Annotated in this window: 50 protein-coding genes and 4 tRNA genes (1 of these 54 running past the window's edge); 36 read left to right on the top strand and 18 right to left on the bottom strand. The window is 41.3% G+C overall.

All coding sequences use genetic code 11. The features are described from left to right. On the bottom strand, nt 1–61 hold the start of the coding sequence (gene gppA, locus PSE72_RS16190) for a guanosine-5'-triphosphate,3'-diphosphate diphosphatase (RefSeq protein WP_115168130.1). 1442 nt of this gene lie to the left of the window's left edge; 61 of the gene's 1503 nt are visible here — the first part of the coding sequence; it begins with the start codon at nt 59–61; its stop codon lies beyond the left edge, outside the window. An 11-nt stretch (nt 62–72) separates the two neighbouring features. After that, nucleotides 73–1359 (bottom strand): ATP-dependent RNA helicase RhlB, encoded by a 1287-nt coding sequence (rhlB, locus tag PSE72_RS16185; RefSeq protein ID WP_004907274.1) that lies wholly within the window; start codon nt 1357–1359, stop codon nt 73–75. Between the two features lie 117 nt (nt 1360–1476). Between rhlB and trxA the strand changes: the two genes are divergently transcribed. From trxA to PSE72_RS16090, 19 genes are all read left to right on the top strand, one after another. Then, complete coding sequence (gene trxA / locus PSE72_RS16180) at nt 1477–1803, top strand: thioredoxin TrxA (RefSeq protein ID WP_004907277.1); 327 nt, start codon at nt 1477–1479, stop codon at nt 1801–1803. Between the two features lie 719 nt (nt 1804–2522). Continuing rightward, nucleotides 2523–3782, top strand: coding sequence for a transcription termination factor Rho (gene rho, locus PSE72_RS16175; RefSeq protein ID WP_004906109.1), 1260 nt, complete (start codon nt 2523–2525; stop codon nt 3780–3782). Between the two features lie 630 nt (nt 3783–4412). Beyond that, complete coding sequence (gene wecA, locus PSE72_RS16170; RefSeq protein WP_004907283.1) at nt 4413–5498, top strand: UDP-N-acetylglucosamine--undecaprenyl-phosphate N-acetylglucosaminephosphotransferase; 1086 nt, start codon at nt 4413–4415, stop codon at nt 5496–5498. A gap of 29 nt (nt 5499–5527) precedes the next feature. Beyond that, on the top strand, nt 5528–6586 hold the full coding sequence (gene wzzE, locus PSE72_RS16165; protein WP_004907286.1) for an ECA polysaccharide chain length modulation protein: 1059 nt from the start codon (nt 5528–5530) through the stop codon (nt 6584–6586). A 97-nt stretch (nt 6587–6683) separates the two neighbouring features. Beyond that, complete coding sequence (gene wecB, locus PSE72_RS16160) at nt 6684–7814, top strand: non-hydrolyzing UDP-N-acetylglucosamine 2-epimerase (protein WP_004907290.1); 1131 nt, start codon at nt 6684–6686, stop codon at nt 7812–7814. Further along, nucleotides 7811–9073 (top strand): UDP-N-acetyl-D-mannosamine dehydrogenase, encoded by a 1263-nt coding sequence (gene wecC / locus PSE72_RS16155; RefSeq protein ID WP_004907293.1) that lies wholly within the window; start codon nt 7811–7813, stop codon nt 9071–9073. Before wecB ends, wecC begins: the two co-directional genes overlap by 4 nt. Beyond that, entirely contained in the window at nt 9064–10137 is a 1074-nt protein-coding gene (gene rffG / locus PSE72_RS16150) for a dTDP-glucose 4,6-dehydratase (protein WP_217007832.1), read from the top strand. Before wecC ends, rffG begins: the two co-directional genes overlap by 10 nt. Nucleotides 10138–10145: 8 nt before the next feature. After that, on the top strand, nt 10146–11027 hold the full coding sequence (gene rfbA / locus PSE72_RS16145) for a glucose-1-phosphate thymidylyltransferase RfbA (protein ID WP_110731575.1): 882 nt from the start codon (nt 10146–10148) through the stop codon (nt 11025–11027). After that, nucleotides 11005–11745, top strand: a complete 741-nt coding sequence (gene rffC / locus PSE72_RS16140) for a dTDP-4-amino-4,6-dideoxy-D-galactose acyltransferase (RefSeq protein ID WP_004907304.1) — start codon at nt 11005–11007, stop codon at nt 11743–11745. The genes rfbA and rffC overlap by 23 nt, the downstream gene beginning before the upstream one ends. Continuing rightward, entirely contained in the window at nt 11732–12862 is a 1131-nt protein-coding gene (gene rffA, locus PSE72_RS16135; protein WP_004907307.1) for a dTDP-4-amino-4,6-dideoxygalactose transaminase, read from the top strand. The genes rffC and rffA overlap by 14 nt, the downstream gene beginning before the upstream one ends. Further along, nucleotides 12862–14112, top strand: coding sequence for a lipid III flippase WzxE (gene wzxE, locus PSE72_RS16130; RefSeq protein WP_272691009.1), 1251 nt, complete (start codon nt 12862–12864; stop codon nt 14110–14112). The genes rffA and wzxE overlap by 1 nt, the downstream gene beginning before the upstream one ends. Then, complete coding sequence (locus PSE72_RS16125) at nt 14109–15191, top strand: TDP-N-acetylfucosamine:lipid II N-acetylfucosaminyltransferase (protein ID WP_198641747.1); 1083 nt, start codon at nt 14109–14111, stop codon at nt 15189–15191. The genes wzxE and PSE72_RS16125 overlap by 4 nt, the downstream gene beginning before the upstream one ends. Next, complete coding sequence (gene wzyE, locus PSE72_RS16120; RefSeq protein WP_198641746.1) at nt 15188–16543, top strand: ECA oligosaccharide polymerase; 1356 nt, start codon at nt 15188–15190, stop codon at nt 16541–16543. Before PSE72_RS16125 ends, wzyE begins: the two co-directional genes overlap by 4 nt. A gap of 9 nt (nt 16544–16552) precedes the next feature. Continuing rightward, the gene (gene wecG, locus PSE72_RS16115) at nt 16553–17320 is read left to right on the top strand and encodes a lipopolysaccharide N-acetylmannosaminouronosyltransferase (protein WP_109912161.1); all 768 of its coding nucleotides are present in this window, start codon (nt 16553–16555) and stop codon (nt 17318–17320) included. 291 nt (nt 17321–17611) lie between these two features. Continuing rightward, a complete protein-coding gene (thrP, locus tag PSE72_RS16110; protein ID WP_109912160.1) occupies nt 17612–18988 on the top strand; it encodes a bifunctional threonine/serine APC transporter ThrP in 1377 nt (458 codons plus the stop codon). Between the two features lie 167 nt (nt 18989–19155). Then, nucleotides 19156–19232: transfer RNA gene (locus PSE72_RS16105), tRNA-Arg, on the top strand. A 79-nt stretch (nt 19233–19311) separates the two neighbouring features. Next, nucleotides 19312–19387 (top strand) — tRNA-His (locus PSE72_RS16100). A 15-nt stretch (nt 19388–19402) separates the two neighbouring features. Continuing rightward, nucleotides 19403–19488, top strand: a tRNA-Leu gene (locus PSE72_RS16095). Nucleotides 19489–19538: 50 nt separating this feature from the next. Further along, a tRNA-Pro gene (locus tag PSE72_RS16090) sits at nt 19539–19615 on the top strand. A 1356-nt stretch (nt 19616–20971) separates the two neighbouring features. On the opposite strand, the gene hemY is transcribed toward PSE72_RS16090, so the two are convergent. Genes hemY through hemC form a run of 4 tightly spaced genes read right to left on the bottom strand, consistent with a single transcriptional unit; the run spans nt 20972 to nt 25124 of the window. Then, entirely contained in the window at nt 20972–22165 is a 1194-nt protein-coding gene (gene hemY / locus PSE72_RS16085; RefSeq protein ID WP_004907317.1) for a protoheme IX biogenesis protein HemY, read from the bottom strand. A gap of 2 nt (nt 22166–22167) precedes the next feature. Continuing rightward, nucleotides 22168–23424, bottom strand: coding sequence for a uroporphyrinogen-III C-methyltransferase (hemX, locus tag PSE72_RS16080; protein WP_115168128.1), 1257 nt, complete (start codon nt 23422–23424; stop codon nt 22168–22170). 3 nt (nt 23425–23427) lie between these two features. Continuing rightward, nucleotides 23428–24183 (bottom strand): uroporphyrinogen-III synthase, encoded by a 756-nt coding sequence (locus PSE72_RS16075; RefSeq protein ID WP_115168127.1) that lies wholly within the window; start codon nt 24181–24183, stop codon nt 23428–23430. Then, a complete protein-coding gene (gene hemC / locus PSE72_RS16070; RefSeq protein ID WP_004907329.1) occupies nt 24180–25124 on the bottom strand; it encodes a hydroxymethylbilane synthase in 945 nt (314 codons plus the stop codon). Before hemC ends, PSE72_RS16075 begins: the two co-directional genes overlap by 4 nt. A 592-nt stretch (nt 25125–25716) precedes the next feature. On the opposite strand from hemC, the gene PSE72_RS16065 reads away from it, so the two are divergent. Beyond that, nucleotides 25717–28293, top strand: a complete 2577-nt coding sequence (locus tag PSE72_RS16065; protein WP_115168126.1) for a class I adenylate cyclase — start codon at nt 25717–25719, stop codon at nt 28291–28293. A gap of 51 nt (nt 28294–28344) precedes the next feature. Here the strand turns inward: PSE72_RS16065 and cyaY are convergent, their stop codons facing one another. Next, nucleotides 28345–28662 carry an iron donor protein CyaY gene (cyaY, locus tag PSE72_RS16060; RefSeq protein ID WP_115168125.1) on the bottom strand — a complete coding sequence of 106 codons (318 nt, stop codon included), beginning with the start codon at nt 28660–28662 and terminating at the stop codon, nt 28345–28347. Nucleotides 28663–28897: 235 nt separating this feature from the next. On the opposite strand from cyaY, the gene lptM reads away from it, so the two are divergent. The 9 genes from lptM to PSE72_RS16015 all read left to right on the top strand — a co-directional run bounded on the left by lptM (nt 28898) and on the right by PSE72_RS16015 (nt 36766). Beyond that, entirely contained in the window at nt 28898–29083 is a 186-nt protein-coding gene (gene lptM, locus PSE72_RS16055) for an LPS translocon maturation chaperone LptM (RefSeq protein ID WP_004906065.1), read from the top strand. Nucleotides 29084–29104: 21 nt separating this feature from the next. Next, nucleotides 29105–29929, top strand: a complete 825-nt coding sequence (gene dapF / locus PSE72_RS16050) for a diaminopimelate epimerase (protein WP_115168124.1) — start codon at nt 29105–29107, stop codon at nt 29927–29929. Nucleotides 29930–29953: 24 nt separating this feature from the next. Beyond that, nucleotides 29954–30658: a DUF484 family protein gene (locus PSE72_RS16045; protein WP_109912157.1), complete on the top strand. Its 705-nt coding sequence runs from the start codon at nt 29954–29956 to the stop codon at nt 30656–30658. Then, a complete protein-coding gene (gene xerC / locus PSE72_RS16040) occupies nt 30640–31569 on the top strand; it encodes a tyrosine recombinase XerC (protein ID WP_115168123.1) in 930 nt (309 codons plus the stop codon). The genes PSE72_RS16045 and xerC overlap by 19 nt, the downstream gene beginning before the upstream one ends. Continuing rightward, complete coding sequence (gene yigB, locus PSE72_RS16035) at nt 31569–32285, top strand: 5-amino-6-(5-phospho-D-ribitylamino)uracil phosphatase YigB (RefSeq protein WP_115168122.1); 717 nt, start codon at nt 31569–31571, stop codon at nt 32283–32285. The genes xerC and yigB overlap by 1 nt, the downstream gene beginning before the upstream one ends. Nucleotides 32286–32372: 87 nt before the next feature. Then, nucleotides 32373–34535, top strand: a complete 2163-nt coding sequence (gene uvrD / locus PSE72_RS16030; protein WP_115168121.1) for a DNA helicase II — start codon at nt 32373–32375, stop codon at nt 34533–34535. Nucleotides 34536–34769: 234 nt separating this feature from the next. Continuing rightward, the gene (locus tag PSE72_RS16025) at nt 34770–35444 is read left to right on the top strand and encodes a hypothetical protein (RefSeq protein ID WP_213942399.1); all 675 of its coding nucleotides are present in this window, start codon (nt 34770–34772) and stop codon (nt 35442–35444) included. A gap of 261 nt (nt 35445–35705) precedes the next feature. Next, nucleotides 35706–36290: a 2OG-Fe(II) oxygenase gene (locus tag PSE72_RS16020; protein ID WP_115168118.1), complete on the top strand. Its 585-nt coding sequence runs from the start codon at nt 35706–35708 to the stop codon at nt 36288–36290. Between the two features lie 206 nt (nt 36291–36496). After that, on the top strand, nt 36497–36766 hold the full coding sequence (locus PSE72_RS16015; RefSeq protein WP_109912154.1) for a hypothetical protein: 270 nt from the start codon (nt 36497–36499) through the stop codon (nt 36764–36766). Between the two features lie 83 nt (nt 36767–36849). Here the strand turns inward: PSE72_RS16015 and prfH are convergent, their stop codons facing one another. Continuing rightward, nucleotides 36850–37461 carry a peptide chain release factor H gene (gene prfH, locus PSE72_RS16010; RefSeq protein ID WP_115168117.1) on the bottom strand — a complete coding sequence of 204 codons (612 nt, stop codon included), beginning with the start codon at nt 37459–37461 and terminating at the stop codon, nt 36850–36852. After that, the gene (locus tag PSE72_RS16005; RefSeq protein ID WP_115168116.1) at nt 37461–38594 is read right to left on the bottom strand and encodes an RNA ligase RtcB family protein; all 1134 of its coding nucleotides are present in this window, start codon (nt 38592–38594) and stop codon (nt 37461–37463) included. The genes prfH and PSE72_RS16005 overlap by 1 nt, the downstream gene beginning before the upstream one ends. A gap of 526 nt (nt 38595–39120) precedes the next feature. Between PSE72_RS16005 and PSE72_RS16000 the strand changes: the two genes are divergently transcribed. After that, nucleotides 39121–39264 (top strand): Hok/Gef family protein, encoded by a 144-nt coding sequence (locus tag PSE72_RS16000; RefSeq protein ID WP_110591039.1) that lies wholly within the window; start codon nt 39121–39123, stop codon nt 39262–39264. A gap of 147 nt (nt 39265–39411) precedes the next feature. Here the strand turns inward: PSE72_RS16000 and PSE72_RS15995 are convergent, their stop codons facing one another. The 4 genes from PSE72_RS15995 to PSE72_RS15980 all read right to left on the bottom strand — a co-directional run bounded on the left by PSE72_RS15995 (nt 39412) and on the right by PSE72_RS15980 (nt 45033). Beyond that, nucleotides 39412–41130, bottom strand: coding sequence for an amidohydrolase (locus PSE72_RS15995; RefSeq protein ID WP_094962470.1), 1719 nt, complete (start codon nt 41128–41130; stop codon nt 39412–39414). A 101-nt stretch (nt 41131–41231) separates the two neighbouring features. Then, the gene (locus PSE72_RS15990; RefSeq protein WP_115168115.1) at nt 41232–42584 is read right to left on the bottom strand and encodes an APC family permease; all 1353 of its coding nucleotides are present in this window, start codon (nt 42582–42584) and stop codon (nt 41232–41234) included. A gap of 928 nt (nt 42585–43512) precedes the next feature. Continuing rightward, nucleotides 43513–44406 (bottom strand): EamA family transporter RarD, encoded by an 894-nt coding sequence (gene rarD, locus PSE72_RS15985; protein ID WP_115168114.1) that lies wholly within the window; start codon nt 44404–44406, stop codon nt 43513–43515. A 156-nt stretch (nt 44407–44562) separates the two neighbouring features. Beyond that, a complete protein-coding gene (locus PSE72_RS15980; RefSeq protein WP_115168113.1) occupies nt 44563–45033 on the bottom strand; it encodes a thioesterase family protein in 471 nt (156 codons plus the stop codon). Between the two features lie 154 nt (nt 45034–45187). On the opposite strand from PSE72_RS15980, the gene pldA reads away from it, so the two are divergent. The 5 genes from pldA (at nt 45188) to PSE72_RS15955 (ending at nt 50920) form a co-directional block, all read left to right on the top strand. After that, a complete protein-coding gene (pldA, locus tag PSE72_RS15975) occupies nt 45188–46081 on the top strand; it encodes a phospholipase A (RefSeq protein ID WP_004907375.1) in 894 nt (297 codons plus the stop codon). Between the two features lie 110 nt (nt 46082–46191). Next, entirely contained in the window at nt 46192–48018 is a 1827-nt protein-coding gene (gene recQ, locus PSE72_RS15970) for an ATP-dependent DNA helicase RecQ (protein ID WP_198641737.1), read from the top strand. A 20-nt stretch (nt 48019–48038) separates the two neighbouring features. Continuing rightward, nucleotides 48039–49034, top strand: a complete 996-nt coding sequence (pldB, locus tag PSE72_RS15965; protein WP_115168112.1) for a lysophospholipase L2 — start codon at nt 48039–48041, stop codon at nt 49032–49034. Nucleotides 49035–49047: 13 nt separating this feature from the next. Beyond that, complete coding sequence (gene yigL, locus PSE72_RS15960) at nt 49048–49860, top strand: sugar/pyridoxal phosphate phosphatase YigL (RefSeq protein WP_115168111.1); 813 nt, start codon at nt 49048–49050, stop codon at nt 49858–49860. A 256-nt stretch (nt 49861–50116) separates the two neighbouring features. Beyond that, complete coding sequence (locus PSE72_RS15955) at nt 50117–50920, top strand: tetratricopeptide repeat protein (protein WP_115168110.1); 804 nt, start codon at nt 50117–50119, stop codon at nt 50918–50920. Nucleotides 50921–50923: 3 nt separating this feature from the next. On the opposite strand, the gene PSE72_RS15950 is transcribed toward PSE72_RS15955, so the two are convergent. The 4 genes from PSE72_RS15950 to rsgA form a co-directional block, all read right to left on the bottom strand. Next, the gene (locus PSE72_RS15950; RefSeq protein WP_115168109.1) at nt 50924–51262 is read right to left on the bottom strand and encodes a hypothetical protein; all 339 of its coding nucleotides are present in this window, start codon (nt 51260–51262) and stop codon (nt 50924–50926) included. Between the two features lie 8 nt (nt 51263–51270). Beyond that, nucleotides 51271–54612, bottom strand: coding sequence for a miniconductance mechanosensitive channel MscM (gene mscM, locus PSE72_RS15945; protein WP_115168108.1), 3342 nt, complete (start codon nt 54610–54612; stop codon nt 51271–51273). Between the two features lie 33 nt (nt 54613–54645). Next, a complete protein-coding gene (asd, locus tag PSE72_RS15940) occupies nt 54646–55542 on the bottom strand; it encodes an archaetidylserine decarboxylase (protein WP_115168107.1) in 897 nt (298 codons plus the stop codon). A 156-nt stretch (nt 55543–55698) separates the two neighbouring features. Beyond that, nucleotides 55699–56751 carry a small ribosomal subunit biogenesis GTPase RsgA gene (gene rsgA / locus PSE72_RS15935; protein WP_004907389.1) on the bottom strand — a complete coding sequence of 351 codons (1053 nt, stop codon included), beginning with the start codon at nt 56749–56751 and terminating at the stop codon, nt 55699–55701. Between the two features lie 110 nt (nt 56752–56861). Between rsgA and orn the strand changes: the two genes are divergently transcribed. Beyond that, nucleotides 56862–57407, top strand: coding sequence for an oligoribonuclease (gene orn / locus PSE72_RS15930; protein ID WP_109912143.1), 546 nt, complete (start codon nt 56862–56864; stop codon nt 57405–57407). 81 nt (nt 57408–57488) lie between these two features. On the opposite strand, the gene PSE72_RS15925 is transcribed toward orn, so the two are convergent. Beyond that, on the bottom strand, nt 57489–57671 hold a 183-nt coding region (locus PSE72_RS15925), incomplete at its 5' end, for a hypothetical protein (RefSeq protein WP_272691008.1).

Genomic DNA, 57671 nt, shown 5'->3' with positions numbered 1-57671 from the left:
GCATATGAAAACTGTTTGAGCCTAAATCGATGGCGGCATAAAGAGAAGAAGATTTCAGCATATCGTTTTTACTCAGCCTGGACGTTTATGGTTGTTACGTGGGCCATTGTGGCGACGCTGCGAATTCGAATTACGACGTGGGCCTCCAGGACGTGGGCGATGGCGGCGTTTTGGCGCAGGTAAATCACTCAATAATGCATCACTGTTATATTTACTAACAGGGATTGAGTGTTGGATATACTCTTCAATAGCAGGCAGGTTAAGTGAATATTCTTCACACGCTAAGCTAATTGAGTTTCCACTTTCACCCGCACGACCCGTACGGCCAATACGGTGTACGTAATCTTCGCAGTCATCAGGTAAGTCGTAGTTAAATACATGAGTTACTGATGGAATATGTAAACCACGAGCTGCAACATCAGTTGCCACTAAAATATCTAAATGGCCTTGTGTGAATTGCTCTAATATACGCAGTCGTTTTTTCTGTGCGACATCGCCAGTTAATAAACCTACACGATGGCCATCGGCAGCTAAATGCGCCCAAATATCATCACAACGGTGTTTTGTATTGGCGAAAATAATACAACGCTCTGGCCACTCTTCTTCAAGAAGCGTTTGGAGCAGGCGCATTTTTTCTTCATTAGAAGGGTAAAATAGCTCTTCTTTGATACGGTGACCTGTTTTTTGCAAAGGTTCGACCTCAACATATTCAGGGTTGTTCATTTGTTCGAAGGCTAATTCTCTGACTCGGTAAGATAAAGTTGCAGAAAACAGCAAATTAAGCCTTTCTGCGGCACCTGGCATACGACGGAAAATCCAGCGGATATCTTTAATAAATCCAAGGTCATACATGCGGTCGGCTTCATCAAGTACCACAACCTGAATCGCACTTAGGTCGACATGGCCTTGTTTTGCGTAGTCGATTAAACGGCCAGTTGTACCAATGAGGATATCAACACCGTTTTGTAAAACCTTAAGTTGCTCATCATAGCCGTCACCACCGTATGCTAGCCCCATTTTCAGGCCAGTGTACTCAGCTAGCTCTTTAGCATCCGAATAAATTTGTACTGCGAGTTCGCGTGTCGGCGCCATGATTAGTGCACGAGGCTGGTTCGCTTTTTTACCCTCAATAGCTGGGTGAGTTAATAAATAATGAAATGTAGACGTTAAAAAAGCTAACGTTTTACCTGTACCTGTTTGCGCTTGACCCGCCACGTCTTTGCCTTCGACAGTAAAAGGCAAGGTGGACGCCTGTATAGGCGTGCAAAAATTGAAGCCTTTTTTATTCAGAGCTTCAATGACTTTAGGGTGCAATGCGAAGTCGGAAAACTTCTTTTCTGTCAAGTGTGCTTTACTCATAGTATGTTAGAATATCAGTTAACGGTTGGTTTACGAAAGTGTATCTTTTGAAATAAAGCATACTGCTGCCAATAATGTTACACTAAGTCTGCAAAAGATGATCCTTTGGAGTACAACATGAGCGATAAAATTATACATATAACTGATGCAAGTTTTGCAACTGAAGTTCTGAACGCAAGTTCACCTGTTCTCGTCGATTTTTGGGCAGCATGGTGTGGTCCTTGTAAAATGATCGCGCCTATTCTTGATGAAGTTGCTGAAGAATATACAGGCAAACTGACTATCGCAAAACTGAATATTGATGAAAACCCAGGTACCGCTCCAAAATATGGAATTCGTGGTATCCCGACCTTGCTTTTATTCAAAAATGGTGAAGTCGCAGCAACGAAAGTCGGTGCATTATCAAAAACGCAACTGAAAGAATTTTTAGACGAAAATCTGTAAGTTATCGTTATATGTAAGCTAAAACGTTTAGCGGTATATCTATTTTATCTAGAGAGCCGCTAGACGTCTTCACTTAAGCATGATAAGTTATCCTCATTCCTCGTATAGCACCCATATGAATTACCTTGTATTCCATTGCTCTTATCTTACATATATAGCTTGTTAGTTCAGTATTGTGATGATTGTTTCGTAATGATTGTTATTGATCAAAAACTGATGGCGTAATGATTTTAAATATGAAAATTGAAAGTTTAGACATTGAGTTATAGTCGTATTCAATATCTTTGATTTCAATGTATCTCTCATATGAATTAAAGATAGTGCATAAACGAACGTAATGAAATTCAATATTTTTATATCATAGGGATGTAAAAATGAAGTGGGAGAAGGTTGGCACTTAGCAGTTATGTGTTTTTTAATGCTAATCTGCCATTAAATTTGCGATATTGGGATGGATGTTGTCCTAAATGTACAAAAAACTATTGCTAATATTGCGTGTGTTTCTAATAATATGTCACACATCATCAAGATGAGATGCAGTCAGATGTTAGAGCAATCTTAGTAATGGCTAGCACAAGATTTTTTTGCATTGTTGTTTGCTTTTGGTAAAAATTAGTGAGCAACAGGGCAGTATAAAGTTAAACTGGCACTTAATAATAAGCTGCCGTCAATTTACGTTCATAGTTCGAGAATTACCCCGAGTTAAAGAACCCACCATTATGAATCTTACCGAATTAAAAAATACGCCAGTATCAGAATTGATTACGTTAGGCGAAAACATGGGGCTAGAGAACTTAGCCCGTATGAGAAAGCAGGATATTATTTTCTCTATCTTGAAGCAGCATGCGAAAAGTGGCGAAGATATTTTCGGCGATGGCGTACTGGAAATATTGCAGGATGGATTTGGTTTCCTCCGTTCAGCAGACAGTTCTTACCTCGCAGGTCCTGATGATATCTACGTTTCTCCTAGCCAAATCCGCCGTTTTAACCTACGCACAGGTGACACAATCTCAGGGAAAATTCGTCCACCTAAAGAAGGTGAACGTTACTTTGCTCTCCTGAAAGTCAATGAAGTTAACTACGACAAACCTGAAAATGCCCGCAGTAAAATTCTTTTCGAAAACTTAACCCCATTACATGCAAACCGTCGTCTGCGTATGGAACGTGGTAATGGTTCAACTGAGGATTTAACTGCACGTGTATTGGACCTTGCGGCTCCAATCGGTCGTGGTCAACGTGGTTTGATTGTTGCTCCACCGAAAGCGGGTAAAACAATGTTACTGCAAAATATTGCAGCAAATATTGCACACAATTACCCTGATTGCGTTCTGATGGTTCTGCTAATTGATGAGCGCCCAGAGGAAGTGACAGAAATGCAACGTTTGGTCAAAGGTGAAGTTATTGCTTCAACATTTGATGAGCCTGCTGCACGTCACGTTCAAGTTGCTGAAATGGTAATTGAAAAAGCAAAACGTCTAGTTGAACATAAAAAAGACGTTATCATTTTACTCGACTCTATTACGCGTCTAGCCCGTGCATATAACACCGTAGTACCTTCGTCTGGTAAAGTATTAACCGGTGGTGTGGATGCGAATGCATTACACCGTCCAAAACGTTTCTTCGGTGCTGCTCGTAATGTTGAAGAAGGTGGAAGCCTGACAATCATTGCAACGGCACTGGTTGATACCGGTTCGAAAATGGATGAAGTTATTTACGAGGAATTTAAAGGTACAGGTAACATGGAACTGCACCTTTCTCGTAAAATTGCAGAAAAACGTGTGTTCCCTGCAATAGACTACAATCGTTCAGGTACGCGTAAAGAAGAGTTACTTACATCGCAAGATGAATTACAAAAAATGTGGATCTTACGTAAGATTATTCATCCAATGGGCGAAATCGATGCGATGGAGTTCCTCATTAGTAAGTTAGCGATGACGAAAACCAACGAAGAGTTCTTTGACTTTATGAAAAGAGCCTAGCCGTTAAGGTTCGCTGTGTTTTATAAATAGGTGCCAGTTATGGTACCTATTTTTTTTGTTTTTATACACCGCGTTAGTTCATAAAAATTAAAACATATCATATTAAATCAGGCCTAATATTTTGCCGATTTAGTTTCAATAGATTAAGATGATGTTTTATTACTTTGTTTATAAATAACGTTAAATAAATAGGCGAAGTTTTTATTAAAAATTAATAATGCACTATAAAAATATCAGTAATATGATGTTAACATTATGAATCAAAAGAAAAATGTTATGTTTATATTTGTTTTGTGACTAGTGTTAAATTTATTTTCATCACTTTATTATTTAATCATCGAGTGCTTATTTAAGCACCAGTCGATTAACTCGATTCTAGAGTGTTGTTTTTATGGCATGCATATTGCAGCTATTCAGTATAAAATTACGGGATGTTTCGTTATTAAATCAAACACCCTAATAAAGTGTAAGAACTAATAATGTTGCAGGAATTTCTTTATGAATAAAGATTCGTCTTATAGCAGATTTCAGTACCAAGATGATAATGCATTGGCTCCTGCTTGTTTATCGGCATTTGCCAAAAAAAATTTAGTTTTGAAAGTTAAATATAAAGATTAAGAGAGTCGAACAGTGGACACCATACACTTTGTAACCAATCTCTTCTACGTTTTCTTGTTTTCATTAGTTTTTATTTTTCTGGCTCGAGTTGTTGCAATAAAAATCGGGTTGGTTGATAAGCCTAATTTCAGAAAGAAACATGTAGGATTAGTTCCCCTTGTTGGGGGAATTTCCGTTTTCTTTGGGATCTGTTTTGCATTTTATATTACAGGTGAATACATTCCTCATAAGTGGCTATATATCGCTTGTGCGGGGTTATTGGTCTTTATTGGCGCATTAGATGATAGGTTTGATATCAGTGTGAAATTAAGGGCTGGTATTCAAGCAGTCGTTGCCGTTGTTATGATGACAGCGGCAGGATTGAAACTTGAGTCACTCGGTCATGCCTTTGGACCATGGGAACTCGTACTTGGCCCATTCGGTTATATCGTTACCTTATTTGCAGTATGGGCAGCAATCAATGCTTTTAACATGGTTGATGGTATTGACGGGTTACTCGGTGGTTTATCTTCTGTTTCTTTTGGTGCTCTCGGCTTTTTGCTATATCAAAACGGTAACTATGCGTTAGCATTTTGGTGTTTTGCCTTTATTGCAGCTATTCTTCCTTATATTCTTTTAAATTTAGGCGTGTTAGGTCGCCGTTTTAAAGTCTTCATGGGGGATGCGGGAAGTACACTGATTGGGTTCACGATTATTTGGATCCTTGTGGCTTCGACGCAAGAGGAAGTCCATCCGATTAACCCAGTTACGGCTTTATGGATTATTGCGATCCCTCTAATGGACATGGTTGCCATTATGTATCGCCGTATTCGTAAAGGTATGAGCCCATTTTCACCTGATCGCCAGCACATTCATCATTTAATTATGCGTTCTGGTTTTACACCAAAAGGGGCATTTGTGCTGATTACATTATCAGCGGCTGCTTTAGCGTGTGTTGGTATTATTGGTGAGCACTTAACATTTGTACCTGAATGGGTAATGTTGGCATTATTTTTGCTTGTATTTATGATGTATGGTTACTGCATCAAACGAGCTTGGAAAGTCGCCCGTTTTATTAAGCGAGTGAGACGTAGAGCACGTAGAGGAGCAGTACGGTAACGACAAAACGAAAATAGAGGTTCTGTGCAGTGAATAACTCAGAAACACAACCGAGTCAGCATCAATCGCCAATAGAGCCGGAATTGGATATCCGTGGTTTATGTCGCTCATTGTGGCAAGGTAAAATTTGGATCGTTGCATTTGCCGTTATTTTTGCTGCAATTGCCTTGGGAGCGTCCTATTTTATGCAGCCTAAGTGGAGTGCGACAGCAATTACGGATTTACCAACCGTCAATAATCTGGGAAGTTATTATTCTCAGCAGCAGTTTCTGCGCAACCTCGATTCCCGTATTAATAATACGGGACAAGAAGGGCAATTACCGACAATTGCAAAAGAAGCTTATCAAGAATTCACAAAGCAGCTCGGCTCTTATGATACACGTCGTCAGTTTTGGCTAACTACGGATTACTATAAGCAGCGCTTAGAGAATGACCCTAAAGCAGATGCCGCATTATTGGATGAGCTCATTAACGATATTGAGTTTACGCCAGCAGATGAAGTCAAAAATTTAACCGATAGCATTAAATTAGTGGCGGAAACATCCGCAGATGCGAACCAGCTATTACGTCAATACACTCAGTTTGCTAACCAACGTGCCACAACTAATCTTAACGATGAAATTAAAGGTACTTGGGCAACGAAGATGCAATCCATGAAAGCATTGGTTAAACGCGAAGATATGGTGGCAAAGGCCGCTTACGAACGACGTTTAAACGCGCTGGAGCAAGCACTAAAAGTTGCTGAAAAACAAGGTATTGTACGTAATCAAAGCGCAACACCTGTGGATGAAATTCCAGATTCTAAAATGTTTATGTTAGGTGCCCCTTTATTACAAGCACAGATTGAAACATTGAAAGCAACCGGGCCCGATCACGATAGTGATTACGACCAAAATATTGCCATGTTATCAACATTGAGCGTGGGGCCCACCCTCCAAGATAATTTTCAAGCATATCGCTATTTACGAACTCCAGAAGAGCCTGTTAAACGCGATAGTCCTCGTCGAGCCTTTATGATGGTTCTGTGGGGAGCCATAGGGATGTTAGTAGGTGCCGGAGTGGTACTTGCTCGCCGCCGCCCATCTTGATTTTGGGATAAGCCACTGGTGAATTCATCAGTGGCATATAAAGTTATTAAGATTACAAAAGCAGCTCACTGCGAAAGATAAATATAAGAGAGTCACTGTGAAAGTATTGACTGTATTCGGCACACGACCTGAAGCCATTAAAATGGCACCACTGGTTCATGCATTGGCTGGGGATGCAGACTTTGAAGCCAAAGTCTGTGTTACAGCGCAGCATCGTGAAATGCTAGATCAAGTACTGAAACTGTTTGAGATCACGCCAGATTACGATCTCAATATTATGAAACCAGGGCAAGATTTAACGGATATCACTTGTCGTATTCTAGAAGGGTTGAAAAGCGTTTTTGCTGATTTTCAACCGGATGTTGTTCTCGTTCATGGCGATACAGCGACAACGATGGCAACTAGCCTTGCGGCATTTTACCATCGTATACCCGTTGGGCACGTTGAAGCTGGGTTACGTACCGGAGACCTGTATTCTCCATGGCCTGAGGAAGCAAATCGTAAAATTGCAGGGCATTTAGCGATGTACCACTTTGCCCCAACCGAAAATTCACGCCAAAATTTGTTAAAAGAATCAATCCCTGACAGCCATATTTTTGTCACCGGTAATAGTGTGATTGATGCGTTATTGTGGGTACGTGATAAAGTCATGAGCGACCAGTATATGATGGAAAAACTGGCCGCAAATTATCCGTTTATCGACCCAAATAAAAAAATGATTTTAGTCACAGGTCACCGTCGTGAAAGTTTCGGTGGTGGCTTTGAACGTATTTGTCATGCTTTGGCAGAAATTGCACAAGCGCATCCAGACGTGCAAGTTGTCTACCCTGTTCACTTAAATCCAAATGTGAGTGAACCTGTTAAGCGTATATTGCATGATATTGATAATATTATTTTAATTAGCCCTCAAGACTACCTACCGTTTGTTTATTTGATGAACCATGCTTATTTGATTCTAACAGACTCAGGTGGTATTCAAGAGGAAGCGCCTTCTCTCGGTAAACCTGTTTTGGTGATGAGAGATACCACAGAACGACCTGAAGCTGTTGATGCAGGTACTGTTCGTCTTGTGGGAACAGATACACAAAAAATTGTGAAAGAAGTTAATCGGTTACTGACAGATGACGCGGAATATCACGAAATGAGCCGCGCACATAACCCATATGGGGATGGTCATGCTTGTCAGCGTATTCTTGCAGCATTGAAAAGTAATCAGGTGAAATTATGAGTTTTGAAACTATTTCTGTTATTGGCCTTGGTTATATCGGTTTACCAACAGCAGCCGCCTTTGCATCACGTAAAAAACAAGTGGTTGGTGTCGATGTGAACCAACATGCCGTTGATACTATTAATCAGGGAAAAATCCACATTGTGGAGCCAGAACTGGATATCGTGGTCAAAAAAGCGGTTGAAGAAGGCCACCTGAAAGCCTTTACTAAGCCACAACCTGCGGATGCTTATCTGATTGCTGTGCCTACGCCATTTAAAGGCGAGCACGAACCTGATCTCGCCTATGTGCGTGCAGCCGCAGAATCCGTTGCTCCCGTGCTGAAGAAAGGCGATTTAGTCATTCTTGAGTCGACATCGCCAGTAGGTACAACAGAGCAAATGGCCGAATGGATGGCCGCAGCTCGTCCTGATTTAACTTTCCCTCATCAAGCTGGCGAAGATGCAGATATCGATGTGGCATACTGCCCTGAGCGTGTGTTACCGGGCCAAGTGATGGTCGAATTAATTAAAAATGACCGTGTTGTTGGTGGTATGACGCCAAAATCCTCTTTGCGCGCAAGTGAGCTATACAATATTTTCCTTGAAGGTGAGTGTGTAATTACTAACTCAAGAACCGCGGAAATGTGTAAGTTAACGGAAAATAGCTTCCGTGATGTGAATATTGCTTTTGCGAATGAATTATCATTAATTTGTGCTGAGCAAGACATCAATGTGTGGGAATTAATCAGCCTCGCGAACCGCCATCCACGTGTTAACATTTTGCAGCCAGGTCCGGGTGTTGGTGGGCACTGCATCGCGGTTGACCCATGGTTTATCGTCGCACAAAATCCAAAACAATCACGCCTTATTCATACCGCTCGTTTAGTCAATGATGGCAAACCAATTTGGGTTGTTGATCAAGTAAAAGCGGCTGTAGCCGATTGCTTAGTGGAAACGGGTAAAAAAGCCAGTGAAGTGACAATCGCCTGTTTTGGCCTGTCATTTAAACCCAATATTGATGATTTACGTGAAAGCCCAGCGATGCACATCACCAAAATGGTGGCGAACTGGAACCCAGGTAAAACGTATGCAGTTGAGCCACACATTCACGAATTACCAACCTCTTTAAAAGGTATTTCTGAGCTAGTTTCGATTGAAAAAGCCGTTAATGAAGCGGATGTGATCTTAATGTTAGTTGACCACAATATGTTCAAAGGCATCCAAGGTTCTGCAATCCCACAAAAATGGGTTGTGGATACAAAAGGAGTATGGCGTTGAAACGCATTTTAATCACTGGAGGCGCCGGGTTTATCGGCTCTGCTGTTGTTCGTCATATTATTGAAAATACTGACGACAGCGCAGTGGTTCTGGATTGTTTAACCTATGCAGGTAACTTAGAGTCCCTCGCAACGGTTGCGAGCAACCCGCGCTATGCTTTTGAGCAGGTGAATATTTGTGATAGAGCTGCATTAGATGCCGTTTTTGAAAAATATCAACCCGATGCAGTGATGCATTTAGCGGCAGAAAGCCATGTTGACCGCTCTATCGATGGTCCAGCGGCATTTATCGAAACGAACATTGTGGGCACTTACACACTGTTAGAGGCGGCACGCCATTACTGGTCCGCATTGAATGATGAGAAAAAAGCAGCTTTCCGTTTTCATCATATCTCAACAGATGAAGTATATGGTGACTTAGAAGGACCTGATGGTTTCTTTACAGAAACAACGTCTTATGCACCAAGTAGCCCATATTCAGCATCGAAAGCATCGAGTGATCATTTAGTTCGTGCTTGGCAAAGAACTTATGGCCTGCCAACGATGATCACTAATTGTTCAAATAACTACGGGCCGTATCATTTTCCAGAGAAATTGATCCCATTAATTATTTTGAACGCCTTAGCGGGTAAGCCTCTGCCTGTTTATGGTAAAGGTGAGCAAATTCGTGACTGGTTGTTTGTTGAAGACCATGCACGAGCACTACATTTAGTTGCTACAACCGCGCAACCTGGCACCACCTATAATATCGGTGGCCATAATGAGCGCCGTAATATTGACGTTGTAGAAACGATTTGTGAACTGCTTGAAGAGCTACGTTCGCAAAAGCCTGAAGGTGTGGCGCACTACCGTGACTTAATCACGTATGTGAAAGACCGGCCGGGCCACGATATGCGTTATGCGATTGATGCTGCGAAAATTGAGCGCGAATTGGGGTGGACGCCACAAGAAACCTTCGAATCAGGTATTCGCAAAACGGTGCAGTGGTATTTGAACAATGAAACGTGGTGGCGTCGCGTACAAGACGGTTCCTATGCGGGTGAACGTTTAGGTCTAGGAAATTAGGTGACAGTATGAAAGGTATTATATTAGCTGGAGGGTCGGGAACGCGTTTGCATCCTATTACTCGCGGTATTTCTAAACAGTTATTGCCTATCTACGATAAGCCGATGATTTACTACCCGCTTTCAGTTTTGATGTTAGCGGGAGTTCGTGAGATTTTAATTATCTCTACCCCTGACGACTTGCCGATGTTTAAACGTTTATTAGGGGATGGCCATGAGTTTGGGATTGAGCTGAGCTATGCGGAACAGCCATCACCAGACGGCCTTGCGCAAGCGTTTATCATTGGTGAAGAGTTCATTAATGGTGATTCATGCTGTTTAGTATTGGGCGACAATATCTTTTTCGGCCATTCATTTAGCCCAAAATTGAAATCTGTCGCTGAGCGCACAAAAGGCGCAACCGTTTTTGGTTACCAAGTGATGGACCCTGAGCGCTTTGGTGTTGTGGAATTTGACGATAATTTTAAAGTACTGTCTATTGAAGAAAAACCGCTTAAACCTAAATCCAATTGGGCGGTGACAGGGTTGTATTTCTATGATTCACAAGTGGTTGAATTTGCAAAACAAGTTAAACCTTCTGAACGCGGTGAATTAGAAATTACGTCAATTAACCAAATGTATTTAGAACGTGGTGAATTAAACGTTGAATTGCTCGGTCGTGGCTTTGCTTGGTTGGATACAGGCACTCACGATAGCCTCATTGAGGCGGGTACTTTTGTACAAACCGTTGAAAAACGCCAAGGCTTCAAAGTGGCTTGTTTAGAAGAAATAGCATGGCGTAATGGCTGGTTGACAGACGAACAAGTCGCTTTTTCAGCGCAACAGCTGAAAAAAACAGGTTATGGGCAATATTTAGAGGATTTATTACGTGTCCGTCCGCGCCAGTATTGAGAGCTTGCCATGGGAGAGCGAATTTTTTCATCGCTCAACAGCAAAGTTGAATTTTACAGGGGATAACCTCGAAACTCTCCTTGCTTATCAAATGGATGAATACGATATCGTGCAAGCAAAAGTCGCAGCGTCTGAAACGCAGCTGATTGATGATTTAGCTGGTATGGGGTTTTCATTTGTTGAAGGTGAAATCGATTTCGCTCTTACTATTGGCACAGAAAATGCTTATTTAAAGGCTGGTTTAACAGCGGAAGACCACGTTATTGTTGCACAAGTGGATGATATCCCTACGTTGCGGCAAGCCGCTGAGTCTGTCTTTAGCAAAAGCCGCTTTAGAGCACCTTGGTACCGTGATGGTGATAGCGGGCAGTTTTATGCGTTGTGGATAGAAAAATCAGTTCTGGGTACGTTTGACCACACTTGTTTACTGGTTAAAGATGCGTCTGGTGCGGTATTGGGCTTCGTGAGTTTGCGGCACCTTGATGCAGAAACGGCACGGGTTGGCCTACTAGCGAAAATGCCAGAAGCGAAAGGGCAAGGTGTGGGGCGTAAATTGATGTCAGCAGCATTTAATTGGTGTGTGGAACACCAAAAAAGACAGTTAAATGTGGCCACGCAAATCAGTAATGTTGCGGCATTAAATCTTTATTCACGTAGCGGTGCAGCAATTGCCAGTACCGCCTATTGGTTATACAGGGGACAACATGATTCCATTTAATAAACCACCCGTTGTAGGTACTGAATTAGAGTATATGAGACAAGCCATGGAAAGTGGCAAATTGTGTGGTGACGGTGGCTTCACGAAACGTTGTGAAGAATGGATGGAAAAACGATTTAATTGCCCAAAAGTGCAGTTAACGCCATCTTGTACGGCCTCATTAGAAATGGCAGCGATCCTGATTGATACTAAGCCAGGTGATGAAATTATCATGCCAAGCTTTACTTTTGTATCGACCTCTAACGCATTCGTATTACGTGGCGCTAAAATCGTGTTTGTTGATATCCGTCCGGATACCATGAATATCGATGAAACTAAAATTGAAGCTGCAATCACTGAGCGTACACGTGCCATCGTTCCTGTCCACTATGCAGGTGTTGCTTGCGAAATGGACACCATCATGGCTATCGCAAAAAAACACAATTTATTCGTGATTGAAGATGCGGCACAAGGTGTGATGTCGACGTATAAAGGCAAAGCACTGGGGACTATCGGCCACATTGGCTGCTATAGCTTCCATGAAACTAAAAACTACTCTTCAGGCGGTGAAGGTGGAGCTACGCTTATCAATGATAAAGACCTGATTAGCCGTGCCGAAGTGATCCGTGAAAAAGGGACAAACCGTAGCCAATTTTTCCGTGGTCAAGTCGATAAATACACGTGGCGTGATATCGGCTCAAGCTACTTGTTGTCTGATTTGCAAGCGGCTTACTTATGGGCGCAGTTAGAAGAAGCGGACAAAATTAATGACCGCCGTTTACTACTATGGAAACGTTATGATGAAGCGTTGCAGCCGCTGGTTGATGCAGGGCGTTTAGTCCTAGCAACTGTGCCGGAAGGCTTAAAACATAATGCTCATATGTTCTATATCAAACTCAAAGATATTGAAGAGCGTACTGAATTCAACGATTACATGAAATCTCATGGTATTTTGACGGTATTCCACTACGTTGCATTGCACACGAGCCCTGCAGGTATTGAGTTTGGCCGTTTCCATGGTGAAGATAAATACACTACATCAGAAAGTGACCGCCTAGTGCGTTTACCGATGTTCTACAACATGACTGATGACGAGCAGCAGACAGTCATTGAGCGAATCAAAGCGTTCTTTGCCTAATGTCTCTCGCTAAAGCATCGGTTTGGACTGCTGGGTCTACCCTGATTAAAATCGGGGTGGGCCTGTTAATTGTTAAATTATTTGCAGTCTCATTTGGCCCCAGCGGTGTGGGGCTGGCGGGTAACTTCCGCCAATTGATTACTGTACTAGGGGTATTATCAGGTGCAGGAATTTTCAATGGCGTCACAAAATATGTAGCAGAGCACCACCAAGACTCACAAAAATTACGTGCAGTACTGGGAACTTCATCGACGATTATTCTTGGGTTTTCAGCGCTACTTGCGCTTATCTTTTTGCTTTGCAGTGCGCCAATCAGCATGGCGTTATTTGATAGCGAAAAATACAGTTCGGTTATTCAAATTGTTGCCTTAATTCAAATGGGTATCGCGTATGCGAACTATTTTCTGGCTATTTTGAAGGGTTACCGAGACGCATCAGCAAACGCATTAGCCATTATTTTTGGTAGTGTAATTGGTGTAATAGCTTATTATTTATGCTATCTAGTTGGCGGGTATGAAGGTGCATTAGCAGGGTTAGCATTAGTCCCTGCGCTAGTAGTACTGCCTGCGGCTGGGATGATAATTAAGCGCAAGCAATTTGCGTTATCGTCATTGAAGCCAGCATGGGACAAAGCGATTGCGACTAATTTAGGCAAATTTACGGTCATGGCGATGCTAACCGCAGTCACACTGCCAGTCGCTTATATCATGATGCGAAATCTGCTCGCCCAAACCTATAGTTGGGATGAAGTGGGGTTATGGACCGGTGTGACCACCATTTCAGATGCCTATTTGCAGTTTATTACCGCGACATTTTCAGTGTATTTATTGCCGACGCTATCGCGTTTGCAGCATAAAAATGAAATTTCCGCAGAGATTGTTAAGGCATTGAAATTTGTTTTACCTGCCGTTGCCGTTGTGAGTTTTACGGTTTGGTTACTACGTGATTTTGCGATTTGGTTGCTGTTCTCAAAAGAATTTACCGGAATGAGAGACCTGTTTGCATGGCAGCTAGTCGGTGATGTATTGAAAGTGGGGGCGTACGTATTTGGCTATTTAGTCATTGCCAAAGCCGCATTCCGTTTTTATGTCCTCACTGAAGTTAGTCAGTTTATATTATTAACGGGCTTTGCGCATTGGCTTATCCCTGAACATGGTGCAGTAGGCGCAACTCAGGCTTATATGGCCACTTATATTGTCTATTTTACTTTATGTTGTTGCGTATTTTTGATTTACCGTAGGCGAGCATGACAACCTTAATACATGTACTGGGATCGAATCTCCCACACCACAACCAGACGGTACTGACGTTTTTTAATGACGTCATTTGCCAAGAAATGGCTCCGTCATCAAAGCCGCATTTTATGGTGGTAAGCGATGATGCGCAGCTTGTTGACGCTTATCCTCAGCTAAAAATAGATGTTTTTGCGAATAAACAGGCCATTGCTAATAGTGTTATACAGCGTGCCAAGGCAGACCGCCGTACTCGCTTTTTCTTTCATGGGCAATTTAACGCCCCTATTTGGCTAGCGCTATTATTTGGGCAAATTAAATCCCACCAGTTTTGGTGGCATATATGGGGAGCTGACCTCTATGAAGAGTCTAGCGTTCTAAAATTTAAGTTATTCTATATTTTGCGTCGTTTAGCGCAGAAAAAAGTAGGGCATGTGTGTGCAACACGTGGGGATTTGTGCTATTTCCACCAGTCGAACCCTAAAGTGCCTGCGTCAGTGTTGTATTTCCCAACACGAATGGACCCTGCATTGACAATAAGCGAGCCTAAGGTACGTGAAGGCTCTCAATTGACTATTTTACTGGGTAACTCAGGTGACCGTTCTAATCGCCATGTAGAGGCTCTGGGTGCGATTAAACAGCAATTTGGTGATGAGGTTAAGGTTATTGTCCCTATGGGCTATCCTGCCAATAACCAAAGTTATATCCAACAAGTTGAACAGGCTGCGAGTAGTGAGTTTACCTCAGGGCAAGTGGAAATCCTGAAAGAGCGCATGGAATTTAGCGAGTACCTTAATTTGCTCAAAACCTGTGACCTTGGCTATTTTATTTTTAATCGCCAGCAAGGTGTTGGCACCGTTTGTTTGCTAATCCAATTTGGCATTCCATTTGTAATTAGCCGTCAAAATACCTTTTGGCAGGATTTAACTGCTCAAAATGTCCCAGTCTTTTTCTATGGTGACAACCTGACGACACCGCTAGTGGATGAAGCTCAGCGCCAAATGAGCCTATTAGATAAACACCATATTGAATTTTTTGCTCCCAACTTTATTGAGGGCTGGAAAGCCGTTCTCAGTGCCGTGGAGGAGCGAGCATGACGCTGACGGAATTGGGCGGCTTAGCACTGGTCTACCTGATATCAATTATTTTTATTGGTACTTTGTTATACAAAGAGTTTTTACGGGCTCGGTTTAACTTCAATATTTTCTTTTCCATGCTGTATTTATTGACGTTTTACTTTGGTTTCCCATTAACCTGCGCGTTAGTTTTTCAATTTGATGTTGCCGTTGTGAAGGCTGATTATTTACTTTATGCTCAACTAGCAGCGACTAGTTTTTATGCGATTTATTATGTTGCCTATAAAACTCGACTTTCTAGGCAACCAGACACACCACGGCGTGCGTTGTTTAGCATGAACAAAGTGGAAACGAATCTAACCTGTCTGTTATTGATACTGGTTGCAGTCGTGACAGTAGGTATCTTTTTCATGCAGAACGGTTTTTTGCTATTTAAGCTAAAATCCTATAGCCAAATTTTCTCCAGCCAGGTTTCTGGCGTGGCATTAAAACGCTTTTTCTATTTCTTCATACCGGCAATGTTGATTGTTTATTTCTTGCGACCAACACAGAAACGCTGGATTTTCTTCCTTGTTAGTACCGTCGCATTTGGTTTCTTGACCTATGTTATTGTCGGAGGAACGAGAGCGAACATCATCATTGCTTTCGCACTCTTCTTATTTATTGGGATTGTCAGAGGTTGGATTACGCTGTGGATGCTAGCCGCGGCTGGGGTCGCCAGTATTGTAGGGATGTTCTGGTTAGCCTTAAAACGCTATGGCTTAGATGTCAGTGGTGCTGAAGCATATTACACTTTCTTGTATTTAACGCGGGATACATTCTCCCCGTGGGAAAACTTAGCATTACTACTAAGCCATTATGATGAGATGGATTTTCAAGGTCTAGCTCCGATTATCCGTGACTTTTATGTTTTCATTCCTTCTTGGGTTTGGCCTGAACGCCCAGACACGGTATTGAACTCTGCCAATTATTTTACGTGGGAAGTGCTGAACAACCATTCTGGGCTGGCAATTTCTCCAACACTGATTGGTTCATTGGTGGTGATGGGCGGGGTGATTTTTATACCCCTCGGAGCTATAGTTGTGGGGCTTATCATCAAATGGTTTGATTGGATCTATGGCATGAGCCTGAAAGAACCAAATCGCTATAAGGCAGCCATTATGCAGGCATTTTGTTTTGGCGCCATTTTCAACATTATTGTTTTGGCTCGTGAAGGCGTGGATTCTTTCGTCTCACGGGTGGTTTTCTTCTGCTTAATATTCGGACTGTGTCTGGTGTTAGCAAAATTACTGTATTGGTTATTTGAAAGTGCAGGGCTTATTCGCACAAAAACAGCTTCTTTTTTAAGAAGCCAACAGCGTGAAAGCCGCTAAAGGAGTATCATGGAATCGTCATCAACTCAGTCTTCATCCGTTACACAGTCATCTATCCCACAATATAGTATTCGTGGTCATAATATTTGGGGCTTTAAAAATATGGCCCATTTTTTAGACTACCTATTTGCTGGTGGTGAAACGAAAACGGGAACACTCGTTGCGATTAATGCAGAAAAAGTGATGATCGCTGAACAAGATACGGCTTTAAATACATTACTAGGCCAAGCTGAATATTTATATGCTGACGGAATTAGTATTGTCCGTGCTATCCGTCGTAAATACCCACAAGCTGAAGTTTCTCGTGTCGCTGGTGCTGACTTATGGGAAGGGCTAATGGAAAGGGCCGGTAAAGAAGGCACGCCAGTTTTCTTAGTGGGTGGTAAACCCGAGATTCTAGAGCAAACAGAAAGCAAACTACGCTCGCAGTGGAATGTGAACATTGTTGGCTCGCAAAACGGCTATTTTACCGCTGAAGACCGAAGCGCATTATTCGAACGTATTCGCGCAAGTGGCGCTAAAATTGTCACCGTTGCGATGGGGTCGCCGAAACAAGAAATTTTTATGCGGGATTGCCGAAGTGTGTATCCAGATGCCTTATATATGGGTGTTGGTGGGACTTATGATGTGTTTACAGGGCATGTTAAACGCGCCCCGAAAGTGTGGCAAAACTTAGGTCTAGAATGGTTATATCGCTTATTATCTCAACCTTCCCGTATTACTCGACAGTTTAAATTACTGAAATTTTTAGGCTACTACTACGGTGGTAAGCTGTAGTTTTTGTAGTAGTTTGATTTATATTGTTATTTTTAATGAATTTAACTCACTGTAAGTAGGCTTAACAGGCTTACTTACAGTTCGCACGGTTCCGAATAGCTGGTCTCTTCCTTCAAATATTTCTATAATCCCTCAAAAATAAGTATGTTCGCATCAGTTTGTGCTCAATCTTGCGGCTATGGCATTTTTTTAATCGCCTAATTGATACTTTTCGAATAATTGCAGTGATTATTACTAACTGAGTTTCAATTAAAACTGCATTTTAATTATCTAATTTTGACAGGGGTATGTATGGGAAATCCACAGCAGGGGCTTCAACGTGGGTTAGAAGCGCGCCATATCGAGCTTATCGCGCTCGGGGGAACCATTGGCGTTGGTTTATTTATGGGGTCGGCCAGTACGCTGAAATGGGCGGGGCCTTCGGTTTTACTGGCATATATCATCGCTGGGATTTTTGTTTTCTTCATTATGCGTTCAATGGGGGAAATGCTATTTCTTGAGCCTGTAACGGGTTCTTTTGCTTCATTTGGGTATAAATACTTAAGTCCGTTTTGGGGGTGCCTGACTGCTTGGGGCTACTGGTTTATGTGGGTGGCTGTTGGTATTTCAGAGATCACTGCGATTGGTGTATATGCCGAATATTGGTTCCCTGATGTGCCTCAATGGATTTTTGCCATTATCGCGGTGGTATTAGTGGCATTAGCGAACTTAGCCGCTGTACGGCTGTATGGCGAGCTTGAGTTTTGGTTTGCCATGATCAAAGTCACTACGATTGTGGTGATGATTTTAATTGGTTTAGGGCTGATTTTTTTTGGTCTGGGTAATAACTTTGAGCCGATTGGGCTTGCGAATCTCACTGAACATGGTGGTTTCTTTGCCGGGGGCTGGAAAGGCTTTTTATTTGCTTTGTGTATCGTTGTGGCCTCTTATCAAGGGGTTGAGCTGGTAGGGATCACCGCGGGTGAAGCGAAAAATCCGCAAGTCACGTTAAAAAAAGCGATCAATAATATTTTATGGCGCATATTAATTTTTTATGTAGGCGCCATTTTTATTGTAGTGACGCTATTTCCGTGGACGGAAGTGGGTTCACAAGGTAGCCCGTTTGTCCTTACCTTTGCGAAAGTGGGAATTGTGTCCGCAGCGGCGGTAATTAACTTTGTGGTGTTAACTGCGGCGTTATCTGGTTGCAATAGTGGCATGTATAGTGGCGGGCGCATGCTGTACGCTTTAGCACAAAATAAACAATTGCCTCGTTCATTATTGAAATTAACAAAAAATGGCGTACCGGCACGTTGCGTGGGCTTTACTATCCTATGCTTAGTCGCGGGATCAAGCTTGAATTACATCATACCGAATCCAGAGAAAGTCTTTGTTTATGTCTATAGTGCGAGTGTGTTACCAGGAATGGTGCCTTGGCTGGTGTTATTGACTAGCCAAATCCGTTTTCGTCAACAAAACAAAGAAAAACTTGTAGGGCATCCTTTCAAATCGATTCTTTTTCCATGGGTTAACTATGCGACCTTGCTCTTTTTAGCCTGCGTATTGATTGGAATGGCGATTAACCCAGATACTCGCTTATCTTTAATCGTTGGAGCCATCTTCTTAGGGGGTGTTTCTCTCCTTTATTTCATCATTCGCCTGTTCAATAACCGTAACGGAAAAGTTTAACGGCGGGGTTTTGATAGATTTTTATTAGGTGCATAGCGAAAAAGAGGGTAAATATGCTCTCTTTCTCAACGAAATGGATAAAAGGCAAGCAATCGATATTTTTATTTCAAAAAGGACTAGACAGCGGGAGGATAAATCCGTACTATCCTCTCCCGCAACGGCGTTAAGCGCCCGTAGCTCAGCTGGATAGAGCGCTGCCCTCCGGAGGCAGAGGTCTCAGGTTCGAATCCTGTCGGGCGCACCAGTTTTAGCGCTTCGCTACGGTTGGCAAAATGACGTTGTATGTAGTAATATAGCAACGCTTTGAAAAAAGTGAAGTTATGGTGGCTATAGCTCAGTTGGTAGAGCCCTGGATTGTGATTCCAGTTGTCGTGGGTTCGAGTCCCATTAGCCACCCCATTTTTTTGTGACATTGCGAGGGTGGCGGAATTGGTAGACGCGCTAGCTTCAGGTGTTAGTGTCCTATGGACGTGGGGGTTCAAGTCCCCCCTTTCGCACCACGAAGAAATGTAATAGTACTATTCACTATTAATAAGTACTACAAAAATTTCGGCGAGTAGCGCAGCTTGGTAGCGCAACTGGTTTGGGACCAGTGGGTCGGAGGTTCGAATCCTCTCTCGCCGACCAATTTAAAGAAACCCGTCTTAATCGACGGGTTTTTTGCGTTTTATACTTTACACACTTCACACTTCAAACCGTAGCGTTATTGGCTACGTTCATCTACCCAAATCACATACTTATTCGTACTCATCGGAATATCTTTACTTGCCACTTAGCCATAACTTGAATTGCTTAGAGTATACTCGGGGGCGTTTCTTCAACGAATGACAGGGGTATGGTTAATTGCTTGTTTTTATTTCTAATTTAGCAGCTTAACTTACTTGTGTCGTAAAATAGATACAACCCATCATATCAATGTCGTCAAAAGGTGACACTTTACTGGTTGATTTATAAGGAAATATAAATAACTGTTTTATGATGTCTCTAAACTGCGACAAAATAGAGTGGTAAGTTTCGGGCAACATATTAGTGAATTTTTTAAAGATAGAGCGGTTTACTACCAAGAAGAAAAATAGTTGTGTAAAACCGAGGGATAGGAAATAGACCAAAAGAGTGAGCTAAAAAAATACCGTTTTAAAAAAGTTGGCACGTATTGTGCATTATTGTATATGTAGATGCTCATCTCACTTCTTATGACAGCGAAGCTTCATAAACCCAGAGATGACGCAAAGCCGATTATCGGTGCCTATTGTCCACTTTAGATGATCAAGAGCTCATCCTCTTACCATCAACGAACGGGCGAAACGTTGAGTGAGGCACCATCCGTCTGTAGACCTGATTGTATTTTACACCTGTCTTGTGCAGGTGTTTTTTTTTGTCTGTACAAAACACTTAGCCCCCTAGAAAATGACTAAGAGGCTGAAAATAAGATAGCTATTAGCTTCTACCTTTACTAAACCATTTACTGAACCAGCGAGTAATATAGGTATAGCAGAGGATAATGAATGTAATAATGAAAATGTCTTTACTAAGATCTTCGGTATTAAAACCAATAATCATAATAAAAACAAAAGGTGATAATACTAACAGCAGAAGATCAAAGAATATTTGTAAACGGTTTGGAGTTGCAATAATCCAGCGCCAAATAGTTTTAATTACATTCATATCGATATCCCTAATTCATTCAAAGCAAAGATGTATATAAAGCTTTATACACTATGTGTTTATTTTATAACATAGCGAAGTGTGTTTTCCTTATCCTTAAATAATGATTATTGATTAAACATTGAATTATTTACCTGCAATGTTGCCAATTATAAACCTCATATTTTCCTTTTATGATGATTTAATACGATTAACGCGATGTATTTAAATTGTTTTTACGTTTTTATTGGGGAAGGTCAGATTAGTCGCCGTTAAGCTTATGAATAAAAAAACTCCACCAAAATGAGTGGAGTTTTTAGATGAGGCCAAACAAGAATATTATTTCCGTTCTTGTTTTAATGAATGGTTTAATGCATCTTGGCGAATTTTTGCGGCATCGCTAGGCTTATGTTGCCGGTCAAAAGCATCAGCTAACCATGATGCATCTTGTACGTCAAAACGTTGAGCTAAAGCGGCTTTAAAGTAATTTTCAGCTTTGTCCCATTGGGCATGCTGTAGCGATAAAACGCCTAATGTACTGTTAAGTAACGGGGTGGCACCGTTCTGCTTCTGCAGATGTAAAAGGGTTTTTTCTATAACTTCAGGGCGTTCGCTATTCAGTTTTGGCACCAACAGGATCAAGCGTTCATCATATTGCTGTTTTAAACCGTCAATAATCATTTTTTCTGCACTTGCAGTATCGCCACATTCAATCAAATGCTCTGCTAAGAAAGCTTGCAATGCGGTTTCATGACGAACTCGGCGAGGTTGTGCTTTCCACCAAGCTTTTAGCCCATCACTACCTCCTTCAGCCATATATTGGTTCATCAACCCTTTGTAAGCCTTTAATTTCAATGCATCGAGCTCATCTTCATTGTGTAACTGTACTTTAGCCATGACAGGAAGTAATTCAATCAGCGACTGATAGGCGCCTGAGCGTAAGTAAGCTTGTTCTGCTAGGCGCAGCACTTCAGGGTGCCTTGGAGCTTTGTCGAGAAGTTTATCAATGCCATTACGGGCAGCATGGACTTCTCCTTCCGCTAATTGGATACGGACACGGCTGATATCAACGGGGAGCTGGTCACTTCCTGCGGCTTCGGCAGCTCTATCCAAGTATTGGTGAGTGCGATATTCATCACCACGCTGTTGAGCAGCTTCGGCTGCCATGAGGTAGTTAATAACCGGCTGTTGAGAAAAATCAGCATGTTTGCTCATTAATTTTTCAACTTGCTCGAAATCACCTTCTGCTAATTTCAGCAGCGCTTTTTGTGTTTGGGTATGTGCTTTGTGGTATTTACGACCACTTACCCAACCTCGGGTACGTGATGTCGTGCTGATAAAGCGGCGGTAGCACCAACCAAGGAATAACAGCACAAACTGGAGCAAGATAAAGCCCAAAACGAGGCTGGTTACACTGGTCGTAATGTCATAATTATCTGTACGGATAAAAACATAACCTTGGTGACCCGCTAATAATGGGCCTAAGATTATCCCTGCAATAAGTACTATAAATAGGATCAAGACTTTTATCATAATTACCCCCTATTGCCAGCAGGCTCTGCTGATTCAAAAGGGTGTGCATTGTCAGCTGACTCCGCTTTTTGCGTATCCGTGGCGGGAACTGCGGCTTCTGTTGGCGCTTCAGTTGCATCCGCTGCGGCATCAACGGCACCATCGCTAACTTTTGCATTGTCAGACGACTGAGAAAGTAAGCTACGAACCCGTGTTTGCATGATTTTTTCTAGCTTTTCTTGGCTTTCTAAAGTATCAGGCATATCAATATCAATCGGCTGATTGATTAGGTCATCAATGGTTGATAGAAAAGCTTTAGTTTCAGGCGCCTCAGTATCAAAATAGGCTCTTACCCAAGTCGAAGCCTGCTCTAATGACTGTTTGTAAGTGGCTTCTTGATAACGTGGCACGGCTTGTGCTGCGATTAATAGTTGAGAGCGAATGTTTTCTCGTAGATAAATATCCTGATTTGGAGCTAAAAGCGGGGCTTCTGAGCCATCACGAGCGCGTACGGTGACGAAGTCATTTGCGAAACTTTTCCAGCTACGAGCCAAATTTTGTTTCCAATCCGAAATATCCTCGCTGACATCTGCGTTATCTTCATTTTTCGCATCGCCGCTGTTTAAATCAGCTAAACGTAAGTTGTCCACTTCATTACTGAGCTGGTTTAAACGTAAGATAATACCGTCATAGTCAATTTGATTGATTGCGGCTAATTTAGCCATATCACTGTTAATTGATTTACGAATGTCGAGTAGGCTCGGGTCATTCATTTCGGCTAAGCTCGAGTCAGCACTTTTTAATAGAACCGCTGCGGTCACAGGATCGCGATCATTCCACAGCTTTCTTCCCGCCATTTTAACCATAAAGTCAGCCTGTGCGAGAAGCCAACTTTTAACATCAGCGCTGGATAACGCCGTGACGTGCGCTTGTAGCTCTTGCATGCGACGGTTGAGATTCTCTTCATATTCACGAGAATGGCTTTTTATTTCAGCATTAGCCGCAGCTAAAGCGTTTAATCGTTGCCTGTCTGAATTTTGCTGTTCGATTAAATCACTTAATTTTTGTTTTAATTCATTGTTTTCATTTACTAAAGTGGCAGTGCTTTGTTGGGTAAAATAGTATAATCCGCCACCAATAGCGATGATAATAGCAATAGCAATTACACCACCTATCAGACCAGAACGTTTTTGTTCCGAAGAAGGTTTGTTTTTTGGGTGCTGTTGTTCTGCACCAGCTTCTTGGGTAACCGTCTCGGTTGTTTTATCGTGTTCCGTCATAAATTAGCATCCCATATCGATTGAAATTAATGCTTCTAATAAAGCATTATTATCTGCGCTATTAGCTACACAGACCTTTTGCCATCCGCCTCTGCGGGCTTGGTCTGCAATCCGTTCACTGACGACAAGTAGGCGGCGGGAAAACCACCAAGTTTGGTATTCTTCAGTGATTAATTCGTCTAACAAGGCTAACATTTGACCACTCGTGATCACAACATCTGTAATACCCGTTTGAAACCATTGCTGATTGAATAGGGTTCTATCATAGTAAACAGGATGCCTTGTATAACATTCACAATAGCTGATTTTTGCGCCCCTGGCCCTTAATGTTGATGCGAGATGCTCTCGTCCGCCATTTCCTCGTAATAATAGAGCGTTTTTCCCTTCGAGAAATTGAAGTTCAGGGTGTGTTAGTAGTACTTCACTGGTTTCACCTTGTTCAGCCCAACTTATGTTTTTTCCTGTTACTTGTTGAAAATACTGCCCTGTAGAGCGGCCAATTCCATAGTAAGATAACTTATCTGACCAGCTACGCGCCATTTGTTCAAGTGTTAAATTTGCATATTCGACTGCATTTTTAGATAAAAGAAAGACTAAATCATTTTCAGTAAGGCTATCAAGTTGAGGTATAAGGGTATTTAATTCAGCACCGGGTCCAATGCGAATTAAAGGGGAGGCGAAGGCTTCTCCCCCTTTGGCGGTGATTGCTGTGATCAGCTCCGAACCTGCTGGTTCAGGGCGAGTGACAAGCACCTTCATGCAGGCGGGTTTCCTTGGTAAACATCCGCCAGAATTTCCCTTGCACCACGCTCAAGTAATTCTTCAGCCAATGATACACCCGCTTGATTAGCTTCACTCGGAGAAACGAGTCGTTCCCCACGAATAATCACACTGCCGTCTGGCGCTCCCACCAAGGCCCGTAGCCATATTTTGTCATCTTGCCAAATAGCGTAACTGCCAATCGGAACTTGGCAACCGCCTTCAAGGCGCATATTCATTGCTCGTTCAGCCAGAACACAGGTTGATGTTGAGTCATTATTGAGTTTCGCGAGTAATTCGCGGGTTTTACTATCATTTAAACGGCATTCGATACCGACAGCACCTTGGCCAACTGCAGGTAAGCATTGCTCAGGTGCAAGAGCCGTTTTAATTCGAGTGTCTAACTCCAAGCGTTTTAACCCAGCAACGGCTAAAATAATGGCATCATATTCACCGTTATCTAATTTTGATAGGCGTGTACCTACGTTACCACGTAAGTCGCGAATGACTAAATCAGGGCGGAGTTCCCTTAATTGGCATTGACGACGTAAACTCGATGTCCCGACGATACTGCCTTTTGGCAATGCATCAAGGTTATCGTAGTGGTTTGAGACAAAGGCATCTCGCGGGTCTTCACGTTCACAAATCGTGACTAATCCTAAGCCTTCAGGGAATTCAACAGGGACATCTTTCATCGAGTGAACGGCAATGTCTGCGCGTCCTTCCAACAAGGCAAGTTCTAATTCTTTGACGAATAAACCTTTCCCGCCGACCTTAGCAAGAGGGGTATCAAGAATGATGTCGCCTTTTGTCACCATAGGAACTAATTCAACCTGTAAGCCTGGGTGAAGCTGCTCTAATTTATCTTTGACAAAGTGCGCTTGCCATAGGGCTAAAGGGCTTTTGCGCGTTGCAATACGCACGATATTTGTTGATGTCATTTTACTGTTTTCTCTGGCGAAGAATGCCGCAGATTAACCATACAATTGGCATTAGTTTTAACATGTTAAGGATATTTTTTCCAGCTGGGTGCAAAATCGCGCTCTGAATTGTTTATAGCCGATTTACTTTTTCTACCATGATGCAAGAAAGTGATTCAAAAGGAGATGACCTAGAATAGCTATTAAGCAATTTCTTTAGCTTATCGTGCTATTTTTTGTGTGGAACAATCTGTGTTTTCTATTAATTCGTGTTGAAGCGTGTAAGCACAGACGCTGTGCGTATTGTACTTAATATCGTTCAGTTTTGCTGTTTTACTAAACAATAAGGTAAAAAGAAATTATTCCATTGAAAAACAAGGGATATTTTACAGATTAAAAAATAAAAAGCCTTTTTATACAATATGTTGAAAAGCATTTTGTATCAAAAATAAGCGCGTAAAATTATGTGATCTACTTTACCCTTTTGATGCAAGGTGTTAAATTGATCACGTTTCCGACAATCCATTTGAAAATTATTTTAAATCTATCTCTATCTGTTGGGTGCTGGGAAATTCTCAGGTTTGTATTACTTTCATTCAATCAGGCGTAACCTTTGTATCTCTATATTGAAACCTTAAAACAAAGACTGGATGCGATAAACCAATTACGGTTAGAACGTGCAACAGCTTCTATGAGTGAAACCTTCTCGAAGGTTTATAGTTTGCTGCCTGTCTTGTTTCATTATCATCATCCCATGATACCTGGTTTTATTGAAGGTAATGTCCCTCATGGTGTCTGCTTTTTCTCTCCTGATGCAGAGCAAAAAAAATGGTTAGCGCCTTTTGAACGTTTTTTACCCGTGATTGAAACTGAAGCGAACGGTGAATTACCGATTACAGGCATCTATTCGATGGGTAGCACTTCATCTGTTGGGCAAAGCCAGTGTTCAGATATCGACGTTTGGGTTTGTCATCCGTCTTGGTTGGACCACGAAGAAAAACGTTTTTTGCAAAAAAAATGCACCTTAATTGAACAGTGGGCAGCATCTTTAGGGATTGATGTCACTGTGTTTTTAATCGATGAAAATCGTTTTCGCCATCATGCCAGTGGGCATATTGGTGGGGAAAACTGTGGTTCAACGCAACACATCCTATTGTTAGATGAATTTTATCGAACCGCTGTACGTATGGCGGGTAAACGTTTGCTGTGGACCATGGTGCCGGTTGAAGAAGAGCAGCATTACGATGAATATGTTATGGGGTTATATGCACAAGGAGTGCTAACACCGAACGAATGGCTTGATTTAGGCGGGTTAAGTGAGCTTTCTGCCGCGGAATATTTCGGTGCAAGCCTATGGCAGTTGTATAAAAGTGTTGATTCCCCTTATAAAGCGGTATTGAAGAGTATTTTGCTGGAATCCTATTCATGGGATTACCCTAACGGTAAATTATTAGCCATGGAGTTTAAGCGTCATTTACATGCAGGCGAAATTGTGTGTTATGGCTTGGACTCATACTGCTTAATGTTAGAGCGTGTGACACGTTACCTGACTGAAATTAATGATTTAACCCGTCTTGACCTTATCCGCCGTTGTTTCTACCTGAAAGTATGCGAAAAACTATCTGAAGAAGAGGGGAATACTTGCGCAGGTTGGCGCCGTGATGTGTTGTCTCAATTGGTTGAATCATGGGGATGGGGATCAGAGCGTTTGTCGATACTCGATACACGCAATCAATGGAAAATTGAGCGTGTCCGTGAAGCACATAACGAGTTACTTGATACGATGATGCAAAGCTATCGTAACCTCATTCGCTTTGCCCGTAGAAATAATTTAAGTGTTAGTGCAAGCCCACAAGATATTGGAGTATTAACCCGTAAATTATATGCGGCTTTCGAAGCTCTCCCGGGGAAGGTGACGTTAGTTAATCCACAAATCTCACCTGATTTGAGCGAAGCGCATTTAACCTTTATTTATGTGCCAGAGGGGCGAGCTAACCGTAGCGGCTGGTATTTGTATAACCAAGCGCCAAATATTGATGCCATTATTGGCCATCAACCTCTTGAATATAACCGCTATTTAAATAAATTAGTGGCATGGGCTTATTTTAATGGTTTGCTGACTGAAACCACCCAGGTTTACATGCATAATGGGAAATCCCAGTGTGATGAACGAAAATTGCTTGAACTGATGCACGATGTTTCAAGCCATTTCCCTATCAGGTTACCAGCCCCAACGCCAAAAGCGCTTTATAGTCCATGTGAAATTCGCCACCTTGCAATCATTGTTAACTTAGAAAAAGATCCAACACAGGTATATTCTGAGCAAGTCGTCCATGTTGATTTTAGAAAACTGGATATTTTCAGTTTTGGAGAATCACAACAGTGCCTGATTGGTAGTATTGATTTGTTGTATCGTAATTCGTGGAATGAGGTAAGAACGCTACATTTCAGCGGAGAACAGTGCATGTTAGAAGCACTTAAAACTATTTTAGGGAAAATGCATCAAGATGCATCGCCTCCTGAAGCGGTTGAGGTGTTTTGTTATAGTGAGCACTTACGTGGGTTGATCCGTACTCGTGTACAACAGTTGGTATCTGAGTGTGTTGAATTGCGTTTGTCAAGCAACCGAAATGACCCTGGGCGTTTTAAAGCATTGCGTATCGCGGGGCAGACGTGGGGGTTATTCTTTGAGCGTCTGAACGTATCGGTACAAAAACTTGAGAATGCGGTTGAGTTCTACGGGGCTATCTCCCATAACAAACTACATGGCTGGCCCGTTAAACTTCAGGCGAAGAGTGATAACCATTTACCTGCAGTTGTTGATGGCTATGCGAGTGAAGGGATTGTACAGTTTTTCTTTGAAAATACGGCAGATAATACCGGTTTTAATATTTATGTTTTAGATGAGGCGAATCGGGTTGAAATTTATTCTCACTGTGAGGGGTCGAAAGAAGATCTTGTTCGTGACGTGAGTAAATTCTATTCTTCTTCCCATGACCGGTTTACCTATGGCGCAAACTTTATCAATTTCAATTTACCGCAATTTTACCAAATCATTAATCAAGATGGTAAAAATCAAGTTGTTGCATTTTCCGGGGCAACATGGCCATTCACAGCGGAAGAAGATGATGACGTTGGATATGAAATGCATTCGAACCAATCACCGCACCCACAAGCGCACTATTATTGATATTAATGGCAGGCAGTATAGCGTGCTGCCCACCTTCGAAACTTGTAATGCTTAAAATGAAAAGGGCTCTTGGCTTTGAAAGGCAATTGCCTCGGCTAATTTAGCTTTAAATTCATGCCCAGAGCGGTCACAAATCCAATTACCTTGTTGATAATCATAATGGTACCCACCCTGTTTAGTCGCTAGCCATATTTGGTGGAATGCTTCTTGCTTGTTGATAATAATTTTACTGCCATCTTCAAAGCTAAGAGTCATCACACCCCCATTGATTTCACAATCAATATCGGCATCACCCTCATAATTATCTAAATGTTCTTCGATGGTGCTCAGTAGCGTTTCTGCTAGCTGATGAAATTCGCTGTCATTCACGATTAATTTCCTGTTTGCTCACAATGGGTTAATTGAAATTATTATTGTTAGCTGAAATTATAGGAGGGAATCTGCATCAGGGTCAATCTAAGCATGCCCACTAAAAACTTCAGACTAAATTTAGCCTAAAGTATATAATATCCGCATGCTAGATAAACAGGCGTGATTTGCAAGGCCACTCCTGTTATTGTGTAAATTATCAGATGTCAAAAGTGAGCAATACGGGCGAAAAAGAATGAAAAAAAGTTTAATTGGGCTTAGTGCACTAGTTGTTTTATTTACCCTTTCTGGCTGTGGCTTAAAAGGCCCGTTGTATTTTCCGCCGGAAGAAACTGCAGCACCGGCTAAGGCATCTGATGTGCAACCTACCGCACAAGACAGTACTGCCAAAGAGCCTGCTCAAACAACAAATAATCAGTAAGCCACCTCTATGGAGCGTGAAATGCAATTTTCTAAAATGCATGGCTTAGGCAATGACTTCATGGTTGTCGATGGCGTTACACAAAATATATATTTTTCGCCTGAATTGATTTGTCGGTTAGCGGATAGACACACAGGAGTTGGGTTCGATCAACTACTATTGGTTGAAGCACCTTATGACCCTGACCTTGACTTCCATTATCGTATTTTTAATGCAGATGGTAGTGAAGTTGCACAATGTGGCAATGGTGCGCGTTGTTTTGCTCGTTTTGTCAGGCTTAAAGGTTTAACGAATAAGCAAAAAATCAAAGTCAGTACTCAGTCCGGCCGTATGACATTAACCATAAATGAGAATGATGATGTCTGCGTTAATATGGGCGTGCCTGATTTTGAACCACAGAGAGTACCATTTCGCGCAGTTAAAGAAGAAAAAACCTATATTATTCGAGCACAAGAACGTACAGTTCTGTGTGGGGTGGTCTCAATGGGTAACCCGCATTGTGTCATTCAAGTTGAAAGTATTCATACGGCAGAAGTCGAAGTTTTAGGTCCCGCTTTAGAAAATCATGAGCGCTTTCCAGAACGTGCCAATATTGGCTTTATGGAAATTATCAGTGTTGACCACATCCGCTTGCGCGTTTATGAACGTGGGGCTGGGGAAACTCAAGCTTGTGGTAGCGGGGCATGCGCCGCTGTCGCGGTTGGAATTAGTCAAGGATTACTGGCGAAGCGGGTCAAAGTTGATTTACCAGGGGGCTCATTAGATATTTCCTGGGAAGGTCCTGGGGCGCCACTTTATATGACAGGCCCTGCAACGCATGTTTATGACGGAGTCATTCAACTATAATTTTGAATAGCTGAAGAGGGAAAAATGGATAAAACCAAAAAAGCACAGGAATTGGCTCATCAAATTGATGAGGTCGATGTCGTGCGCTACTTAACGGAAAACCCCTATTTTTTTCTTCGTAATGCGCAACTGTTGGAACAGCTAAAAGTACCCCATGTTGTGCGGGAAGCTATCTCATTACCTGAGTTAGTGATGAGTCGTCAACGGTTGAAAATCAAAGAGCTCGAACAAGATATTCGTTTTATGGTTGAGCAAGCTCACGAAAATGTGGAGCTTTTTGATGAATTGTTAGTGTTGGTGATTGAAATGTCATCAGCAGAAAGTTTACAGCAAATGCTGCTAGCGCTAAATCGTTGGGCAAAAAAACTGGGTTTATCCGGTGCTCAAGTGCGTTTGTTTAGTGACAGCTGGCATTTATCCGCTCCTTTGGATGCGCATCAATTAGTTATTTCGCGTCGTGTATTTGAACCCGTGAGAATTCAACGATTTGGCGATAAACGTAACTACCTCGGTCGGTTGAATGGCCCTGAAATTCAATTACTTTTACCTGATGCATTAAATGTCGGTTCAGTCGCTATTTCACTGTTTGGTCAGCATGGTGAATCCGGTATGGTCATCTTTACTAGTCGGGATCGTGAACATTATCAACATGGTATGGGAACGGTCATGTTGGAGAAAGTCGCTCAGATTCTACCGAGGTTATTATGCCAATGGATAGAACGCCTATAAAAAATCAGCCTGAAGGGCTGATGACCCAAATTGAGACCTTTCTGTATTATCTGCGTGTTGAACGTCGGCTAAGCCCTGTCACGATAACTAATTATCGTCGCCAATTGAGTGTTATTGTGGAAATGTTAGTCTCACTAAATATCCACGAATGGCAAAAAGTTGATGCAACGATTGTGCGCAACGTTGCCGCTAAAAGTCGTAAATCGGGCTTACAAGCCGCAAGTATGGCGTTGCGGTTATCATCACTGCGCAGTTTTTTTGATTGGATGGTGCACCAAGGGGAATTACCCGCAAATCCCGCAAAAGCCGTTCATGCCCCTAAATCCAAAAAGCGTCTTCCTAAAAATATGGATGTGGATGAAGTCTCCCAACTTTTGAATATGGAGAGTGGTGACCCGCTCGTCGTACGTGACCGAACGATGCTTGAAGTGATGTACGGCGCAGGGTTACGTTTATCTGAGCTAGTTGGGCTAGATGTTCGCCATCTTGATTTAAATACGGGTGAAGTGTGGGTTATGGGGAAAGGGAGTAAAGAACGCAGGGTGCCAATGGGAAAAACTGCCGTGAGTTGGCTACAGCGTTGGCTTGAGATGCGAGAGCTCTATGAGCCAGAAGATGACGCTGTTTTTATTTCAACCCAAAGTGGTAAACGTATTTCGAATCGGAACGTACAGAAACGTTTTGAGCAATGGGGTATAAAGCAAGGGGTTAATAGCCACATTAACCCGCATAAATTACGCCACTCTTTTGCGACACATATCCTTGAATCAAGTGGGAATTTACGTGGAGTGCAAGAACTTCTTGGGCATGCAAATTTATCGACAACACAAATCTATACGCACCTTGATTTTCAGCACTTAGCAAATGTTTATGATGTGGCTCATCCAAGAGCAAAGAGGGAGAAACCTTAATGCATTTTTACCGTCCGTTATCACCCATTCTGGCGATCACGTTTGATTTGGATGACACGCTTTACGATAACCATCCAGTTATTGATAAAACGGAAGAAGAAGTTTTACGTTTTGTCCGTGAATATGACCCGCGTTTTAATCATTTTAGTAATGAAGATCTTTATGCTTTTCGTCGTCTTGTCGAAGAGCAAGAACCTGATATCTATCATGATATTTCACGCTGGCGTTGGCTTTCTTCCAGAATGATGTTTTGCCATTATGGCTACTCAAAAGAAGCCGCACAAAAAGGGGCAGATGACATCATGGCGCATTTCACTTATTGGCGAAATAGAATTGATGTCCCAAAGTCTACTCATGAAACACTGTGCCAACTGGCAGAAAAAATTCCGCTGGTGGCGATCACTAATGGAAATGCAGAACCGGAAGCGTGCGGGTTAGGTCAATATTTCCAATTTGTCTTGAAAGCAGGGCCTGACGGGCGCTCTAAGCCATTTTGCGATATGTATCGTTTAGCCGCGAAGCGGCTTGAGATTGAGCCACAATTTATTCTTCATGTTGGTGACAACTTGCTAACGGATGTTGAAGGTGCAATTAACAGTGGCATGCAAGCTTGCTGGATCAACACAAACCAAAAAACACTGATGGAAGAGAAAGAGGTGCGTTTATTACCACATGTGGAAATTTCGCGGTTGGATTCTCTCTTATCATTGGTATAATCATTTACTGTATAAAAAAACAGTGGCATTCGCCATTGTCAACAACCTCACAGTGGTGTTAGCCACTGTTTTGCTTTGATGGTAACTATGGACGTCTCTTATCTGCTTGAAGGTCTTAACGACAAACAGCGCGAAGCGGTTGCCGCACCGCGTACCAATTTACTTGTCCTTGCGGGGGCTGGTAGTGGTAAAACTCGGGTGCTAGTGCATCGAATCGCATGGCTGATGTCTGTGGAAAATGCTTCTCCATTTTCAATTATGGCAGTGACATTCACGAACAAAGCAGCGGCAGAAATGCGCCATAGAATCAATCAATTGATTGGTACTAGTGAAGGCGGTATGTGGATAGGAACATTCCACGGCTTAGCGCATCGTTTATTGCGCCAACATTATATGGACGCCAATTTACCACAAGACTTCCAAATTCTAGATAGTGATGACCAATACCGTTTAATTCGTCGTTTACTTAAGGCGATGAATTTAGATGAAAAACAATGGCCACCTCGTCAGGGGATGTGGTACATCAACGGCAAAAAAGATGAAGGTCTGCGGCCTCAGCACATTGAAGCCTATGGTAACCCAGTTGAAGCCACATGGTTAAAAGTATACCAAGCTTACCAAGAGGCTTGTGATAGAGCCGGGCTGGTAGATTTTGCTGAGCTATTATTACGAGCCCATGAATTGTGGTTAAACAAGCCTCACGTATTGCAGCATTATCGTGAGCGCTTTACCAATATTCTTGTCGATGAATTTCAAGATACCAACAATATCCAATACGCATGGATCCGTGTACTCGCTGGAGATACAGGCAAAGTCATGATTGTTGGTGATGATGACCAGTCAATCTATGGCTGGCGTGGTGCGCAAGTCGAAAATATCCAGCGCTTTCTCAATGATTTTCCTGGTACAGAAACTATCCGTCTAGAGCAAAACTACCGTTCAACGAATAATATCTTAAAAGCGGCGAACGCATTGATTGCGAATAACAGTGACCGCTTAGGGAAAAATTTATGGACGGAAGGCGGAGATGGCGAGCCAATATCCCTCTACTGTGCGTTTAATGAGTTAGATGAAGCACGCTATGTAGTTGGCCGCATCAAACAATGGCATGAAAATGGTGGGGCCTTACAAGATTGTGCCATGCTGTATCGTAGTAATGCCCAGTCTCGTGTATTGGAAGAAGCGCTCATCCAAGGTGCAATGCCATATCGTATTTATGGTGGGCAACGTTTCTTTGAACGCCAAGAGATTAAAGATGCACTTTCTTATTTAAGATTAATAGCAAATCGCAACGACGATGCCTCCTTTGAACGTGTGGTCAATACACCAACCCGTGGCATCGGCGATAGAACATTAGATACTGTTCGCCAAACTGCACGGGATCAACAGCTAACACTATGGGAAAGTTGTGAGTACTTACTTCGCGAGCAGGTGTTGGGAGGTCGTGCAGCTGCCGCAATTGAACGTTTCTTAGAATTAATCGATGCATTAGCCAAAGAAACCCAAGATATGCCATTACATGTTCAAGCCGATAGAGTGATTAACGACTCAGGCCTACGAGCGATGTATGAGCAAGAAAAAGGCGAAAAGGCGCAGGCTCGCATTGAAAACTTGGAAGAGTTAGTCAATGCAACCCGTGATTTTAGCTATCAAGACGAAGACCAAGACTTAATGCCATTGCAGGCTTTTCTTTCTCATGCGGCATTGGAAGCTGGGGATGGGCAAGCGGATGTCAGCCAAGATGCTGTTCAATTGATGACTTTGCATTCAGCTAAAGGCCTAGAGTTTCCAGTTGTATTCATTGTGGGCATGGAAGAAGGCATGTTCCCAAGTCAAATGTCGATGGATGAAAGTGGTCGTCTTGAAGAAGAGCGTCGTCTTGCTTATGTCGGTATTACCCGTGCAATGGAAAAACTCACGATTACTTATGCAGAAAGCCGTCGTTTATATGGCAAAGAGGTTTATCACAGGCCTTCTCGTTTTATCGGTGAGCTACCAACCGAGTGTGTTGAAGAAGTTCGTTTGCGAGCGCAGGTTTCAAGACCAGTTAGCCATCAACGCCTTGGTACACCGATTAGCCAAAATGATTCAGGTTATGCTCTAGGTCAGCGTGTCATGCACCCTAAATTTGGTGAAGGCACGATTATTAACCTTGAAGGTAGTGGGGAACACTGCCGCTTGCAAATTGCCTTTCAAGGTCAAGGGATTAAGTGGCTGGTGGCGTCTTATGCACGGTTGGAGAGCCTATAAAACTCATGCTATCAATAATAAATATCACTGATAGTTATTTCGGTGATATTTATTATAATCTATTCAATAAATAATTAGCGTAAAAATTATTTATTATTATATTGATAATAAAATTAGACATGTGTCTGTTGTACTATATAAATACTAAATTAGTTATTTATTACCTGCTCATGTATCATTTTTTTGCTGTACATGTCAGTTTTATAGTATTAATACACTAAGGGATGTAAAAATATGAATACTAATTTTGATATTAAAAATAATGAAAAACATAAAGAAATTGAGTCATTACTTCAATCAATAGAAAATCGAATTAAAAAAACAAAAGGTGCAGAGAATTCATTAAGGAAGGAAATTAATGAGTTGAAAGCGAAAAAATACACAGATGATGGGGTGTCGTCAGCGCCATTAGTAAGAGAAATGAAAAAAAAATTAAGTGAGATTACAATTAGTCGAATTAAACATGAAAGGATGTTAGATTCTATGAATGAAACAATTCAAACCAGAACTAATAAGATGATAGGTAATTTGGAATTAGATTCTGTAAATGAGTCTACGATGAATGAAAGAATAAATGTGGTTAATTTAATTTCAAAAATCTCACATAACACAAACAATAAAATATCTGATTCAGCAAGAAGTAATATTATTAATGCTAATAATCAGACTATTAAAATAAAACAGGCTATAACAAGGGTTGCAGAACTGACTAAGCAAATAAATAGCGAATATAAAGAAGCTAGATTGAAGCCATTAGTCCAGACTAGTAACCAGCAAGCTATTAGCGAACAAATAGCTTCTTTCTCTATGCCTGATAAAATGAGTGCTGTAATAGAATTATCAATAAAAATGAAGAGTATTACTCACCATAACTATGGTGGTTTAGATAGAACAGGGCAGTACTTATAGAGGCATTTAAGCTAATCAATCGTTTTATTTATTGAATTCAAGGTATTCAACAAAGAGTTGAATACCTTTTTTAATTTTAATGTAAGGTTGGATGACAAGTGTGATTACTGTGATTTTTGCTTACTCTATGATAATTAATATTATATTTCCAGTGATTAGTATTAATGGAATGTTTTAATCATCAGGATTTGAGTTTTTAATTTTATTTTTTTGTTGTCTTACCGTATAAAGTTTTACCGAATAACCTTCCTAACACTCATCATGTCAATTAATAAACTTATTGATTCACTTTCCTCACAAGGTTGGTATGTGTGGGACGATTTCTTGACTCTGTCCGAAGTTAAAGAAATAAAACAATGCATTCCGAATACATTACAAGACGCACGTATTGGACATCGGGACTCATTACAAGGCAATAAAGCGATTCGCGGCGACCAAACGGTTTGGTTGGAGCCCGAAATGGGGAGTTCTATAGTTCATTATCTCAATAAAATGGAGCAGGTCAGGCAAGAACTTAACTGTCAGCTTTATCTTGGTCTACGTGATTTTGAAACACATTTTTGCCGTTATCCAAATGGTGGTTTTTATAAGAAACACGTGGATAACCCAAGAGGTGTCGGTCGACGAAAAATTACGACGGTTCTATATATGAATGAACAATGGCACCCTAGCGATGGTGGTGAATTGGTTGTCTATGACCAAGAAGATAATCAATTGTTTAAGTTAGAACCCATTGTAGGTCGTATGATCTTTTTTATGTCAGAAGAATTTCCTCATGAAGTTCTCCCGACAGAACAAACTCGCGAAAGTATCGCGGGGTGGTTTTTAACTGAAAAAATACTTTAACCCGTTCAGGCTATTACCACCTCTTATAGAGGTGGCTGATAGAAGTATTCTCATTATTTATACACATAACAAATTTTATAATAGTTATTTTAATATATTTATTTGATTTTCTGTTTTTCTTGATGTTAACTTTATTTGAACTTTGGTTTTTTATATTAAATTATATTTTCTGCTGTGTGACTAAATTATATAAAAGGAGTTTATAAATGAACAGCACTGATAAGTTCGGTTATGGTTCTAAACAATTTCAACAAGGTGTTAGTATAACGGAGTATAATCGCCAATTAGAAAAAGCTTTGAAGGAATTAAGCGAAAAAAATATTGGTGATACCGTGATGATTAATTCTAATAATGATATGTCATCATTAATACAAAGTGTAAATTATTTCCCAGTACCAAAAGACCATTGCTCGGTTATTGAGGTGGGTTGCTACTCCTCTAAATTGAATAATTCGATTCTTTATGATTTTAAATAATCTACTTTAGAAATCGAATCATTAAATATTGTCTAATATTGGATTAAATTATGTGCCACCTCTAATTCGAAGTGGCACTAATTTTATATTAATCGTTTAAATTCATTTCCTACAAAAGTCATAGTCGCATTTCCTCGTTCAATTTGATAGTGAGATTGATGGCGCTGTTTATCTAATATATTTGATTGTTTCGATTGATACTCATCAAGCTTCCATTGTATTAACTGTTTTGCGAGTTTTTTATTTGCGTGTTGGCTGCGTTCAGATTGAACTTTAACTGTAATTCCCGTAGCAGCATGCTTAGCTCTAACCGCTGAGGACGTTTTATTAACATGCTGCCCTCCGGCCCCTTGCGCTTTGGTGAACTCAAATTCAATTTCACTCTCTTCAATTGGTTTAATGGGAGAGAAACGGGTGACACTCAAAAACCAATTTTTACGTTTATGTCGCGGCCTAATAGGGCTTTGGCATTGCCATTGGATTGTACCACACCAAGTACTTGCTAAACTTTCAGTATCTTTACCATCAAGGCAAACTAAGGCGGATTTTAGCCCCTTTTTAGAGGGAAATGACTCCAGTACGTCATAAGCGACATGATATTTTTTAGCTTCTTGTAGAAAGCGGGCAAGGGCCTTTTCAACAGCAATACAGCATTCTTCAGGCCCCTGAGCAGCGGAAAATTGCAACAATATCATTAGCAATCTCCACTGGTTTTATAGGTGATAACCGGCTTAAGTCGTGCAACAACTTGGATGATGCCAATATTCACCATGCTTTCAATTACAGTATCAATGGATTTATACGATTGTGGGGCTTCTTCGTAAATCAATTGTTTGTTTGCACAGATAACACGACTGCCTAATGCCGTTCTTGATAATTGAATCGGTGTATATTTATGAGATAAGCGCCCTTTACACTCAGTTCGCATCCACTTGCGGCCAGCTCCGTGAGCAAGAGAATTCAGACAAACTTCACTTGGCTGTGGGGATACCAGATAGCTGTAATCACCTCGAGAACCAGGGATAACAACTAGCCCGCGATCTGATGGCGTGGCGCCTTTTCGATGTATCCACCCTTCAATGCCATTGATTTTACAGTATTCAACTAGGTTATGATTAAGATCGAGTACGAGTTTTCCCTTTGATTTTACTTGTTGCAGCATACGTAAACCGATCATTTGGCGATTTAGTTGGGCAAAATCTAAGGCATTCTGATGCGCTTCTAAGTAATTTTTAGCATCTTGAGAGCTATCTATAAGCCCATCATGACTATGATTTTCTACATGTTGACGAAGGATTGATTGGCCTAAACCACGAGAGCCACTGTGAACTAATAACAGTAATTGTTGTTTATTCAAACCACTCATATCGAATAATTCTGGGTTTAATATTTCGTCAACGGCTTGAAACTCAGCAAAATGATTCCCGCCACCAATAGAACTTAATGATGACATAAAGTCATGTGATTGCATGTTATCTGGGACATGTTCTTCAAGCCAAGATAGAGGCGCATGATCTGACATTTCAAAAAGTTGTTTTTCGAGTTTATCGAGGTTAACTTTCGATTTTTTAATATCAGTTTGGAACAGCGCCATTCCACAACCGATGTCATTACCAACTAGCGCAGGATAAAAGCGCTTGGTTGAGAAAAATGCCGCACCAATTGGATAGCCGCGACCAGGATGTAAGTCAGGCATGCCGACAACGGATACCATATCAGGTAAGTTTGCGGTTGTTTGTAATTGTTGGATTGCTTTACTTTCAATCCATGTTGATTCTGTGGCGATATAGCTGACTTGCTGATCCACAGTATGTAAGGTATTGCCCATAAGCTATTAACTCATTTTTAATTGAAAAATAAGGTGATTAGCAGGCAAATTTAAGAAAATAGATTAACTAACGAGAGTGACTATTTCTGAGAGTGCCCGCAAAGAGTTTGATTAATTGTTGTCATGGTAAACCTCCTTGCAGTTAGTAGATGAATATAAAACGCTGCGGATACTAACGGTAACTTTTTTCTTTTGCAAGGGCTATTTTAAAGATAGCCGATTTTTAGCCTTTTTCTTAAACCAATATATAAAATCAATATGTAAATTAATTAATATTATACGAACTAATAATTAGATAATTAAATTTATATTTTTATTTATTCCAATGGAATTGAGCGTGAGTGAAATATAAAAGTTTGCTATCATTTGGGCGGGTGCTTGAGCCTTTCTGGTTCAAGCTTATTATATTGGATAAAATGTTTGGATTAGAAATGGAAAAGCCCCGTTAGTTATTATTAACCAACGAGGCCCAAACCTAACCGAACAATTAGGATTGTGCCTCTTAACTATTAAGAGGTCAAGGGAAATGAGCAAGTTCGCAGTGATTGCGTTTGTTTCGGCGTGTATTACCGTGTTCGGTATTTCACTATTAATGCGGGATAGGCTTTGCCTAATTGTCATTAGTCATGGAAATACAGTTGTTCAAACAACGTTTTCTTACGAAGAATAATGTTGCTTTACGAGGGAGTTTATTCCCTCGTAATTTCCCGATTTAATTGTGAGTATTCAGGTTTGGAATTAAGTGCCCAATTAAAAACACCCCAAGATATTATTGAATCTTTGGGGTGTTTATTTAATTAGTTATCTAAATAAATAATTAAGCAATATGTACAGTTTTTCCACCAATAATTGTACGTAATACTTTTACATTTTCAATATCATCAGCAGGGATCTCAAATACATTGCGATCTAGCACGATCATATCAGCAAATTTTCCAGCCTCTAATGAGCCGAGTACATCTTCACGGTGCTGTGCATAAGCAGAGTCAATGGTTGCAGAGCGCAAAACTTCAATTACCGTCAAATCTCGGTCATTATCGAGTCTCGGTGCTTTTTGGCCATTAATATCGCGGCCACGGCGTGTCGCTGCGACTTTTAAATCATACCACTCATCGAAATCATCGATTGGCCAGTCACTACCAAATGCAACAACCGCGCCAGCATCGACAAATTTAGCGATGGGTTCAAGTTGCTCAAAACGTTCATCACCGAGCATTTTTTTCTCAAAAGCCGCTAGCTCTGGAGTTGGGGCTGCCCACTGGAAAGATAAACAAGCGATGGTTTTTAAGCGCGCAAAACGGGCGTAATCATCCGCATGGACTAGTTCATTGTGAGCGAGTCCTGGGCGAATATCTTTTTCTGGGTGCGCTGCTCGCATTTTTTCAATCGCATCTAATACGATGGAAACGGCACCTTCACCAACAGTATGCAAGTGAGGGTCATAGCCTGCTGCGGCAATTTTTTCCATTAATTCATCAAGAATTTCAGCTGTGAAATAGAGATCACCATAGTTATCCGTTTCTACCCAATTAGGCGTGTCATCTGTGCCTTGATTAATGCGGTATGGCTGCAATAACGACGCTGTCATTGTTGGAAATTGCATGACACCATCAACAAACATTTTAATATTATTCAAGCCAATACCTGGGGTTGGTGTCCAATCAGCTTGGTGCCATTTTTTGGCAAATGCAACGGCTTTATCCACGGCTGCCGCTACTGAAGCAACATCTGGTGTTTCATCGGGGGTGATTTCACGAGCAGCTTGGAAACGGATCGTAAGGTCACCACGTTGCTGTAATTGAGAAAAGGCTTCAAGCTGTTGTTCTGAAACGCGGGCGTCCATCACCATAGTCACACCTTGCTGGTTAAGTACTTTCTGTACTAATTCAGCAACTTCAATTGCTTGGTCGTCACGAATTGAAGGAATGCTATCGGCAGCACGCATAGCGGGTGCATCTTCAAGGATGCCATTCAACTCACCGTTCTCGTATTTGCCAATTTTACCATCAGGTGGCTCAGGCGTGTCTTTAGTGATACCAAATAGTTCGAGAGCACGGCTATTGGCTAGCAATGTATGGCAGTCATTTGAAAATAATACGACAGGGCGTTTTGTATTGAGCTTGTCCATATCTTCACGATACATATCAACACCCGCCGGGATCATACCTTGGCGCAGCCATGCAGTGACTTTGAGCCAATCATTTTCCCCGGTACGAGGGTCTTTATCGAGGTGATCTTGTACACGCTCTAAAATTTGCTCGATAGTTAACGATTCATAATTTAAATGACAACCGAAGAGTTGAATACCGCCCCAAAAAGGGTGCATATGACCATCAATGATACCAGGCATCATCATTTTGCCTTCGAGATCGATACTCTCTGTTTCAGGGCCAACATACTGATGAAGTTCATCAGAAGTGCCTGTGGCAAGAATGTAACCATCACGAACAGCAACCGCATCGACAACGCGATTTTTATCATCCGCAGTATATATATAACCGTTAAAATAAATAACGTCAGCTAATTGATTATTCATTGTAAACCGTCTGTATCAGTGGTGCTTTGGTGGCACCAGAGCTAAAAAAACAACGGGGAAGGCAAGTGCTCCCCCGTAATCATTTATAAGACTTGAAATGCTTAGTTAATAATCATTTCAGTTTCATCGTCAGAGATTGCAGGTGGACGACGAGTAAAACCATGGGTCAGAAGTGCTAAGTAAATTGCACCTGCAGCTAACCACCATAAACCCACTTTAAAGGCTTCGCTATCAAGACTTGTCCATAACCACAATGTTAGGATAACACCAATAGAAGGCATAATCAGGCAAGTGATAATTTTTGTATTATCCAGTGGTGCTTTACGGTCAATATAAAAATGTTTAATGACCGATAAATTCACAAAAGTGAACGCAATTAAGGCACCAAAACTGATCATTGAAGCGACCATGCTGAGCGAAAGCACTAATGAAAGCAGTGACGCTAGCGCAACAAAAATAATCGAGTAAACCGGTGTATTGAGTCTTGGATGCAGATAAGCAAACAGCGAACGTGGTAACACACCTTCACGGCCCATCGCATAGAAAATACGCACAATACTGGCTTGTGAGGTCATTGCCGAGGCAAATACACCGATAACATAAGCGGTGATAAAGCTAGAAGCCATCATCGCACCACCAACTTGTTTCATTACCGCAAGGCTAGCAATATCTGTGTTAGGAATGAAATCTTGCCACATCGGGTAAACCAAGTGCGCACCATAGGAAATGATGACAAATAGCGTACCTGCGATAAACACGGTGTATAGAATCGCTTTTGGTAACGCACTACGTGCATCTTTGGTTTCTTCTGCCATGGTGGAGATCGCATCAAAGCCAAGGAAGGCTAAGCAGAGTACCGCTGCACCTGCAAATAACCCTGATACTTGTTCTGACATTACCGTAATAGGTGCCAATAAAGCATCAGTATCCAATACAAATGAAGTTTTAAAACTCAAGTATAGGAACACTGCGATAAATACAAATTGCATTAAAATGATTAGCATATTCATTGAGGAAACTAATTTAATTCCCAAAATATTCATAATGCTAACAATTGTGATGGTACTGCAAATAATCACATACATTGGGATATCGGGGAACGCTTCATGGACAAAGATCCCAATTGCAATGTAGTTAATAATTGGTAGAAAGAGGTAATCGAGCAGTTGTGCCCAACCCACTAAAAACCCGAGTGTGCCGCCAAAGGTTTTTTGCACGTATGAATAAGCAGATCCTGAAAGCGGAAGTGCGCTTGTCATGCGGCAATAGCTCATGGCAGTGAAAAAGACGGCAGCTAATGTAATTAAATAAGCGACAGGCAGATGGCCTTCACTTAATACAGTTACTTGTCCATAGGTGGTGAAAATTCCGAGTGGCACCATATAAGCCAGCCCGAAAAAAACTAACGCAGGTGTGGTCAGTACGCGTTTCATTTGAACGGTATTCTGTTGCATTTTTAAGCCCTTCCCAAAAGCCCTTAAACAACGTTAACTCTGTCTGAATGCACAGGCCGAGTGAACCTAAAATGCAGCCGTACTCGTCATACTTCGAATTACAACGTCGTTGGCTTTGCTCGCTCGCACTAGTCACATACTTTTGTATGCTCCTAGCGACTCCTTTGCTTGCCGCCTAGTTGTATTTTCGAATTATTTAGAGTCGTACTCGTCATACTTCGAATTACAACGTCGTTGGCTTTGCTCGCTCGCAGTAGTCACATACTTTTGTATGCTCCTAGCGACTCCCTTGCTTGCCGCCTAGTTGTATTTTCGAATTATTTAGAGTCTTAACGCTACATGATTGTATTAAATTAAATTTTAGAACCGGCTGTATTCAATTTCAGAAAACCTCGCACCAGGACATTTTTAAAATGAAATGTCATCGTGCGCACTTTAATGAAACGTCAGTGATGAATCGGACCATCACCATCCGCTGGGGTGAATACAAGCGGCGTACAATATAATTACCAAGTCCCTATTAAGCAATCATTAATTGAAAAAAATAAACAACTACTTTTATTTCAAAGAGTTGTTTGATGGATATGTTTATTAATTGAAGTGGATTTAAGATAAATTAAATAATAGCCATTATGGATAGAAAATCAAGGTGAATTTTTTCGTTTAACTTATTGATTTTATATAGTTAAATTTATTTTTTCTCAATGGGTATTATAGATAAGAACAACGAGATTTGATTTAAGCTTAATTTATTATGAGGCAGGCAAAGAATTGGCTATAAAATTAAATAGCCTATTTGCATTAATTAAACTTACTATTCAAGTTCCATATAATGAAACACCGACTTCGTTTAAAATATAAAACGAGAGTCGGCATTTAATATTAACGCTATTTATCGGTCACCTGAGTTTCTGAAAACCGTTATCCGTTATTTTCTTCTCAGTTTTTGCTGGGTATATAAAGCATCTAATGTAAATAAAATTAATGCAACCCAGATAAAGCCAAAGGTGACTAACAATTCAGATGTCATCACTTCACCGTACATAAAGACGGCGAGTAAGAACATAATACTTGGCCCCATATATTGGAAAAAGCCTAGAGTCGAAAGCCTTAAGTGGTTAGCTGCCTCTGTAAATAGTAACAGTGGCACCGTAGTAATTACCCCTGCGGCAATCAGCAGTGCATTCAAATGCCAGTCATTCATTGCCATATTGCTAGTTGGACTATCTGCAAAAAATAATAAGAAGATAATACCGACAGGAAGTAGCCAAAGTGTTTCGAATGTCATTCCTGTTTGTGCATCGACCCCTAATTTTTTACGTAATAAACCGTAGGTAGCAAATGTAACAGCCAAACTTAGACCAATCACAGGCACTGAGCCAAATTGCCAAAGCTGGATCAATACACCCGTTAGCGCAAGGCCAACAGCAATCCACTGCATGCGGCGAAAACGTTCTTGTAAAAATAGCATTCCAAACAGTACGTTAACTAGTGGGTTAATAAAGTAACCTAAGCTAGCTTGTAGCATATAACCATTATTAACTGCCCAAATATAAATTAACCAGTTACATGCAATTGTCGTTGCCGTTACCCCAAGAACTAATATTTTCTTTGGTTGCTTCAGTACTTGGCGGACATAACTCCAATGGCGTGAAACGGTTAATAATAAAATCATAAAGAAAAATGACCAAATAATACGATGAGTCAGGATTTCTTCTGCAGGCACTTCTTGGATGCTTTTAAAATAAATAGGTGCGACACCCCAAATAAAATAGGCGCCTAAGGCACATAACACGCCTTTGGTAGTATTTTGCTGGCTCATTGTTGGCTCTGAAATTGAATTAAAGACTAAAAAGATACTTATACAGAGAGACCGAGCCGATTTAAGCGGCACGATTTTTGATACCACTAATGTGACATTGCTCAGGTTTTTTTACAAGTTATTAGTTTAGTAGGTGACTAATTATTTGTATCTATTTTATCCCACCAGGTAAGTTGCCGTTGCTGTCGCAATATGCTGATTGTTTTCATTATGAAGTTCGCAGCGTGTAACGGCTATTTTATTACCATCTCTTAATAAGCTGGCACTGGCGGTAAAAAGTTGGCCTCGACCAGGGCGTAAATAATCAACTCGTAGGTCGATTGTTCCCATGCGAGACATTTTGTCGACAATCTCAGTATGAGTTAATGGATTAATGCGCTGCAAAATACGGTTAATACACACCATGCCTCCTGCAATATCTAAAACCGAAGCGATCACACCGCCATGTAAAATGTTCTGAGTGAAATTACCAATTAATTGCTGACGATTTTCAACGGTAAGCTGAACAAAATCATCATTTAGACTCATTAACTTAATCCCAAGTAATTGGTTAAATGGCATTTTATAAATAAATGCATGGCTCATTAACTCACTGGCTTCTTCTAAAGTATAAGTACGGTCATTCATCGTTTTCATCCTTTAAAAATATGTAAATAATAAGTTAACATTACGTGTAAATTATGTCTCTAACAAACGAATGAATAATCTTTCAACAGTTATTCAGTTTTGTGTGTAAAATAGGACAAACTTTTTTTGGACGATGTTGAAATAGGAATGACTAATGCGCGCTTTACCGATTTTGTTAAGTGCAGTGCTCAGCTTTTGGTCTGCTTCACTGTTTGCGACTGAAAATACAAGTATTCAGCCTGAACAAGATGTCAAAAATACCCTACCAATACGTGGAAGTATCATTTCAGGATTACTACAACACCATGATAATCCATTTGTATTGTATCCGTATGAATCGAATTACATCATTTATACCTATACCTCCTCGATGAATAAAAAAGCGATTTCTAGCTACAATTGGGGCGATGATGCGTTAAAGGATGAAGTTAAATTTCAACTAAGTTTAGCTTTTCCATTATGGGCCGGTATTGCTGGTGATGATTCCATTTTAGCCGTTTCTTATACTCAACGTTCTTGGTGGCAGTTAAGTAATAAAAAAGAATCTTCACCATTTAGAGAAACCAACTATGAGCCTCAGGTGTTTGTTGGCTGGCTAACTGACTACCAATTTGCGGGTTGGACGTTACGTGAGATTGAAACGGGCTTTAACCACGAGTCAAATGGGCGCTCAGAACCGACCTCTCGCAGCTGGAACCGTGTATATGCGAGGGCAATGGCGCAAAATGGTAATTGGCAAGTTGACCTTAAACCTTGGTACCGCATTCATGAAAGTGAAGGGCGTGATGATAATTCTGATATTACCAAATACATGGGCTACTATCGCTTAAAGGTAGGATATGCATTGGGAGATAGCGTATTTACTACGACTGGACGCTATAACTGGAATACCGGTTACGGTGGTGCAGAGTTGGGGTGGAGTTATCCAATTAGTAAACATGTGCGTTTTTATACCCAGTTGTTTAGCGGATATGGTGAGTCGATGATAGACTACAATTATCGCCAAACCCGTTTTGGTATCGGTGTTATGCTAAACGATATGTTGTAATGGAAGAAAAACTCAGTGCTCTATTCAGTTCTGAGTGAAATACCAAGTCATAAATCAACAACTTCGCTGCTCAATTGGGCAGCGGCTTGTTTTATCGATTGAGGAAGTTTGTGTCCACCGCTTGCGTCATTAACCAACTTTCATTGGCTGAACATGTGCTTAATAGTACATTTGGTTATCAGTCATTTCGCCCTGGGCAAGATGCTGTCATTGGGGCCATTTTAGATAACCGTGATTGCTTAGTGTTAATGCCAACAGGGGGCGGTAAATCCCTTTGCTACCAAGTCCCTGCTTTAGTTAAAGACGGTGTCACACTGGTTGTTTCGCCATTAATATCATTAATGAAAGACCAAGTTGACCAATTAAGGTTACATGGGGTTAATGCGGCATGTTTAAATTCATCACAAACGTCACAAGAACAGCGTCAAATCATGGAGCTGTGCAGTCAGGGGGAAATAAAATTACTTTATGTTGCCCCTGAACGGCTATTAACTGATTATTTTCTAAGCCAATTAGCAGGGTGGAATATCACTTTGCTAGCCGTGGATGAAGCCCACTGTATTTCTCAATGGGGACACGATTTTCGCCCTGAATATCGTGCACTAGGCCAATTACGGCAATCATTGCCTAATGTACCCGTGATGGCGTTAACCGCAACTGCAGATGAAACCACACGTGCAGACATTATTCGCTTATTGGAGCTACATGAGCCATTAGTTCATGTGAGTAGCTTTGATAGGCCAAATATTCGTTATACCTTAGTCGAAAAATATAAACCGTTAGATCAACTTTGGTTTTTTATTAAAGGCCAAAAAGGAAAAGCGGGTATTGTTTATTGTAACAGTCGCAGTAAGGTTGAAGAAACGACAGAGCGCTTGCAAAAACGAGGCCTAAGCGTTGCAGCATACCATGCAGGGTTAGAGGCTGCTAAACGGGAGTGGGTACAAGACGCATTTCTAAAAGATAATCTGCAAGTTGTCGTGGCGACAGTGGCTTTTGGGATGGGAATTAATAAATCAAACGTTCGGTTTGTCGCTCATTTCGATATTCCACGTAATATCGAAGCGTATTATCAAGAAACAGGGCGAGCAGGGCGTGATGGTGTTGAGGCCGAAGCCATTTTATTTTATGACCCGGCCGATATGGCATGGTTACGTCGTTGCCTTGAGGAAAAACCTGCAGGTATGCAGCAAGATATCGAACGGCATAAGCTGAATGCCATCGCGGCTTTTGCTGAAGCCCAAACCTGCCGTCGTTTGGTGTTACTCAATTATTTTGGCGAAAATCGTCAGCAGCCTTGTGGTAACTGTGATATTTGCTTAGATCCGCCAAAACAGTACGATGGGTTAGTGGATGCGCAAAAAGCGCTATCCTGTATTTATCGTGTTGGTCAGCGGTTTGGTATCGGCTATATTGTAGAGGTATTGCGTGGTGCTAATAATCAACGTATCCGTGATTTAGGCCATGACAAACTGCCTGTTTATGGTATCGGTAAAGAACAAAGTAATGAACATTGGGTTAGTGTGATTCGCCAATTGATCCATTTAGGTATGATCACTCAGAATATTACGCATTTTTCAGCGCTTCAATTAACTGAGGCTGCACGGCCTATATTACGGGGCGAAGCGGCACTAAAACTAGCAGTTCCGCGTGTTTTAGTGGTAAAAAGCCGTAATCAACAAAACAAAATTTATCATGGCAATTATGATAAAAAATTATTTGCGAAACTGCGTAAATTACGTAAGTCCATTGCAGATGAAGAAAATATTCCACCATTTGTCGTGTTTAATGATGCAACATTAATTGAAATGGCTGAGCACACTCCAACTTCACCTGCCGAATTATTGTTAATTAATGGTGTTGGCGAGCGCAAACTCGAACGTTTTGGAGTGGCATTTATGGCACTTATCCAAGACCATCTTGAAGGTTATGAATGAATAAATAAGGAAACTGCAGGATGACGTCTGAAAACCTAAAAGAGAGTTGGCTGAATCGAGAAACTCAATTTTCTGCTTTTACAAATGGCCCGCTTTTAGATTTCTGGCAACATCGAGAAGAATCTCAATTTATGGGAGTTGATGATATTCCCATTCACTATGTCCGTTTTATTCATCCAAAGCACCATAAAGCGATAGTCATTTCACCGGGGCGTAGTGAAAGCTATGTGAAGTACCCTGAAGTGGCTTATGATTTTTATCATTTAGGCTATGATGTTTTTATTATTGATCATCGTGGTCAAGGGCGATCAGGGCGCATGTTAGCTGATCCTCAAAAAGGCCATGTTGAAAAATTCACTGATTACATTGACGATTTTGAAAAGTTTATTGAGCTTGAGGTTAAATATCGGCATTACCCAAAATGTTATGCATTAGCACATTCAATGGGAAGTGCTATTTTAGCCGGGTATTTGTTGCGAGATAACGTCACATTTGATGCCGCAACCTTATGTGCACCGATGATTGGTATTAATTTACCCATGCCTCGTTGGATGGCGAGCTTTATTGTTGATAGAGCGGAATCGCGTGAAAGCGTTCGTAATGATTACGCGGCCTCTACTGGGAAATGGCAGCCATTACCTTATTTAATCAATGTATTAACACACAGCTCGGAGCGTTATCGGCGCTACTTACGCTATTATGCCGATTACCCTGAATTGCGCTTGGGTGGGCCAACTTATCATTGGCTACGTGAAAGTTTTGTGATTGGCGATGAGCTAATTGCGAAAGCGGGAGAAATTGATGTGCCACTGATGGTGTTGGAAGCCAGTGAAGAAAAAGTGGTCAGCAATAAAGAGCTACAAGCTTTTTGTCAAAGCCGACAAAAAGCGAAAATAGGACGAGAAGAAAAATTACCTCTCATTATTGAAGGGGCACACCATGAAATCCTATTTGAAGTGGATGCATTAAGAGCGATGGCGCTCAATGCTATCTGTGATTTTTTTGAGCAGTATTAGTTAGGGTTTGAATATGAAATATCCTGTAGTTGCTTCCGATTTGGATGGGACACTGTTATCTCCCAATCATGACTTAACGTCTTATACAAAAGACACTTTGAAACAGCTAGTAACTTCGCAAGATGTGCATTTTGTGTTTGCAACAGGCCGTCACCATGTGGATGTTGCTCAAATCCGTGATGGTTTAGGCATCGATGCGTATATGATCACGTCTAATGGTGCGCGGATCCATAATACCCGTGGTGACTTAATTTTTGAGCACAATGTTGCTCCTCAAATTGCTCATGAGCTGTGTTTGATGGAATTTGATAACCCTGAGCTTGTCACTAATTACTACCATGGTGATGATTGGTTTATCAACCGTGAAAGCCCTGAACAAAAAGAGTTTTTTAAAGAATCGGTATTTAACTACCAGTTGTTTGACCGCCATAATTTTGTCACCTCTGAGGTCTGTAAAGTTTACTACACCAGTGAAGATCATGATTTGCTGGTGGATCTACAGCGGCGCATTCAAGCACGCTGGCAAGATAAAGTGAATGTAACGTTTTCACTGCGTAGCTGTTTAGAAGTTATGGCTGGTACTGTTTCTAAAGGGGAAGCTTTGAAGCAAGTAGCTGCTCTACATGGCTATACACCGAGTGATAGCATTGCGTTTGGTGATGGCATGAATGACAAAGAAATGCTAACGATGGCCGGAAAAGGCTGCATCATGCAAAATGCACATCAGTTGCTAAAAGATGCGTTACCACACATGGAAGTCATTGGCTCGAATAGTGATGATGCTGTTGCTCGTTATCTGAGAAATAAATACCTTAATAACGCATAATTCATTTTGTTATTTGAAATAGAGAAACCAGATAGGCAATATGTTTATCTGGTTTTTTATTATCGCAATTAGACCAGAAACGTAAGTTCCCACAGCGAAAATACAGCGAAACGTGCTTTTTGTGAAATTTAGGTCACTTTTCCTATTTTTTCTGACAAAAAGTAAATTTAAACTAGGGGGATGAGTGTTTAGGTCGATATTAATGGATAGCACTGTTTTCACAGGTTGCATATTGCACTGTTGAGGGTTCCTTAGGATGAAAAGAATTGCGTTAGTACTGTTGTTAGGCTCGATTTGTTTTAGTTCCGTTTTAACTGCTAAACCTACCACTGCGCCGGCATCGGCAACAGCAACACAAGAACCCTCGATTGAACAAATTACGCAGTTAGCGCAAAAAGGTGACCCTAAAGCCCAATTCCAGCTAGGTGAGCGTTATTTTAAGGGATTAGGTGTTTCTCAAGATTCTAAAGCCGCGGCTGAGTGGTTCATCAAAGCAGGAAACCAAGGGAATTCAGATGCGCAATTCCGCCTTGGTACGATGTTTGTAAATGGCTTTGGTGTGCGTCGTGATTATGACAAAGCGATGCTATGGTATGAACAAGCCGCCGCTCAAGGTGATACCCGAGCTGAAACAAACATGGCGATGATGTACGCGCAAGGCTTAGGTGTTACTCAAAACCTAGAAAAAGCGGCATTTTGGTTTAGAAAAGCTGCGCAGGGCGGAAATATACTGGCTCAATTCCAGATAGGCCAAATGTACTCGATTGGTAGTGGTGTTGATTTAGATGACGAAAAGGCGGTCTTTTGGTTTAGAAAAGCCGCGAAACAAAAAGATGCTAAGTCTCAAGACCGCTTAGGTGTCATGTACTCTGAAGGACGTGGCGTGAAGAAAAACTTGCAGCAAGCCTACGCATGGCTTGCAACTGCGGTTTACAGTGGTAACGCAGAAAGTCATCGTCTACAGAATAAGATTGCGGAGCAGTTAAGTCCTGAAGAATTACAGCAGGCACAAAAATTAGCGGAAGGTTATATTAAATCGTATGGTTTTAAAGCCAGCTAACGATTAAGCAGATGTGTGGGATACGATTTTGTATCCCACCAGTATGACAACCGATAATACAAGATAGCACCAAGAAAGCCGATAAAAACGGTTGTTTCCCCAGCCTCGACGAATAGCTAGCTGTTGCTGTTGCGATGATAGCTTGCCACAAAGTACACGAAACCCGACGATATAAACCGCACAATACACTTGCCAAAGATATAGCGTATTAAATGCAAAAGCTTTCCCAACAATTAATAAGATAATTAATGGAATCAAAAAGAATAAAATCGACCCAACACGTTCAAGTTGGGCGATCCTCAATATCACTAATTCGTCTTTTTCATCTAATTGTAATGGCATAATACGGCTTACAGTTCCCCAGATTTACGGCTTGGATTACGTCCTGAAAGATTGTTTGTCGCACTTTGCAGAGAGTTATCACGGACATCCACCCTTGCTTGGAATGGTGGGAATGGCAAGGTAATCCCTTGTTCAGCAAAGGATACTAGGATGTTTTGATGTATTTCATGGCGTGCAGGTAACCGGTGGCCCATTTCTGCGGCATAGACACGTAATTCAAAAATCTGAATACCTTGTTGTAAATCAACAAGATATACTTCAGGTGCCGGGTTGTCTAAAATCATCGTAGAGCGTTGAGCTGCACGTAAAATAGTATCTGTCACTAATTCACTATTGGCATCAGAAGGTGCAGGAATCGTCATGACAATACGTGTGATTGTGTCAGAAAGTGACCAGTTAATAAATTGTTCAGTAATAAATGCCTTATTTGGCACAATAATTTCTTTTCTGTCCCAATCTGTTAGCGTGGTTGCACGGGTATTGATCTTGGTAATACTGCCGGTCAAGTTACGGATAGTTACTGTGTCTCCAATCCGGATCGGTTTTTCAAATAAGATCATCAACCCTGAGATAATATTAGCGAAGATTTCTTGTAAGCCAAAACCAAGTCCGACCCCCATCGCCGCTACAAGCCATTGTAGTTTTGACCACTCAATCCCTAACATAGAGAAGCCAACAATGGTCCCGATAATAGTAATCGTATACTTGGTTAGTGTGCTGATAGCGTAACCGGTACCTGGCGTTAAATCCAAATGTTGGAGTACTGCCAGCTCAAGTAAAGCGGGTAAGTTACGAACTAATTGGGCAGTAACGATAATAGTCAAAATAGCAATGAAAATAGAGCCCATGGTGATAGGTTGTACCGTATCAACGCCATTAACCGTTGAGGTCACATCCCATAAGCGAATATTTTCAAGGAAAGAGAATGCAGTATGTAGCTCAGACCATAGCCAAATTAATGAAACCAAGGCAATCATGGTTAAAATCGAACGAACTAACCCCACAGATTGGGTGCTAATGGTATCCAAGTCGATAACCTGTTCTTCGATATCAATATTTCCTTCACTACTGGCGTTTGCTTGCTGGCTATCGTCTTCACCTTTAGCACGTTGCGCCAATATCTCAGCACGGCGTTGTTTCGCACGCTCGAAGGCTAATTTACGGCGCTGCATCGACATCCAACGGCGAATAGTATGATAAACGATAAGGATGACAAACCAAATGGCAACAGAAGTTTCTAAACGTGCAAGCAGGGCCTGTGAGGTTGAGAAATAACCTAAAATGGAGAAGAACCCAGCAACAATAGGTGCGAGTAATATCATCCACCACAAGGCTTTATTAACGATATTCTCACCGGACCCATGTCTATCTAAATAGAGAGGGATTTGTGAACGACGCAAGTTGTTGGTAATTAAGCTAAGTGCAACACATAAAAAGATAAAACAGAAACGGCCAATACTGGCTGCAAATTCCCTATCGCTATAATGTTCAAAGGTAATAATTGCCATCACTAATGGAACGATGACAAAAATCGCCATTCGGTAATAACGCATCGCACGTTTAACGGAATCTTTGTCCCAACCGAAGTGAGAAATAAATAGCCCGGTTGGACGAGAAAAGGTTTCGCTGATCATAAACAGCCACAATAAAGGTGTCGTCGCACTGACACCATAACCTATCGCCGCGGCCATGGGGTATTGCCATGCACTTTGTAAGCCATAGCCGATGGCTGACCACATCATAGGTAGAGGAAGAGCAACAATAATTGACCAAAAAATGGTTCGAATGGTTAAGTAGAACCGGTCTTGTGTCACCTTACCAATACGTAAACTGGAGCGGTCAAGAAATGCTTGGTAGTGCTTACGCGTGCTAATACTGAAAATGACTAATGCTATCGAACCAAGAAGATACAAAAAGGTATCTTGAGTTGTCAGCATAACGTTCAGTGCACCAGCAAGTTGGGACAAGGTATCCAGTGAAAGTAATTGAGTAATATCAGTTACTAACATGACAGGATAGCTGATGCTTATTGGTGGAACATCTGCGACCCAGAAAAGATAACGGTTGGAAGCATCTTTGACTTCTTTTAATGCATCGGTTAATTGCCCAGTAGCGACATTAAGCTTTGTTAGCTCTAACATTTCAGCATCAAGACCGGAAATTAAAGAGGTCAGTAGCTCTCGGCGGGTTTTAATTAATGACTGATAAACTTGCACTTGAGCTGCATTAAGCTCATGCTCGGTTTCTTGCTCGGTTGTATCTATTTTACTTAGTCTATCGAGGCTATCTTCATAATTTAAGCGTTGCACGCGTAAATCAGCCATTTCACGATCAAGCTGTTGGCTTTTTGGAATATCAGGCAAACGGGAAAGCTGTGTTCTGAGTGCTTCCCCTAATGTGCTTGAGCTGCTGATCCACTGAGCTTGCTCGCGAATAGTTGTGAGTGCTTGGCGAGCATCACGGATACTGGTTGAAATTTCTGCTTGGCTATTGGTGATGGCGCTCATGCGCTGTGCCTGAGCTGTTAATTCCTGAGACATTTTGCGGTTAATATCAAGCTGCTCAGTTAAAAATGGGGTTAGTTCCCCTTGTGCGGCCAACATTTCTGTGTGTTCTAACGCTAAAATAGCTTTTTGTTGGCGTTGGGTATTTTGGAAATCACGCAGGTTTTGTAACTCAAGTTCCATACGTTGATAGCGTTTTTTGTATAATTCCAACGTAAGGCGTGAGATTTCTTGTCGGTTATTGGCAGAAAGCTGCGCCATTTCCAGTTCATTAACTGTTGATTTGCGAGCACTTACTTCGGCTTGAGCCAATGTGTACTGGGCATCGGCTAATGGCGTTGATGGTGTACTCAAAGACTGAAAGCGTGCGGTGGCTTCAGTCAGTAAACGTCTGGCTTCAGAAAGCTGTTGTGGCAGAATACTTAATGATTCACTGATTTCTCGGCCTTTATCTTGCTCTTGCTGAGTTAAGCGGCTTTGATCGAGTAATTGGCTGCTAAGCTGAATAATACGTTGTTCAAGCTCACCTAAGCTGATACCTACCGGTATTGGGGCTGGTTCATCACTTTCATTGAGGATTTTTTGTCTTATTTCTTTGATAATTCTAGGGAAATTATCAATAGCTTCTTGATAAGATTTGGCTTTTGCATCGGAATCACGTGTTTCACTCATCCAATTCAAAGCACCCTGTAATGCTTGTGCTATCTCTGCATCTTTGGGGTTGGTGCTTGACTCAAGTTGTTTGAGCTCCTGCTTAATCTGTGCTTCATCCTGCGCTGCAGTTGGTGCTGCAACGGAAGAGAAAACGATTAACAGGCTAAGAAAAAAACTGATAATCACACGCACAGTGAGGAGCTCCTTCAAGGGATAATGATGTAATTAAGCGTCAACGGCTTTTTCTGTCACTGTATTTGCAACAGTTTCAGCGAGTAATTCGCCCATGCGAGTTGCATAACCGGGGATTAGTGATGAATTAAATGTCACTTTGTTAGGTTCAAATAAATTAATCACTGTTGAACCCAATTTAAATAGTCCCATTTCCTCACCTTTTTTCAAGAAAACAGCCCCTTCAGAGTTTAACTCAGGGTAAACCCAACGCTTAATGACGCCTTCACGAGAGGAGTTAACGCAACCGCTCCATACGGTTTCAATACTACCAACGATAGTTGCACCGACGAGGATCTGTACCATTAGGCCGACAGGGGTGTCAAAGACACAAATCAAGCGTTCATTACGTGCAAATAGATTGGGAACATTTTGTGCCGTCAATGGATTAACAGAGAATAAATCACCAGGAACATAAATCATCTCTTTGAGCAAACCGTCACACGGCATGTGTACACGGTGATAGTCACTCGGGGAGAGGTAAGTGGTAATAAAGTCACCACCACGAAAACGTTCCGCTAATTGGTATTGGCCTGCAAGTAACGCTTCCACTGTGTAATTATGGCCTTTAGCTTGGAAGATAAGGTCATCATTAATCGGGCCTAATTGGCTAACTGCACCGTCAGCAGGTTGAGCAAGTTGGTGCTCTTTTTCGACAATCGGGCGTGCGCCTTCTTTTAGCAGACGGATGAAGAAATCATTAAAAGTGGCATAAGCAGTAAGTTCACTTTTTTGCGCTTCATTCATGTTGACTTTATAGGCTTTTGCGAACAGTTTAATTGCCCATTGCGTCATGAAACCCGCATTGCGACTTGCGAACCAGCCTGCAAATTCAGTAAGACATTGTTTTGGAAGCATATATTGCAAGCGAATTTTAATTTTATCTAGCACGTTAACCTCTGATTTTTAAAGGTATGTTAGCAAAAGGGCGGCTATTGTACACAGTTTACTCGTCATATTTCAAACGGTCGCGTAACAGGTTAACCGTAATTAAATTATTTAGAGCTGTCTTAGCGTTAGGGAGTTAATTGTAAGCACTCACTAACATTATTTATCTTTTGCCGTAAAATTGCCACGAGGTTTGATTTGTTCCATGCTTTCTAAAATGCGATGGTAGTTTTCAAAACGTGATTCAGCAATTTTATTTGCTTCTACGGCTTCACGTAACAGACAACCTGGATCATCTAAATGTTTACAGTCACGGAATTTACAGCCACCAAGGTAATCTTTAAATTCGACAAATCCTTTGGTCACTTGTTCCGTTGTTAAATGCCATAAACCAAATTCACGCACACCAGGGGAGTCAATCACATCGCCGCCCAACGGGAAGTGGTATAAACGAGCTGTCGTCGTCGTATGTTGTCCTAGCCCTGAGTTGTCTGAAACCTCATTGACTAGAATTGTTTCTTCATTATGTGGGAGTAATGCATTTAATAAACTTGATTTGCCCACTCCAGACTGACCAACAAATACTGAAACTTTACCTGCTAGCGCGTTAGTAAGTGCTTCCATGCCTTCGTTGGTATGGCTTGAAACTTCGAGAACTTGATAGCCAATATCGCTATAAATCGTCATTAAATCGCTTACCCACTCACGGTTTTCGTCGTCGAGTAGGTCGACTTTATTGAGAACGATAACAGGCTTAATCCCTGTGGTTTCGCAGGCAACTAAATAGCGGTCAATAATATTCAGCGAAAGCTCAGGTAAAATAGCGGAAACTACGACAATTTGGTCAATATTAGCAGCAATCGGTTTTAAGCCATCATAATAATCGGGACGAGTTAGGACAGAACGGCGTTCATGAACAGCTTCGACGATGCCATTTACTTTGATATCACTTTGTGTGTTCAAGGCTGGCCGCCACACCACGTTATCCCCTGTTACGAGGGATGAAATAGTTCTACGCAAGTTACAGCGCTGGATAGTTCCGTCACTTGCTTGAATATCAGCATGTTGCCCAAAACGGCTAATGACTAAGCCTTCTTGTGCTTCACCTAATTGGCTATCATCAATTTCAACTGTTTTTTGCTTTTTAAGTCTTTTTTGATGATTTTCTTGAACTCGGCGCTGTTGGCCTTTCGAAAGTTTCTGTTTAGCCACCTGTCCTCTCTTTACTATGGGCTGTATTTTAGGGGTTACTCACGCCTGTCACTGAAGGCATGAAGAGTGCTATCATACCTTAACTTCATAGAATGCAGTTAGGGTATATCATGCAAAAGAATGAGAATAATTTAATTTGGATCGATTTAGAAATGACGGGGCTCGATCCTGTTCGTGATCGTATTATTGAAATAGCGACTATTGTAACAGATAGCCATCTTAATATTTTAGCAGAAGGCCCTGTAATTGCAGTTCATCAAACGAATGAACAACTTGCTTTAATGGATGAGTGGAATGTAAACACTCACACCAATAGTGGTTTAGTTGAACGTGTGCGCAAAAGTACCGTGAGTGAGCGTGAAGCTGAGCTAGCCACCATTGAGTTTTTAGAAAAATGGGTTCCCCAAGGGGCATCTCCGATTTGTGGGAATAGTGTTGGGCAAGACAGGCGTTTTCTATTTAACTACATGCCTGAATTAGAACGCTATTTTCATTATCGTTATCTTGATGTTAGTACACTTAAAGAACTTGCTCGTCGTTGGAAACCTGAAATTTTAGCAGGGTTTTCGAAGAAAAATACCCACCAAGCTCTTGATGATATTCGTGAATCGGTCGCTGAACTGGCTTATTATCGGGAAACATTTATTAAAGAATAAATGATTCGTTATGAAAGTCGCCATTGGCGACTTTCATTCGCGGTTTTTTCTCAATAAGTTAACAATGTTAACTTATTGAAATCAGTTTATTACAACGGGTGTTGATAAAATCACCATTGTGATTGAATTGTCAGCAAACGAATAAAAAAATAAAAATTTTGAGCGCAAGGGCTTGCTAGTATCTGAATTTTTCGTATAATGCGCTCCCCGTACCGATGAAGTTTTTGTTATTGAGTCGGCACGTGAAACATCCAGAAATGTGAT

It is taken from the genome of Providencia sp. PROV116, from assembly GCF_028482485.1.
In the GTDB taxonomy this organism is placed as follows: Bacteria; Pseudomonadota; Gammaproteobacteria; order Enterobacterales; family Enterobacteriaceae; genus Providencia; species Providencia rettgeri.
The sequence above is the reverse complement of the archived record's forward strand: the minus strand, read 5'-3'. Positions and strand labels throughout refer to the sequence as shown.

Bases quoted from the DNA above. Each gene is read 5' to 3' on its own strand.
- rffA (WP_004907307.1), top strand. From the start codon at position 11,732: ATGATTCCATTTAATAAACCACCCGTTGTAGGTACTGAATTAGAGTAT.
- xerC (WP_115168123.1), top strand. From the start codon at position 30,640: ATGGATAGAACGCCTATAAAAAATCAGCCTGAAGGGCTGATGACCCAA.
- rhlB (WP_004907274.1), bottom strand. From the start codon at position 1,359: ATGAGTAAAGCACACTTGACAGAAAAGAAGTTTTCCGACTTCGCATTG.
- PSE72_RS15980 (WP_115168113.1), bottom strand. From the start codon at position 45,033: ATGAATGACCGTACTTATACTTTAGAAGAAGCCAGTGAGTTAATGAGC.
- PSE72_RS16015 (WP_109912154.1), top strand. From the start codon at position 36,497: ATGAACAGCACTGATAAGTTCGGTTATGGTTCTAAACAATTTCAACAA.
- rarD (WP_115168114.1), bottom strand. From the start codon at position 44,406: ATGAGCCAGCAAAATACTACCAAAGGCGTGTTATGTGCCTTAGGCGCC.
- hemY (WP_004907317.1), bottom strand. From the start codon at position 22,165: ATGATAAAAGTCTTGATCCTATTTATAGTACTTATTGCAGGGATAATC.
- rho (WP_004906109.1), top strand. From the start codon at position 2,523: ATGAATCTTACCGAATTAAAAAATACGCCAGTATCAGAATTGATTACG.
- pldA (WP_004907375.1), top strand. From the start codon at position 45,188: ATGCGCGCTTTACCGATTTTGTTAAGTGCAGTGCTCAGCTTTTGGTCT.
- PSE72_RS16075 (WP_115168127.1), bottom strand. From the start codon at position 24,183: ATGAAGGTGCTTGTCACTCGCCCTGAACCAGCAGGTTCGGAGCTGATC.
- dapF (WP_115168124.1), top strand. From the start codon at position 29,105: ATGCAATTTTCTAAAATGCATGGCTTAGGCAATGACTTCATGGTTGTC.
- PSE72_RS15990 (WP_115168115.1), bottom strand. From the start codon at position 42,584: ATGCAACAGAATACCGTTCAAATGAAACGCGTACTGACCACACCTGCG.
- wecG (WP_109912161.1), top strand. From the start codon at position 16,553: ATGGAATCGTCATCAACTCAGTCTTCATCCGTTACACAGTCATCTATC.
- pldB (WP_115168112.1), top strand. From the start codon at position 48,039: ATGACGTCTGAAAACCTAAAAGAGAGTTGGCTGAATCGAGAAACTCAA.
- hemX (WP_115168128.1), bottom strand. From the start codon at position 23,424: ATGACGGAACACGATAAAACAACCGAGACGGTTACCCAAGAAGCTGGT.
- wzxE (WP_272691009.1), top strand. From the start codon at position 12,862: ATGTCTCTCGCTAAAGCATCGGTTTGGACTGCTGGGTCTACCCTGATT.
- wzyE (WP_198641746.1), top strand. From the start codon at position 15,188: ATGACGCTGACGGAATTGGGCGGCTTAGCACTGGTCTACCTGATATCA.
- uvrD (WP_115168121.1), top strand. From the start codon at position 32,373: ATGGACGTCTCTTATCTGCTTGAAGGTCTTAACGACAAACAGCGCGAA.
- PSE72_RS16125 (WP_198641747.1), top strand. From the start codon at position 14,109: ATGACAACCTTAATACATGTACTGGGATCGAATCTCCCACACCACAAC.
- yigB (WP_115168122.1), top strand. From the start codon at position 31,569: ATGCATTTTTACCGTCCGTTATCACCCATTCTGGCGATCACGTTTGAT.
- prfH (WP_115168117.1), bottom strand. From the start codon at position 37,461: ATGATATTGTTGCAATTTTCCGCTGCTCAGGGGCCTGAAGAATGCTGT.
- PSE72_RS16020 (WP_115168118.1), top strand. From the start codon at position 35,706: ATGTCAATTAATAAACTTATTGATTCACTTTCCTCACAAGGTTGGTAT.
- orn (WP_109912143.1), top strand. From the start codon at position 56,862: ATGCAAAAGAATGAGAATAATTTAATTTGGATCGATTTAGAAATGACG.
- PSE72_RS16000 (WP_110591039.1), top strand. From the start codon at position 39,121: ATGAGCAAGTTCGCAGTGATTGCGTTTGTTTCGGCGTGTATTACCGTG.
- PSE72_RS16045 (WP_109912157.1), top strand. From the start codon at position 29,954: ATGGATAAAACCAAAAAAGCACAGGAATTGGCTCATCAAATTGATGAG.
- PSE72_RS16005 (WP_115168116.1), bottom strand. From the start codon at position 38,594: ATGGGCAATACCTTACATACTGTGGATCAGCAAGTCAGCTATATCGCC.
- yigL (WP_115168111.1), top strand. From the start codon at position 49,048: ATGAAATATCCTGTAGTTGCTTCCGATTTGGATGGGACACTGTTATCT.
- PSE72_RS15950 (WP_115168109.1), bottom strand. From the start codon at position 51,262: ATGCCATTACAATTAGATGAAAAAGACGAATTAGTGATATTGAGGATC.
- PSE72_RS15995 (WP_094962470.1), bottom strand. From the start codon at position 41,130: ATGAATAATCAATTAGCTGACGTTATTTATTTTAACGGTTATATATAT.
- lptM (WP_004906065.1), top strand. From the start codon at position 28,898: ATGAAAAAAAGTTTAATTGGGCTTAGTGCACTAGTTGTTTTATTTACC.
- rffG (WP_217007832.1), top strand. From the start codon at position 9,064: ATGGCGTTGAAACGCATTTTAATCACTGGAGGCGCCGGGTTTATCGGC.
- wecC (WP_004907293.1), top strand. From the start codon at position 7,811: ATGAGTTTTGAAACTATTTCTGTTATTGGCCTTGGTTATATCGGTTTA.
- thrP (WP_109912160.1), top strand. From the start codon at position 17,612: ATGGGAAATCCACAGCAGGGGCTTCAACGTGGGTTAGAAGCGCGCCAT.
- hemC (WP_004907329.1), bottom strand. From the start codon at position 25,124: ATGACATCAACAAATATCGTGCGTATTGCAACGCGCAAAAGCCCTTTA.
- PSE72_RS16025 (WP_213942399.1), top strand. From the start codon at position 34,770: ATGAATACTAATTTTGATATTAAAAATAATGAAAAACATAAAGAAATT.
- PSE72_RS15955 (WP_115168110.1), top strand. From the start codon at position 50,117: ATGAAAAGAATTGCGTTAGTACTGTTGTTAGGCTCGATTTGTTTTAGT.
- trxA (WP_004907277.1), top strand. From the start codon at position 1,477: ATGAGCGATAAAATTATACATATAACTGATGCAAGTTTTGCAACTGAA.
- rfbA (WP_110731575.1), top strand. From the start codon at position 10,146: ATGAAAGGTATTATATTAGCTGGAGGGTCGGGAACGCGTTTGCATCCT.